The sequence below is a fragment of the Olsenella profusa DSM 13989 genome (assembly GCF_030811115.1).
GTDB classification, from domain to species: domain Bacteria; phylum Actinomycetota; class Coriobacteriia; order Coriobacteriales; family Atopobiaceae; genus Olsenella_F; species Olsenella_F profusa.
Genome location: NZ_JAUSQK010000001.1, coordinates 115,343 through 172,152 on the forward strand (window position 1 = coordinate 115,343; position 56,810 = coordinate 172,152).

53 protein-coding genes (2 of these 53 running past the window's edge) are annotated in these 56,810 nt (G+C 64.6%); 11 read left to right on the top strand and 42 right to left on the bottom strand.

All coding sequences use genetic code 11. The annotated features are described in order from the left end of the window. The 16 genes from accA to J2S71_RS00555 all read right to left on the bottom strand — a co-directional run. On the bottom strand, window positions 1–1,682 hold the 5' portion of the coding sequence (gene accA / locus J2S71_RS00480) for an acetyl-CoA carboxylase carboxyl transferase subunit alpha (RefSeq protein WP_307388078.1). 130 nt of this gene lie to the left of the window's left edge; only the first 1,682 of its 1,812 coding nucleotides appear in the window; the start codon lies at window positions 1,680–1,682; its stop codon lies beyond the left edge, outside the window. Next, window positions 1,675–3,009, bottom strand: coding sequence for an acetyl-CoA carboxylase biotin carboxylase subunit (locus J2S71_RS00485; protein WP_021726725.1), 1,335 nt, complete (start codon window positions 3,007–3,009; stop codon window positions 1,675–1,677). The genes accA and J2S71_RS00485 overlap by 8 nt, the downstream gene beginning before the upstream one ends. Next, on the bottom strand, window positions 3,009–3,455 hold the full coding sequence (locus J2S71_RS00490; protein WP_021726651.1) for a 3-hydroxyacyl-ACP dehydratase FabZ family protein: 447 nt from the start codon (window positions 3,453–3,455) through the stop codon (window positions 3,009–3,011). The genes J2S71_RS00485 and J2S71_RS00490 overlap by 1 nt, the downstream gene beginning before the upstream one ends. Window positions 3,456–3,464: 9 nt before the next feature. Further along, the gene (gene accB / locus J2S71_RS00495) at window positions 3,465–3,947 is read right to left on the bottom strand and encodes an acetyl-CoA carboxylase biotin carboxyl carrier protein (protein WP_021726721.1); all 483 of its coding nucleotides are present in this window, start codon (window positions 3,945–3,947) and stop codon (window positions 3,465–3,467) included. 9 nt (window positions 3,948–3,956) lie between these two features. Next, entirely contained in the window at window positions 3,957–5,201 is a 1,245-nt protein-coding gene (gene fabF, locus J2S71_RS00500; RefSeq protein ID WP_021726690.1) for a beta-ketoacyl-ACP synthase II, read from the bottom strand. Window positions 5,202–5,232: 31 nt separating this feature from the next. Then, window positions 5,233–6,000, bottom strand: a complete 768-nt coding sequence (fabG, locus tag J2S71_RS00505; protein WP_021726766.1) for a 3-oxoacyl-[acyl-carrier-protein] reductase — start codon at window positions 5,998–6,000, stop codon at window positions 5,233–5,235. A gap of 5 nt (window positions 6,001–6,005) precedes the next feature. Then, window positions 6,006–6,929, bottom strand: coding sequence for an ACP S-malonyltransferase (locus J2S71_RS00510; RefSeq protein ID WP_307388083.1), 924 nt, complete (start codon window positions 6,927–6,929; stop codon window positions 6,006–6,008). Further along, entirely contained in the window at window positions 6,917–7,861 is a 945-nt protein-coding gene (locus tag J2S71_RS00515; protein WP_307388085.1) for a nitronate monooxygenase, read from the bottom strand. The genes J2S71_RS00510 and J2S71_RS00515 overlap by 13 nt, the downstream gene beginning before the upstream one ends. An 8-nt stretch (window positions 7,862–7,869) precedes the next feature. Beyond that, window positions 7,870–8,106 carry an acyl carrier protein gene (locus J2S71_RS00520; protein ID WP_307388087.1) on the bottom strand — a complete coding sequence of 79 codons (237 nt, stop codon included), beginning with the start codon at window positions 8,104–8,106 and terminating at the stop codon, window positions 7,870–7,872. 124 nt (window positions 8,107–8,230) lie between these two features. Then, the gene (locus J2S71_RS00525; RefSeq protein ID WP_307388089.1) at window positions 8,231–9,205 is read right to left on the bottom strand and encodes a beta-ketoacyl-ACP synthase III; all 975 of its coding nucleotides are present in this window, start codon (window positions 9,203–9,205) and stop codon (window positions 8,231–8,233) included. Further along, window positions 9,202–9,717 (bottom strand): MarR family winged helix-turn-helix transcriptional regulator, encoded by a 516-nt coding sequence (locus J2S71_RS00530; RefSeq protein WP_307388091.1) that lies wholly within the window; start codon window positions 9,715–9,717, stop codon window positions 9,202–9,204. The genes J2S71_RS00525 and J2S71_RS00530 overlap by 4 nt, the downstream gene beginning before the upstream one ends. A 210-nt stretch (window positions 9,718–9,927) precedes the next feature. After that, window positions 9,928–10,677 carry an amino acid ABC transporter ATP-binding protein gene (locus tag J2S71_RS00535; RefSeq protein WP_021726701.1) on the bottom strand — a complete coding sequence of 250 codons (750 nt, stop codon included), beginning with the start codon at window positions 10,675–10,677 and terminating at the stop codon, window positions 9,928–9,930. Then, a complete protein-coding gene (locus tag J2S71_RS00540) occupies window positions 10,674–11,387 on the bottom strand; it encodes an amino acid ABC transporter permease (RefSeq protein ID WP_307388092.1) in 714 nt (237 codons plus the stop codon). The genes J2S71_RS00535 and J2S71_RS00540 overlap by 4 nt, the downstream gene beginning before the upstream one ends. An 87-nt stretch (window positions 11,388–11,474) precedes the next feature. Continuing rightward, window positions 11,475–12,365, bottom strand: coding sequence for a transporter substrate-binding domain-containing protein (locus tag J2S71_RS00545; protein WP_307388093.1), 891 nt, complete (start codon window positions 12,363–12,365; stop codon window positions 11,475–11,477). 507 nt (window positions 12,366–12,872) lie between these two features. Then, window positions 12,873–13,781 carry a type I methionyl aminopeptidase gene (gene map, locus J2S71_RS00550; RefSeq protein WP_307388094.1) on the bottom strand — a complete coding sequence of 303 codons (909 nt, stop codon included), beginning with the start codon at window positions 13,779–13,781 and terminating at the stop codon, window positions 12,873–12,875. A 365-nt stretch (window positions 13,782–14,146) separates the two neighbouring features. Continuing rightward, window positions 14,147–16,876, bottom strand: coding sequence for a phosphoenolpyruvate carboxylase (locus tag J2S71_RS00555; protein WP_307392353.1), 2,730 nt, complete (start codon window positions 16,874–16,876; stop codon window positions 14,147–14,149). Window positions 16,877–17,137: 261 nt separating this feature from the next. On the opposite strand from J2S71_RS00555, the gene J2S71_RS00560 reads away from it, so the two are divergent. Beyond that, window positions 17,138–18,529 carry a lipopolysaccharide biosynthesis protein gene (locus J2S71_RS00560; protein ID WP_307388095.1) on the top strand — a complete coding sequence of 464 codons (1,392 nt, stop codon included), beginning with the start codon at window positions 17,138–17,140 and terminating at the stop codon, window positions 18,527–18,529. Window positions 18,530–18,613: 84 nt separating this feature from the next. On the opposite strand, the gene J2S71_RS00565 is transcribed toward J2S71_RS00560, so the two are convergent. The 12 genes from J2S71_RS00565 to asnS all read right to left on the bottom strand — a co-directional run bounded on the left by J2S71_RS00565 (window position 18,614) and on the right by asnS (window position 34,371). Continuing rightward, window positions 18,614–18,928 carry a glutaredoxin family protein gene (locus J2S71_RS00565; RefSeq protein WP_307388097.1) on the bottom strand — a complete coding sequence of 105 codons (315 nt, stop codon included), beginning with the start codon at window positions 18,926–18,928 and terminating at the stop codon, window positions 18,614–18,616. 250 nt (window positions 18,929–19,178) lie between these two features. Beyond that, window positions 19,179–20,933: an aspartate--tRNA ligase gene (gene aspS, locus J2S71_RS00570; protein ID WP_307388098.1), complete on the bottom strand. Its 1,755-nt coding sequence runs from the start codon at window positions 20,931–20,933 to the stop codon at window positions 19,179–19,181. A gap of 485 nt (window positions 20,934–21,418) precedes the next feature. After that, on the bottom strand, window positions 21,419–22,735 hold the full coding sequence (hisS, locus tag J2S71_RS00575; protein WP_307388100.1) for a histidine--tRNA ligase: 1,317 nt from the start codon (window positions 22,733–22,735) through the stop codon (window positions 21,419–21,421). Window positions 22,736–22,966: 231 nt separating this feature from the next. After that, window positions 22,967–24,136 carry an ABC transporter ATP-binding protein gene (locus tag J2S71_RS00580; RefSeq protein WP_307392357.1) on the bottom strand — a complete coding sequence of 390 codons (1,170 nt, stop codon included), beginning with the start codon at window positions 24,134–24,136 and terminating at the stop codon, window positions 22,967–22,969. A 13-nt stretch (window positions 24,137–24,149) separates the two neighbouring features. Continuing rightward, window positions 24,150–25,127: an ABC transporter ATP-binding protein gene (locus tag J2S71_RS00585; protein WP_307388102.1), complete on the bottom strand. Its 978-nt coding sequence runs from the start codon at window positions 25,125–25,127 to the stop codon at window positions 24,150–24,152. A 1-nt stretch (window position 25,128) separates the two neighbouring features. Then, the gene (nikC, locus tag J2S71_RS00590; protein ID WP_307388104.1) at window positions 25,129–26,049 is read right to left on the bottom strand and encodes a nickel transporter permease; all 921 of its coding nucleotides are present in this window, start codon (window positions 26,047–26,049) and stop codon (window positions 25,129–25,131) included. Window positions 26,050–26,054: 5 nt separating this feature from the next. Continuing rightward, window positions 26,055–27,071, bottom strand: coding sequence for an ABC transporter permease (locus J2S71_RS00595; RefSeq protein ID WP_307388106.1), 1,017 nt, complete (start codon window positions 27,069–27,071; stop codon window positions 26,055–26,057). A 127-nt stretch (window positions 27,072–27,198) separates the two neighbouring features. Next, window positions 27,199–28,803: an ABC transporter substrate-binding protein gene (locus J2S71_RS00600; protein ID WP_307388108.1), complete on the bottom strand. Its 1,605-nt coding sequence runs from the start codon at window positions 28,801–28,803 to the stop codon at window positions 27,199–27,201. Between the two features lie 702 nt (window positions 28,804–29,505). Beyond that, window positions 29,506–30,891, bottom strand: coding sequence for an ATP-binding protein (locus tag J2S71_RS00605; RefSeq protein ID WP_307388110.1), 1,386 nt, complete (start codon window positions 30,889–30,891; stop codon window positions 29,506–29,508). 391 nt (window positions 30,892–31,282) lie between these two features. Then, entirely contained in the window at window positions 31,283–32,635 is a 1,353-nt protein-coding gene (locus tag J2S71_RS00610; protein WP_307392359.1) for an NAD-dependent epimerase/dehydratase family protein, read from the bottom strand. 18 nt (window positions 32,636–32,653) lie between these two features. Then, window positions 32,654–32,809: a hypothetical protein gene (locus J2S71_RS00615; RefSeq protein WP_307388112.1), complete on the bottom strand. Its 156-nt coding sequence runs from the start codon at window positions 32,807–32,809 to the stop codon at window positions 32,654–32,656. Window positions 32,810–32,967: 158 nt separating this feature from the next. Further along, window positions 32,968–34,371: an asparagine--tRNA ligase gene (asnS, locus tag J2S71_RS00620; RefSeq protein ID WP_307388114.1), complete on the bottom strand. Its 1,404-nt coding sequence runs from the start codon at window positions 34,369–34,371 to the stop codon at window positions 32,968–32,970. Between the two features lie 147 nt (window positions 34,372–34,518). Between asnS and J2S71_RS00625 the strand changes: the two genes are divergently transcribed. Further along, the gene (locus J2S71_RS00625) at window positions 34,519–34,917 is read left to right on the top strand and encodes a Fur family transcriptional regulator (protein WP_307388116.1); all 399 of its coding nucleotides are present in this window, start codon (window positions 34,519–34,521) and stop codon (window positions 34,915–34,917) included. A 120-nt stretch (window positions 34,918–35,037) separates the two neighbouring features. Further along, a complete protein-coding gene (msrC, locus tag J2S71_RS00630; protein ID WP_307388118.1) occupies window positions 35,038–35,529 on the top strand; it encodes a free L-methionine (R)-S-oxide reductase MsrC in 492 nt (163 codons plus the stop codon). An 11-nt stretch (window positions 35,530–35,540) separates the two neighbouring features. Here the strand turns inward: msrC and J2S71_RS00635 are convergent, their stop codons facing one another. From J2S71_RS00635 to J2S71_RS00690, 12 genes are all read right to left on the bottom strand, one after another. Beyond that, window positions 35,541–36,209 (bottom strand): phosphoribosylanthranilate isomerase, encoded by a 669-nt coding sequence (locus J2S71_RS00635; RefSeq protein ID WP_307388120.1) that lies wholly within the window; start codon window positions 36,207–36,209, stop codon window positions 35,541–35,543. 37 nt (window positions 36,210–36,246) lie between these two features. Then, window positions 36,247–37,098 (bottom strand): NAD(+) diphosphatase, encoded by an 852-nt coding sequence (locus J2S71_RS00640; protein ID WP_307388122.1) that lies wholly within the window; start codon window positions 37,096–37,098, stop codon window positions 36,247–36,249. Window positions 37,099–37,242: 144 nt separating this feature from the next. Beyond that, window positions 37,243–37,728 (bottom strand): hypothetical protein, encoded by a 486-nt coding sequence (locus J2S71_RS00645; protein ID WP_307388123.1) that lies wholly within the window; start codon window positions 37,726–37,728, stop codon window positions 37,243–37,245. Window positions 37,729–37,870: 142 nt separating this feature from the next. Continuing rightward, a complete protein-coding gene (locus J2S71_RS00650; RefSeq protein ID WP_307388125.1) occupies window positions 37,871–38,326 on the bottom strand; it encodes a hypothetical protein in 456 nt (151 codons plus the stop codon). Window positions 38,327–38,514: 188 nt separating this feature from the next. Further along, complete coding sequence (locus J2S71_RS00655; protein ID WP_307388127.1) at window positions 38,515–38,817, bottom strand: hypothetical protein; 303 nt, start codon at window positions 38,815–38,817, stop codon at window positions 38,515–38,517. Between the two features lie 24 nt (window positions 38,818–38,841). Next, window positions 38,842–39,126 (bottom strand): hypothetical protein, encoded by a 285-nt coding sequence (locus tag J2S71_RS00660; protein WP_307388129.1) that lies wholly within the window; start codon window positions 39,124–39,126, stop codon window positions 38,842–38,844. Window positions 39,127–39,180: 54 nt separating this feature from the next. Next, a complete protein-coding gene (locus J2S71_RS00665) occupies window positions 39,181–39,672 on the bottom strand; it encodes a hypothetical protein (RefSeq protein ID WP_307388130.1) in 492 nt (163 codons plus the stop codon). A 310-nt stretch (window positions 39,673–39,982) separates the two neighbouring features. Continuing rightward, window positions 39,983–40,420, bottom strand: coding sequence for a hypothetical protein (locus J2S71_RS00670; RefSeq protein ID WP_307388132.1), 438 nt, complete (start codon window positions 40,418–40,420; stop codon window positions 39,983–39,985). Window positions 40,421–40,444: 24 nt separating this feature from the next. Next, window positions 40,445–44,044: an amidase domain-containing protein gene (locus J2S71_RS00675; protein WP_307388133.1), complete on the bottom strand. Its 3,600-nt coding sequence runs from the start codon at window positions 44,042–44,044 to the stop codon at window positions 40,445–40,447. Next, complete coding sequence (locus tag J2S71_RS00680; protein WP_307388135.1) at window positions 44,001–45,662, bottom strand: DUF6531 domain-containing protein; 1,662 nt, start codon at window positions 45,660–45,662, stop codon at window positions 44,001–44,003. The genes J2S71_RS00675 and J2S71_RS00680 overlap by 44 nt, the downstream gene beginning before the upstream one ends. 155 nt (window positions 45,663–45,817) lie before the next feature. Beyond that, window positions 45,818–46,645 (bottom strand): Cof-type HAD-IIB family hydrolase, encoded by an 828-nt coding sequence (locus tag J2S71_RS00685; RefSeq protein ID WP_307388136.1) that lies wholly within the window; start codon window positions 46,643–46,645, stop codon window positions 45,818–45,820. A gap of 31 nt (window positions 46,646–46,676) precedes the next feature. Beyond that, window positions 46,677–47,231, bottom strand: a complete 555-nt coding sequence (locus J2S71_RS00690) for a PTS sugar transporter subunit IIA (protein ID WP_307388138.1) — start codon at window positions 47,229–47,231, stop codon at window positions 46,677–46,679. Between the two features lie 591 nt (window positions 47,232–47,822). On the opposite strand from J2S71_RS00690, the gene J2S71_RS00695 reads away from it, so the two are divergent. The 6 genes from J2S71_RS00695 to celB all read left to right on the top strand — a co-directional run bounded on the left by J2S71_RS00695 (window position 47,823) and on the right by celB (window position 53,014). After that, window positions 47,823–48,713 carry a MurR/RpiR family transcriptional regulator gene (locus J2S71_RS00695; protein ID WP_307388139.1) on the top strand — a complete coding sequence of 297 codons (891 nt, stop codon included), beginning with the start codon at window positions 47,823–47,825 and terminating at the stop codon, window positions 48,711–48,713. Window positions 48,714–48,911: 198 nt separating this feature from the next. After that, on the top strand, window positions 48,912–50,348 hold the full coding sequence (locus J2S71_RS00700) for a 6-phospho-beta-glucosidase (protein WP_307388140.1): 1,437 nt from the start codon (window positions 48,912–48,914) through the stop codon (window positions 50,346–50,348). A gap of 78 nt (window positions 50,349–50,426) precedes the next feature. Continuing rightward, window positions 50,427–50,759, top strand: a complete 333-nt coding sequence (locus J2S71_RS00705) for a PTS lactose/cellobiose transporter subunit IIA (protein WP_307388141.1) — start codon at window positions 50,427–50,429, stop codon at window positions 50,757–50,759. Between the two features lie 17 nt (window positions 50,760–50,776). Beyond that, complete coding sequence (locus J2S71_RS00710; protein WP_307388142.1) at window positions 50,777–51,097, top strand: PTS sugar transporter subunit IIB; 321 nt, start codon at window positions 50,777–50,779, stop codon at window positions 51,095–51,097. 30 nt (window positions 51,098–51,127) lie between these two features. Then, window positions 51,128–51,604, top strand: coding sequence for a hypothetical protein (locus J2S71_RS00715; protein ID WP_307388143.1), 477 nt, complete (start codon window positions 51,128–51,130; stop codon window positions 51,602–51,604). Between the two features lie 30 nt (window positions 51,605–51,634). Continuing rightward, window positions 51,635–53,014 (top strand): PTS cellobiose transporter subunit IIC, encoded by a 1,380-nt coding sequence (gene celB, locus J2S71_RS00720; RefSeq protein WP_307388145.1) that lies wholly within the window; start codon window positions 51,635–51,637, stop codon window positions 53,012–53,014. A 151-nt stretch (window positions 53,015–53,165) separates the two neighbouring features. Here the strand turns inward: celB and J2S71_RS00725 are convergent, their stop codons facing one another. Next, window positions 53,166–54,611 carry a glycoside hydrolase family 1 protein gene (locus tag J2S71_RS00725; protein WP_307392361.1) on the bottom strand — a complete coding sequence of 482 codons (1,446 nt, stop codon included), beginning with the start codon at window positions 54,609–54,611 and terminating at the stop codon, window positions 53,166–53,168. A 150-nt stretch (window positions 54,612–54,761) separates the two neighbouring features. On the opposite strand from J2S71_RS00725, the gene J2S71_RS00730 reads away from it, so the two are divergent. Continuing rightward, on the top strand, window positions 54,762–55,661 hold the full coding sequence (locus J2S71_RS00730) for a MurR/RpiR family transcriptional regulator (protein WP_307388147.1): 900 nt from the start codon (window positions 54,762–54,764) through the stop codon (window positions 55,659–55,661). Window positions 55,662–55,672: 11 nt separating this feature from the next. After that, complete coding sequence (locus J2S71_RS00735; RefSeq protein WP_307388149.1) at window positions 55,673–56,194, top strand: methylated-DNA--[protein]-cysteine S-methyltransferase; 522 nt, start codon at window positions 55,673–55,675, stop codon at window positions 56,192–56,194. Window positions 56,195–56,238: 44 nt separating this feature from the next. Here J2S71_RS00735 and J2S71_RS00740 read toward each other — a convergent pair whose 3' ends face one another. After that, window positions 56,239–56,810 carry the 3' portion of a lytic transglycosylase domain-containing protein gene (locus tag J2S71_RS00740; RefSeq protein ID WP_307388150.1) on the bottom strand. The gene runs 37 nt beyond the window's last position, so only the last 572 of its 609 coding nucleotides appear in the window; its start codon lies off the right edge, out of view; the stop codon is at window positions 56,239–56,241.

Below are 56,810 nucleotides of genomic sequence, written 5' to 3' on the forward strand. Positions count from 1 at the left end.
TCCGTGCCCAGGTCGTGATCGTCGATGATGTCGTCGATGATGCCCAGCTCCTTGAGGTCGGTCGCACGGATCCTGAGCGCATCGGCCGCCTCGGGGGCGCGCTCGGCCGTCTTCCAGAGGATGGAGGCGCAGCCCTCGGGGCTCACGACGGAGTACACGGCACCGGAGAGCATGAGCACGCGGTTGGCAAGCGCCAGGCCCAGCGCACCGCCCGAGCCACCCTCGCCCATGATGACGGAGACGATGGGCACCCTGAGGCCACTCATCACGAGAAGGCTCCGGGCGATGGCCTCGCCCTGGCCGCGCTCCTCGGCACCCATGCCACAGAACGCGCCGGACGTGTCCACGAGGCACACGACGGGACGGCCGAACTTTTCGGCCTGCCTCATGAGGCGTTGTGCCTTGCGGTACCCCTCGGGACTGGCGGAGCCAAAGTTGCGCCGCACGCGCTCCTTGGTGTCACGACCACGCTCGGTGCCGATGACGGTGACCGCCTGGCCCTTCAGGCGGGCGATGCCGCCCACCACGGCCCCGTCATCACCAAAGTAGCGATCGCCATGCAGCTCGACGAAGGAGTCGAACACCCGCTCCATGGCGGAGAGGACCCCCGGGCGCTCGCCCGAGCGCACCACGCCCAAGAGCTCATAGGCGCTGCGCCGGGCCTCCTCTGCCTCCGTGAGCGGAGCCTGCTGCTCGGGTGGCCTCTTGCCGGCACGCTGAACGGCGTCCACCGCGGCAGCGGCGAGGTTGCCCAGCAGCTTGGCCGCAGGATTCTCGTCCTTGGGCCTCACCAGGCCGATGATGGGCTCGAAGGGGCCGTCGCCCTCCACCCTGGGCACGCCATGCAGCCCCATCAGCCGCGCGAGCTCCTCGGGGAGGGCGGCACGCGGCACGATACGGTCGACGAAGCCATGCTCCAGCTGGAACTCCGAGCGCTGGAAGCCGACGGGTAGACGCTTGTGCAGCGTCTGCTCGATGACGCGCGGCCCGGCAAAGGCCACGAGCGCGCCAGGCTCCGCCAGGCAGATGTCTGCCTCCATGGCAAAGCTCGCCGTGACGCCACCCGTGGTGGGATCGGTGAGCACGGCGATGTAGAGGAGCCCCGCATCGGAGTGCCTGCGCACGGCGCCGGAGGTCTTGGCCATCTGCATGAGGGACGTGGTGCCCTCCTGCATGCGGGCCCCGCCCGAGACGGTGAAGCCCACGACGGGCAGGCCCTCCTCGCAGGCGTACTCGAACAGGCGGGTGATCTTCTCTCCCACGACGGAGCCCATGGACCCCATCATGTACTGGCTGTTCATGACGAACAGGGCGCAGCGGTACCCGCCGACGGTGGCGGTGCCGCAGATGACGGCCTCGTTCTCCTGCGAGGCGGCGCGGGCCTTGGCGATCTTCTCCCTGTAGCCCGGAAAGCCCAGGAAGTCCTTGGCCACCAGATCGGCATCCATCTCCTGGAAGCTCTCGGCATCCACGGTCATGGAGATGCGCTTGCGCGCGCCTATCCGGAAGTGGTGGCCACAGCGGGGGCAGACCTCGAGGTTGCCCGCGATGTCCTCCTGCGCGGCCGCATGGCGGCAGCCCGGACAGCGCACGAGGATCTGGCGCTCGGGCTGCTCCACGTTGACCTCGGTGATGGGGCCTTCGAGGGTGTTGGCGCTCTTGACCTTCTTGCTGCTACTCATAGAGGTGCTCCATCAGGTTGGTGTGGTACATGCCCGAGACGAACTCGTCGTTGGAGAGGATGTCCAGCTGGAGCTCGGAGTTGTCCGAGACGCCCTCGACCACGAACTCGCCCAGGGCTGAGCGTGCCTTGCGCACGCACTCCTCGCGCGTGGGAGCGTAGACGATGAGCTTGCCCAGCATGGAGTCGTAGTACGGCGGAATGGTGACGCCCTGGTAGAGGGCCGTGTCAAAGCGCACCCACGGACCACCCGGAATGTGCAGGGTCTCCACGGTGCCGCACGATGGCAGGAAGTCCGGCGTCTCGGCGTTGAGCCGGCATTCGATGGCATGGCCCTGGACGTGGATGTCATCCTGCGCGAAGGCCAGCTCGTTGCCAGCGGCCACGCGCATCTGCCACTTCACGAGGTCGACGCCCGTGACGTACTCCGTGATGGGATGCTCCACCTGCAGGCGGGTGTTCATCTCCATGAAGGCGAACGTCTCGTTGGCGTCGGAGTAGAGGTACTCGATGGTGCCCAGCCCCACGTAGCCCACAGAGCGCGCGAGGTCGCGGGCGGCCTTGGCCATGTGGTCGCGCACGGCGGGCGTGATGGACGGGCTGGGACTCTCCTCCAGCAGCTTCTGGTTGCGGCGCTGGACGGAACACTCGCGCTCACCCAGCGAGACCACGTTGCCATGGGCGTCACCCAGCACCTGCACCTCCACGTGGTGGGCAGGCGAGATGAAGCGCTCCATGTAGCAGCCGCCATCGCCAAAGGCCGAGGCCGCCTCGCTGGAGGCCTCCTGAAAGGCGCCACGCACCTTGTCCCGGGCCTCCACCTTGCGGATGCCACGGCCACCGCCGCCGGCGCGCGCCTTGATGAGCAGGGGGAAGCCGATGCGCTTAGCCTCGCGCTCGGCCTCGTCGGCATCCCCGAGGAGGCCGGTGCCCTCCACGATGGGGACGCCTGCGGCCTTGGCCGTGCGGCGCGCCTCGTCCTTGTCGCCCATGCGGTCGATGACCTCGGGCGAGGGGCCGATGAACACGAGGCCGCACTCGCGGCACTTCCGCGCGAACTCGGATGACTCGGAGAGGAAGCCATAGCCCGGATGCACCGCGGTGGCACCGGACTCGACGGCCACCGTCACGATGGCGTCCATGTTGAGATAGCTGTCTGCGGGACGTGGGCCACCGATGCACCACGCCTCATCCGCGATCTGAACATGATAGGAGCCGGCATCGGCCGTGGAGTACACCACCACGGTCTGCACGCCCATCTCCTTGCACGCGCGGATGACGCGCACTGCGATCTCGCCGCGGTTGGCGATGAGGATCTTCTCGAACACTAGGCGTCGCCACCCTTGGCGGCATCGCTCGCGACGAGCGCGAACGACATGTTCGCCGTGCAGCACAGCCTGCCGTCGACGGAGGCCTCACCCTCGGCGAAGTAGAACGGCGCATGGGAGCGCGTGAGGCGACAGACCAGATCGACGGTGTCACCCGGACGTATGCTGCTCTTGAAGCGCACCTTGTCGAGCCCGGTGTAGAGCGGGGTCTTGCCCTGGGTGTCAGTCATCTGGTCGGCGATGAGCACGCAGCAGTTCTGTGCGAGCATCTCGCACTGGATCACGCCGGGCACGATGGGGTTGTTCGGGAAGTGCCCCTGCAGGAAGAACTCGTCACCCCTGATGGCGATCCTGCCGTGGGCCTCGCCGCCCACCACCTCCGACTCGTCCAGGAGCAGCATGGGGGGACGGTGCGGCAGGATCCTCTCGAGCTCGTCTCTGTTCATGGTTGCCTCCTAGTGGATCTTCATGAGGGTGCCGCCGAATTCCACGAGGTCGCCGTCCTCGACGCAGATGTCGACGACCTCGCCATCGCACTCGGCCGTGACCTCGTTCATGAGCTTCATGGCCTCCATGACGCAGAGGGTGTCGCCCTTCTTGACCTTGGAGCCCACATGCACGAAGGGCTCCGCGCCAGGCGAGGGCGCAGCGTAGAACACGCCCACCATGGGAGCCTTCACGAGCGTGAGCTTGCTCATGTCGAAGGCCGCATCCGCGTCCTCCTCCGCCTGCGGAGCGGCGGGGGCCGGCGTGGCGGAGGGCTCCTGCTCCGGGGCCGGCGTGGCGGGCGTGGCGGCCACGGGTGCCACGCTCACGACCTGCTGCTGAGGGGGCTCGGCCTCCAGCTCCAGCACGGTGCCGTCCTCCTCCACGCGCAGACGCGTGAGCGAGCTGGCCTTAAGGATCTGCGCAAGCTCCCTGATCTTGTCGAAGTCCATGTCTGCCGCCTATCCCTCGTATCGCTTGAATGCCAGGGCGGCGTTGTGGCCGCCAAAGCCCAGGTTGGTGGAGAGCGCCCAGCGTCCGTCGAACGGAGCGGCCTCGTTGGGCGTGTAGTCGAGGTCGCACTCCGGGTCGGGGTCGTGGTAGTTGATGGTGGGTGCGACCACGCCATCGCGCAGCGTGAGAGCGCAGACCATGGCCTCCACGGCACCGGCGGCACCGAGCATGTGGCCCGTCATGGACTTTGTGGACGAGATCCTTGCCGCATGGGCCACCCCCTCGCCCAGCGCCCGCTTGAAGCCGAGCGTCTCGGCCTGGTCGTTGAGCTTGGTCGAGGTGCCATGGGCGTTGATGTAGAGTCCCTCGGCGGGATCGAGGCCCGCTTCGGCCACGGCCTCCCTGATGGCACGCGTGATGCCGCCCGCCTCGGGGTCGGGACTCGTGATGTGGTAGGCGTCAGCCGTGTTGCCGTAGCCCATCACCTCGGCATAGACCTGCGCACCGCGCGCCATGGCATGCTCCAGGTCCTCCAGGATGAGCATGGCCGCACCCTCGCCCATCACGAAGCCGTCGCGGTTGGCGTCAAAGGGGCGACAGGCCGTCTGGGGATCGGGGTTCTTGGTGAGCGCCTTCATGTTGTTGAAGCCCGCGAGCGCCAGGGGCACGATGCCCGCCTCGGTGCCGCCGGCGATGATGGCGTCGGCGTAGCCGTGCCTGATGGCACGAAAGCCCTCGCCGATGGTATTGCTCGAGGTGGCACAGGCCGTGACCACGGGAAGCGTGGGGCCAAGGGCCTTGCTGCGGATGGACACCTGGCCGGCTGCCATGTTGGCGATCATCGAGGGAATGAGGAAGGGCGAGACCTTGCGCGGACCGCCACTGATGAGCTTGGCGGTGTTCTCGATGGTGGTGCCGATGCCGCCGATACCGGAGCCCACGTACACGCCCAGGCGGTCGCGGTCGACGCTGCCCTCAACGTCCAGTCCGGAGTCCGCGAGGGCCTCGTGGGCCGCCACGATGGCAAACTGCACGAAGAGGTCGTTGCGGCGCATCTCGGGCACGCTCAGGAGCCCCGACGGGTCGAAGTCCTTGACCTCGGCCGCCACGCTCACCTTGTAGTCCGTGTCGTCAAAGTGCGTGAGAGGGCCAATGCCGCACGTGCCCGCCTTGAGGGCGGCCCAGCTGTCGGGTGCGTTGTTGCCCACGGGCGTCACGGCACCCAGGCCGGTGATTGCTACTCTGCGCTCCATGCTTCTCCTTCCCAGCCCACAGGGCTGCTTGCTACATGCTCATGCCACCGTCGACGGGTAGGACGACGCCCGTGACGAGCGACGCCGCGTCACTGGCAAGATAGGAGACGGCCGCGGCGACGTCCTCGGGGTCGCAGAGGCGCCCCAGCGGAATCTGCCGCTCGTAGCCGGCACGCGTCTCGTCGGAGAGCACGGCCGTCATGTCGGTGTTCACGAACCCCGGCGCCACCGCGTTGCAGGTGACGTTGCGCGGCGCCAGCTCGCGCGCGACCGACTTGGTGAGGCCGATGAGCCCCGCCTTGGAGGCGGCATAGTTGGCCTGCCCGGCATTGCCCATGATGCCCACCACGGAGCTGAGGTTGACGATGCGCCCGCCCTTCTGGCGCATGAAGGAGCGCGAGAGCGCGCGGATGGTGTTGAAGGCACCCTTGAGGTTGACCCCCAGGACGCGGTCGAAGTCCTCGTCCCTCATGCGCATGAGGAGGCCATCGCGCGTGATGCCCGCATTGTTGACGAGCGCCCACACGCTCCCGAAGTCGGCGATGACCTCCTTGACGCAGGCATCGACCTCACCGGGCACGGCAACGTCGCAACGATAGGCCTTGGAGGTGGCACCAAGGTCCCCGAGCTCGGAGACGACCACCTCGGCGCGGTCTGCGCCCCCGGCATACACGATGGCCACGTCGTAGCCATCCTCGGCCAGCCGATGGGCGATGGCGCGACCGATGCCGCGCGAGCCGCCCGTCACGAGGGCCACCTTGCGCGACTCGTCGCGCGTGAGGATGGGGTTCTGGGACATGTTGGCTATTCCTTTCCCACGGTCTCGAGCACTGCGGAGAGCTGCCCGGGCGTCTCGCATGCGAGGGCACAGACGCCCTCGAGCGTGCGCTGTACGAGCTTGGTGAGCGTGGAGCCAGGCCCCACCTCGACGAAGGTGTCAAAGCCCTGCGCCCTGAGGCCCTGAAGCGTGCGCGTCCAGCGGACGGGGTGGGAGGCCTGCCCTGCCAGGAGGCCCGCCATCGCGGCGGGATCTGCGGGATATGGCTCACCCGTGGTGTTGGCCCACACGGGAGGAGCGCAGGGTTTGGGAGCACATGCCTTCAGCCAGCTGGCAAGGCCTGTGGAGGCGTCGGCCATGAGCGGGCTGTGGAAGGCGCCGGCGACGGCCATCTTGAGGGCGCGGCCCCTGGCCCCCTTGACGAGGGCCTCGAGCCGCTCGAGGGCATCGGGTGTGCCCGCCACCACGGTCTGCTGGGGACTGTTGTAGTTGACGGGCCAGGCACCGGCCTGCTCGGCGAGGGCCTCCACCGTAGGGGCATCGAGCTTGACCACGGCACGCATGCCGCTCGGGTGCGCGGCACAGCATGCGGCCATGAGGTCGCCACGATGGCGCACGAGGGCAAAGCCGTCCTCATCGCCGAAGGCGCCGGCAAACGTGAGGGCGGCCACCTCGCCCAGCGAGAAGCCCGCCACGGCATCGGGGATGACGCCGTGGGCGACCAGCGCGCGGGCCGCGGCAAGGTCGACGGCAAACACGCTGGGCTGGGTGTTCTCGGTACGGGTGAGCTCCTCCTCGGTGCCCTCGAAGCAGAGGGCGGAAAGACCCGGCATGACGGCCTCGAGCGCGTCGAACGTGGCCTTGGCCGCCGCCTCGGCACAGGCGAGCTCTTTGCCCATGCCAGGATGCTGTGCGCCCTGGCCCGCGAAGAGAAAGGCTACCTTACCCATTTGGCCGCTCCCACCAGTGCCCGCTCGGCACCGTCCACGAGGTCGTCCACGATCTCGCGGGCCGTCTGGCGCTCGCGCACCATGCCGGCGATCTGGCCCGACATGAAGCTGCCCTCCTCGTAGTTGCCGTCAACGGCGGCCTTGCGCAGCGAGCCGGCACCCATGGCGTCGAGCTCGCCCTGCGTGGCGCCCTCGCGCTCCGCCTTGGCGAAGCGCTGCGAGAACGGCGACTTGAGGCAGCGCACCGCACCACCGTACTTGCGGCCTGTCACGATGGTGGCGATGTCGTTGGCCTTGAGGATGCGCCTCTTGTACTCCTCGCTGACCGTGCACTCCTCGGCGACGAGGAAGCGTGTGCCCACCTGGACGCCCACGGCACCCAGCATGAAGGCTGCGGCCATGCCGCGCCCGTCGGCAATGCCACCGGCGGCGACCACGGGAATCCTGACGGCATCGACGACCTGGGGAACCAGTGCCATCGTCGTGGTCTCGCCCACGTGACCGCCCGACTCGCCACCCTCGGCGACGACGGCGGCGGCACCGGCGCGCTCCACGAGGCGCGCGAGGGCGACCTGCGCGACGACGGGGATGACCTTGATGTCCGCAGCGTTCCACCGCCTCATGTACTTGCGGGGATCACCGGCACCCGTCACGACGACGGGAACCCTCTCGTCCACCACAAGGTCGGCCACCTCGTCTGCGAAGGGGCTCTGCAGCATGATGTTCACGCCGAAGGGCCTGTCGGTCCTCTCGCGCAGCTCGTGGATCTGGCCGCACAGCCACTCGGCGTTGGCGTTCATGGCGGAGATGATGCCCAGGCCGCCAGCCTCGGACACGGCCGAGGCGAGGCTTGCATCGGCGATCCAGGCCATGCCGCCCTGGAAGACGGGCTTCTGGATGCCCAGAAGCTCGCAAATGGGAGATTCGATCATGGAGGGCGCTACTCCTTCTCTGCGATCAGCTTGTCGACCATGTCGGCGAACTCGCCGATGGTCGCGGGGTTGGACTCGGTATCGATCTCGATGCCAAACTCGTCCTCGCAGGCCATGACGGCCTCGACGGTCGCCAGGGAGTCGATGCCGGCCTCCTCGAAGGTGGTCTCACGGGTGAGGTCCTCGGTGACGCCGTCCTGCTCCTTGAGAATCTCGACGATCTTGTCAAAGGTGCTGCTAGCCATGGTTGGTTCCTCCTCCTGTGTCGCGTCTGCGACGCCTCGTGCCGCAAGCGCGGCATCCTCTATAGACAGCCGCTTGCGCGGCAATGTCCCCGTGCGATGCGGCCGCAGGGCCGCGGCCGTGGCGCTAGGCCACGGAACCCATGTCCCACCTGAACAGGCAGGAGTTGACGGCAAGGCCCGCGCCATACCCCACCAGTGCGATGAGGTCCCCCCGCCTGAGGTCCCCCCTGCGGTTGGCGAGGTCGAGGGCGAGGGGAATGCAGGCACTGGAGATGTTGCCCGTCTCCGCGATGTTGTGCGCCACCTTGGCGTCATCCAGGCCGAGGTGCTGCACCACCGAGGCGATGATGCGGTCGTTGGCCTGATGGAGAACGAAGTGGTCGACGTCATCGATGGCGACGCCCGCCGCCTCGCAGAGCCTCTGGATGTCCTCGGTCACGGACTTCACGGCAAAGCGGAAGACGGCGCGCCCGTCCATGACGAGACTGCTCACGCCAGCGTCGCGGTGCTCGTCGTAGGGGCTGCGCGAGGGGATGCCGGGCATGACGAGCGCCATGCTCGGCTGGTTGGTGGCCCGGAAGGGCAGGTCCTCGCCCTCGACGTGCTCCACCACCGCCGCGCCGGCGCCATCGCCAAAGAGCACGCAGGTGGAGCGATCCGTCCAGTCCACCAGGCGCGTGACCTTCTCGGCCGCCACGATGAGGGCGTGCCTGGCACGCCCGCGGGCAAAGTAGCCGTCGGCCACATCCAGTGCCGCGACAAAGCCCGAACAGCCCACATAGACATCGAAGCTCATGCAGTCTGCCCCAAGGGCGCCCTGTACAATGGACGCCATGGCGGGAACCATGTGGTCGGACGAGGACGTCGAGCCCACGATGAGGTCGATGTCGCCCACCGTGAGGCCGCTCATCTCGAGGGCTCGCTCGGCCGCCAGGGATGCAAGGTCGTCGAGGGTCTCGGTCGTGCACACATGACGGCGCCTGATGCCCGTGCGCGTATGGATCCACTCGTCGGACGTGTCGAGAAACTCGGCGAGGTCATCGTTGGTGACGACCTTCCTGGGAAGGGCGCTGCCAGTGCCGATGATGCGATAGCTCATGCGTGTCCCACCTCAATGCCATGATAGTAGCCTGCCATGCGACGTACGCCCGTGAGCAACGCGGCACGCTCGACGGAGTTCATGCCTTGAGCGATGCGCCTCACCATGTTCATACGGAAAGGCACATGAACACGATAAACCCTTTCGCCCCTGCGTGTGAGGTGGAGATTGACGCGCCATGCGTCAAGGACATCCTGCTCGCGTACGAGCAGGCCCTTGTCAACGAGGCGACGTGCCATGCACGTAGCGGACGGTGCGCTCACCTCGCATGCCTCGGCAAGCTCGGAGATTCCCAGGGTACGATGCTCTCGGATGGTCGCCCCGCCCACGATGGCGATGGCGCGTGCGTCCCTCGTGGAGAGGGAGAGGTCGCTCCTCTCGCTGAGCAGGGAGCCCTCAAGCGACCCGACCGCATGGCAGAGCTCCATGAGCAGGTCGCCCAGCTCATGTGCCAGCATGGCGGTATCAGCACCGTTCTTGTGGCATGCCGTGCGCTTTGGGCCCTGTGCCATGTCTACTCTTCCACGGGACGTGACGCAAAGGCGTCGGGAACGTGTCACAACTACTTAGTTAGCCTAACTAAGCGAGTGGGCCATGGGAATCTCGTTGTTTTCACACCATTGAGTCTACAAGACTCTGCAACATCTTACACGCCTGACGGGCGCAGGGCCACAGGGAGGAGAGCGGACACCCCCAGGGCCTGGGCGGATGCGTGCCGCCCCCTATGTCAGGTGCGCCTGGCCAAGGAAGCGCCGCGCCTCCTTGGTCCTGGGATGGTTGAAGACCTGATCGGGCGTACCGTCCTCCAAGACCTTGCCCTCATCGAGATAGACCACGCGCGTGGCGATGGAGCGCACGAAGCGCATCTCGTGGGAGACCACCATCATCGTCATGCCATCCTCGGCGATGGAGTGCATCACCTGCAGCACCTCGCCCACCCACTCGGGGTCGAGCGCGCTCGTGGGCTCGTCGAACAGGATGACCGAGGGGCGCACGGCCAGTGCCCGCGCAATGCCCACGCGCTGCTGCTGGCCGCCGGAGAGCATCGCCGGATACTCCCCGGCCTTGTCCGCCAGCCCCACGCGATCCAGCAGCTCCCTGCCCCGACGCTCCGCCTCGGCCCTGTCGACATGCTGCACGTAGCGCAGCGCGGCCGTGACGTTGTCGAGCGCACTCTTGTTCCTGAAGAGGTTGTAATGTTGAAACACCATGGCGGTCTTCGACCTGAGCGCCGCTATGTCACGCTTCGAGGCGGATCGCGCGTCCGCCCGGACGCCGTCTATCTCGATCGTGCCCGCATCGGGCCTGTCAAGCCAGTTGAGCGTGCGCAGGAACGTGGTCTTGCCCGTACCGGAGGGGCCGATGATGGTTACCACCTCCCCCTGGCACACATCGAGGTCGATGTCACGCAGCACGTGGTTGTCCTTGAAGGACTTCTCGATGCCCCGCGCCGAGAGGATGGGCCCGCTCATGAGAAGCTCACCTCCCGCTCATGCCGCCGTGCCCGCCTCTCCGCGACCACGATGAGGCGCTCCAGCACGAAGCAGCAGACCCAGTAGATGGCCGAGACCACCACGTAGGTCTCGAAGAAGCGGAAGGCGCTCGCGCCCACGATCCGCGCCTGCGCCATCATCTCGACGACGGAGATGTTGAACACGAGGCTCGTGTCCTTGAGCATGCTGATGGCCGTGTTGCCGAGCGGGGCCAGCGCCGTCGAGAAGGCCTGGGGCAGCACCACATGCCACACGGCCTGCCACTTTGTCATGTTGACGCTGAGGCAGGCCTCGACCTGGCCCTCGTCCACCGACAGCATGGCCGATCGGATGGTCTCGCTCATGAAGCCGGCACCGTTGAGCCCCAGGGCAATGATGGCGAAGGTGACGGGCGAGATGGAGGTGACCGTGAAGCTGGCGTCGCCTGCCCTCAGTAGAAGCGGGACGCCATAGTAGACCAGCAGCAGCTGGCACATGGCAGGCGTCCCGCGCACGATGGAGACGAAGACCTGGCACACCTGTGAGAGCACGCGCACGTCAAAGTAGCGCGCCAGGGCGATGAGGAATCCCAGGGCGAGGCCAAGGACGATCGCCCAGAACGCAAGCCGCAGGGTCACGGGCAGGTAGGCCATGATCTTTGGCACCGACTCCAGCATGAACTCAAGGCTGAACGAGCTTCCACCGTTCATGGTATCCCCCATCACATCGACCGACCTGAGGCAGCCATAGGCCTAGCCACCCCTGCTGGACAGTCCCACATCGGCACCGCCAACGTCTCAGCCCTGCTGCTTCTCGGCAAGCGCCACGATGGAGTCCTCGGTGGTGTAGTCGGCCCCGAGGTACTGCTCGGAGATGCGCGCCAGCGTCCCATCGGCGATGAGCTCCTCTATGATGGGGTCGATGGCGGATTTGAGCGCCTGGCCCAGGTCGTCCTTGCGGAAGGGGAAGTAGATGGGGACGTTGCCGGCATCGGTGAAGATGACCATGTCGAGGGCGAGTCCCTGCTCCTCTATGATGCTCTTGCCAGTGATGTAGCTGTCGATGGCGGCGTCGGCGCGATCGTCGAGGACGTCCTGGAACATCTTGTTCACGTCACCGTCGGTGTGGTTGACCGTGATGGGGTTGCCGTTCTCCTCGTTGTACTCGTCGAGCCAGACGGTGTAGGAGGCGGCGATGCCGCTGTCGACGGTCTTGCCCCAGAGATCCCTGATGCCTCGGATGTCGGTGCGCCCCTTCTTGAAGACGAGGGCGTTGGCAGACCAGCTGTAGGGTGTCTCCGTGAAGAGGTACTTCTCCGCCCGCTCGTCGGTCTCGGTGACCTCGTTTGCGATGGTGTCGATCTGACCGGCGTCGAGCGCCGCGAAGATGCCGTCCCACTGGGTCTGGACGAAGTCGAACGCATAGCCGTCGAGCCTCTCGTCCACGGCCTTGGCGACGGCGACGTCGAAGCCATCGAGCTCCCCATCGTCGTTCTGATAGCTGTAGGGCGGGAAGATGCCCTCGGTGCCCACGTTGATGGCAGTCGTGGGGGCCGCCGACCCACCGGTGCCGCCGGAGGAGCCACACCCCGCGAGGGCGGCCAGTGCGGCCACGGAGAGAGTGCCTGCGACAAAGGAGCGACGACTGACGCCCCCATGACGTTCCTCATGATGTGTTGTGGTGGCCATGTCAAATCCTTTCTCCCCGTGTCCCGACGGCGTGACCCAGCGCCGCGGTGCCCTCAGGCGCCGGCGCGCTGGCCCTGGACGACGCCCGGGTGCTCCCGGCTGGCCTCGGCAGGCCCGGCTCCCGGGCAGGCGGGGTCATCGAAAACGAAAGGCCCGGGAGCGCTCCAGCCCCCGAAGGCCAAGGAGCGACCGGGCGACCTGTCGGCACGAGCGTGCTCGAACACCGTTTTCTCCCTTTACGTACCCCCTCTCCCGTCCTCGTTTCCGCTAAATATGTCCAAAGGTATCGATTTCGCTGCCAAACGTCCCGCGCCCGGCCCCCGGGGCGGGCCTAGGTCCCGGGAAGGGCACGTCCTCTGGCCCACCCGTGAGCCTGCGCTCCGGCGCACCCGCGCCCTCGGACGTGGCCTTGGGTCACGGCACGTGGTTGACGATGATGATGCCGAGCGCCAATCTGTCCGCTTGGGCCACACGACGGAATCGGTAGACGGAATCGGTAATGACCGTCTACCAGCTGAGCAGCTCGTAGCCATCGTCGGTGACCACAAGCTGCACCTCCCATTGCGCAGAGGGCTTGCCATCCCTGGTGCGCACGACCCATCCGTTGGACCTATCCGTCTTGATGCTATGCGTACCCATGTTGACCATGGGCTCGATGGTGAAGCACAGCCCCGGTACCAGGATGGGGCCCGTGCCCGCCTTGGTGGTGAAGCCCACGAAGGGCTCCTCGTGGAACTCCTTGCCAATGCCGTGGCCCCCGTACTCCTCCACCACGGAGAAGCCCGCATCCGTCGCCACCTTGTTGACGGCGGCGCCCACGTCACCCAGGTGGCCCCAGGGCCTGATGGCGGCGAGACCCGCCTGCACCGACGCGTGACACACGTCCACCAGGCGCCTCCACTCGGGATCGACGCTGCCGATGCAGTACATGCGACTGGAATCGGAGAAGTAGCTGCCCTTGATGGTAGACATATCCACGTTGATGATGTCGCCGTCGCTGAGGACGTCCCCCTCGTCGGGAAAGCCGTGACAGACGACATCGTTGATGGAGGTGCACACGCTGTAGGGGTAGCCCTCGAAGTTGAGGTCGGCCGAGACGGCATCGTGCGCGGCAAGGTAGTCGTTCACCCAGCCGTTGATGTCCATGGTGGAGACGCCGGCCTCGATATGCTCCCCCACGTAGTCCAGGATGCCCGTGTTGACCGCGGCGGACACCTTGATGCCCTCGATGTCGTCCGCGTTCTTATAGAGCCTGCGGGGCAGGACCTCCTCGCCCTGCCGCCAGAGCTGCTCGAGCCGATCGTCAAAGGCGCTGTGGCACCTCTTGTACTTCCTGCCGCTGCCGCACCAGCACTCCTCGTTGCGTCCCGGCGTCCTCATGCCGTCATAGCTCATCGCATACCTCACGTCTTCCACTTGCGCAGCCGCTGGCTGCAGTCGCTCGCCCATCGGCCATGGTACCCCAGATGGCGCAAGCGTCAGCCTACACGGTCGCCACAGTCGTGTCACGGCCGAGCGAGATCTGCAAGAGGCAGCCGCCCGACTTCCCCAACGGTCGTGCGAGGTTTTCTCGCCAAAAATGTCTCGCGTGCTGACTGGAGTCCGCACGCGAGACAGAATCGGCCGAAAAACCCAGCACGACCGGAGGAGAACCCAGCACGATCAAAGCGGGACCAGCCAAGCCCGAAATAGGCCCCAAGCGCCTCGTCCCAGCGCAGTGGGACTCACCCACAGGTTCGTCTTCTGCCCCATAGCTGCAGGTACCAGCGGTCGGCCGCACGTCACCCCGTGTTCTGCAGGCCGGCGGAGACGCCGGAGACGGTGCAGAGGATGAGGTAGATGAAGCGCTCGCGCTCCTCGGGCGTCAGCTTGTCACCCCGCTCGCGCAGCACCGAGAGCGCCAGCACCTGCGTGAGCGAGAGCACGTTCACGAACGGCAGGCGCAGGCGGATAACGGGACCCAGGATGCGACGGTGCTGCAGCGGCCACTCGTTGCCCGTGATGGCGAGCACCCATCTGCGCGTGAGGTCCATCTCGCCCAGGACCTTCTGCGCGAGATCCTCGCGATCGCCCAGGTCGAGGTACATCCTGCCCAGGTTGCGATCGGTCTTGGACAGTGACATCTCGATGTTGTCAATGAACGTGGTGAAGAGCGGCCACTCGGCATAGGCCTCCTTGAGGCGGTCGAGGTCGCCGAACTTCTCGCAGGCAAAGCCCAGGCCGTACCAGGCGGCAAGGTTGATGCGCGCCTGCGACCACGAGAAGATCCACGGGATGGTGCGCAGGTCGTCCAGGGACGTGGCGCCCAGGCCCCGCTTGGCGGGACGGCTGCCGATGGGCATGAGGCCGATCTCGGAGAGTGGCGTGACCGTGGAGAACCACTCCACGAAGCCCTCCGTGTTGAGCAGGTCGAGGTAGCGCTCGCGCGAGGCCCTGTCCAAGGCGGACGCGAGGTCGGCGTACTTGGCCGTGGACTCGGTGTTCACATACTCGATGGAGGGGGCGCTCTGGAGCAGCGTGGCCCCGGCGACGGACTCCACGTGGCGCGAGGCCAGCACGGGATTGCCATAGCGCGCGAAGATGACCTCGCCCTGCTCCGTGAGCTTGAAGTGGCAGTTGACCGAGCCCTTGGGCTGCGAGAGGACCGCACGGTTGGCCGGCCCGCCACCTCGGCCCACGGCGCCGCCACGGCCGTGCATGAGCACGAGGTTGATGTTGTTATCCTCAGCCCACTGGGCGATGCGCGCCTGTGTGGTGTGCAGCACGAGCGTGGCGGCCGTGGGGCCCTCGTCCTTGGAGGAGTCGGAGTAGCCCAGCATGACCTCGAGCCTGCGGCCCGTCTCCTGCAGGCGACGCTGCACCGGGTCGAGCTGGATGATCTGGTCGAGCGTGTCGACGGCGCCCTCGAGGTCCTCTATCTGCTCGAAGAGCGGGATGACGTCGAGGGTGGGCACGTCCCTCTCGTGCGCGAACGCCAGGCGCGCGAGCTCGTAGACGTCCGCCACGTTCTGGGCGCTCTGCGTGAACGAGATGATGTAGCGACGCGCGGCGTTGACGCCGTTGCGCCTCTGGATGGAGCCGATGGCACGGAAGGTGTCGAGCACCTCGCGCGTCATGGGCGCGAGCTCGCCGCACTCGCCCCAGCGGCCATGCTCGCGGATGTCGGCCAGCGCGCGGCTGTGCACGACGGAGTGCTGGCGGAACTCCATCTCCACCAGGTGGAAGCCGAAGGTCTGCGCCTGCCAGATGAGCTTCTGGAGCGGGCCGTAGGCCGTGCGCACGGCACCGGCGCGCACGAGCGAGCGTTGGACCACCATGAGGTCGTCGATGTAGGCCTCGGCGTCCTCGTACATGAGGTCGGCCGTGCGGTCGATGGTGGCGCGCAGGCGGGCGGCGATGACGATCATGGTGGCACGGTGCAGCTCGGAGGCGGAGATGGCCTGGGCGCGCTGGGTGAGGGCCTCGCTCATCTCCACCTGGTGGCTCCACAGGTTGAGCAGCTCGTCCGAGCCCTTGGTGGACGCGGTGTCCAGCGTGAGGTTGCGACCGGTGGCCTGCGTCGCCTCCGCGAGCTTCTCCAGCACGTGGACACGGTACTTCTCGGCCACACGGCGCGAGACCTTGGCCGTCACGTTGGGGTTGCCGTCGCGGTCGGTGCCGATCCAGCTGCCGGGGCGGAAGAACGCCGGGCAGATGGGGGCCACGGTGCCCGCCTTGTCGCCCAGCTCCCAATCGTCGAAGCGGCGATAGACGTCCGGCACCATGTCGAACAGGGTGTTGTCGAAGATGTCGATGACGGTGTCGGCCTCCTCCACGGGGGTCGGCTTCTGGATGGCGATGGGGGACGTGCGCAGCAGGGCGTCGATCTCCTGCAGCATCCGGCGCTCGTTCTCGAGCAGGGCCACGCCACCCAGGCTGCCCCGCTCCTCGAGCAGGCCCGCGATGCGGCGTATCTTGCCCTCGACGGCCTTGCGGCGCGCCTCGGTGGGATGCGCGGTGAAGACGGGGTGGAACTCCAGGCGGTTCAGGAGCGCGATGGCCTTGCCCCGCCCGCATTCGTCCACCAGCTGGCGATAGGCCACCGTGATGTCGTTGATGGGGTCGGACGCCTCCGTGATGGGCACGTCGCGCTCGCGGTTGCGCAGGGCATGGACGCGGTAGCTCTCCTCGCAGATGTTGGCCAGATGGAAGTACGCGGCAAACGCGCGCGTGAGCATGGTCGCCGCATCGAGGTCCATGGCCTTGATGACGTCGATGGCGTCGTGGAAGGCGACCTCGTCCTTGCTCTGGTCGACCTTTGATGCCGAGGCGATGGAGTCGGCCAGAAGCCGATCGAAGGTCTTGCGCACCCCGTCATCATACTCCGAGAGCACGGTGCGCACGAGGCGCAGGAAGAGCGCCATGTTCTCGAGCAGCTCGCTGGGGATGTTCGCCAGGGAGAGCGTGGAGCGCGCCTGTGCCTGCTCCAGCTCCCGCCTGTCCCGCTCGTCCCCCTTGGCAAGCGCTTCCATCTCGTCTACCTGCTTCTGCACTTCTGGCACTGGGTCCCCCTTCACTCCCCTGCCTGCGCACGGGAGTCATGGACGGTCACATGGACTTGGCATTGCCAAGCAGTGCCTAGCTTAGGGGCACGTGACGCGGCACACGTCGTTGCCACGGGCGTGAAACCATATCTTCACGTGTGCGCACGGTGCAGACGGGAAAGCGGCGGTAAGATACTCTGCCGTACGGCACAGGGACGATACGGCTCAGGTCGAAGGGGCAACGCGGACATGTTCAGACCCGTGGGGAGACGAGAGGGGCGCACCGCCGCCAGGACGTCCGGCTCGCACGTGCGCGAGCGGCAGGAGGCACCGTTTGTGGTCCGCCTCGTCGAGCAGTGGTGGGATCGCCTCATCTCCGCCGTGTTCTCCGGTACCCTGGCCGACCAGACGGCCCGCTACGCCGCCCACCGCACGAAGCGCGACTATCTCTTCAACAGCATCGGACTGGGACTCTGGGGCGCGCTCTTCCCCCTACTCACGATGATTGCCTCGCAGCTCGTGGGCACCGAGCAGGCCGGCATGTTCTCCATGGCCTTCGTCTACGCCAACCTCATACAGTTCGTGGGCATGTACGGCGTGCGCACCTATCAGGTCTCCGACGTGGACGAGATGGACTCCTTTGGCGCCTATCAGCTGCAGCGCCTGCTCTCCTGCCTGCTCATGATGGGTGTTGGGTACCTCTTCTGCCGGGTGCGTGGCTATTCGGGTGAGATGCTGAGCATCTGCATCGGCACGTTCGCCTTCCGCACGTTCGACGCCTTTGCCGACGTCTACGAGGGGCGCCTGCAGCAGATGGACAAGCTCTGGCTCGCGGGCATCTCGCAGGGCCTGCGCTGCACCCTGGGCGTCGCAAGCTTCACGCTTGCGCTGGTCATCACGCGTGACGTGGCCATCGCAAGCATCGTCATGGCCGTGGTGGCGCTGGCGTCGCTCCTGATGGTGAGCATCCCGCTCACCTACTTCGAGACGCCCCGCTCGCGCAGCTGGGAGTTTCTGGAGATCAGGGAGATCTTTGCGGAATGCTTCCCCACCTTCCTGGCGACGTTCCTCTTCTCGCTCATCGAGACGGTCCCCAAGTTTGCCATGGAGGGCACGCTCCCCTACGACGACCAGCTGTTCTTCAACGCCATCTACTTTCCTGCCCAGGCCATCGCCATGGCGCTGGGGCTGGTGTACAAGCCCCAGCTGGTGAGACTGGCCAACATCTGGGCCGACCCCAACCATCGCAGGCGCTTCGACCTGGTGGTCATCGCCATAGTCGGCGTGGGTGTGGGCATCTGCGCCATCGTGTTCGCCTTCAACTCGCTCTTTGGGGTGCCCATCCTCAGCGTGCTCTATGGCACCGACTTTGCCTCCTACAAGACGGACCTGCTGATGATGGTGGTTGCCGGGGGGATGACCGCCGTCGTGGACTTCCTGTACCAGATCATCACGGTGCTCCGCCGCCAGGAGGTGGCGACGCGCATCTACCTGCTCACATTTGGCATAGCCACCGTCTTGGCCCTCGTGCTTGTGAACACCATCGGGTTCGCCGGGGCCGTGTGGACGTACCTGCTCTCCATGGCAACCCTGTTCGTCCTGCTCATCGCCCAGTACGTGGTCCTGCGCGTCAAGGGATAGGGCGGCGCGGTCGCACCGCCGCACGCGAGGGGCCCCACCAGCATGGGACCCCTCGCGTGCCGTGCCGGTTGTCCGTCGTACGACCTAGAAGCTGCAGCCCGTGCCATCGAGGCGGCAGGAGCCTCCGGTGGATGCGGACCCGTCAGCCTGCTCGGTGGCATGGAACTCCTTCGCGAGGAAGTCGACGATGTCATCGGACTCATAGAGCGCCGTGCCGTCCACGAACAGGCACGGTACCTGACGCTTGCCGCCCCTCTCCACGAGGAAGGAGCGATCATCCTCGCTCTCGTCGATGTTGTGCAGGGGGAGGTCGATGCCATTCTTGCTCATGAAGCCCTCCACCTTCGCGCAGAAGGGACAGTTGTTCTTGACATAGAGTTGCAGGTCCTTGGTGGCCATGTCAGCCTCGCTTTCCCAATGTGGTCGCTTGTCACTGAGGGTCGTATACCCCAAATGTGCCACGGCTTGCATCGCGGCTCGCGTGGTGATCCACCCCATATGAGGGGTGTGTGGGTGCGATTCTCCTCCTCTGACTCCGTGCGACCTGGGGTTTTGTCGCCCCTCTTCGGGAGAAAAGCACCTGCACGCGATAAAAGGAGGCGCACCACCCGGGTGCGCCCATCACTCACGAAACCGACGCTCCTTCCACCTACAGCAGCCTCAGCGAGACCTCCTTGAGCTGCCTGCCCGAGACCTCGCTCGGCGCATCGCTCATGAGGTCGGAACCGGAGCTCGTCTTGGGGAATGCCATGACCTCGCGAATGGAGTCCGAGCCCGTGAGCAGCATGCACACGCGGTCGAGGCCCAGGGCGAAGCCGCCCATCGGGGGCGCACCAAACTTGAGCGCCTCCATCAGGAAGCCGAACTGCTCCTTGGCGCGCTCCTCGGTGAATCCCAGGAGCTTGAGGATGCGCATCTGCAGCTCGGCATCGTGGATGCGCATGCCGCCACCGCCGGCCTCGAAGCCGTCCATGACGAGGTCGTAGGTGTGCGAGCCCACGGAGAGCGGGTCTGCGTCCAGACGCTCGACATCCTCCTCGACCGGCTGGGTGAAGGGCTGGTGCTCGGCCGCATAGGCCTTGCGATCCTCGTCCCAGTGGAAGAGTGGGAAGTCCACGACCCACAGGAAGTCGTGACCCTCGCGCGGGAGCTCCAGCGCATCGGCCATGTGGTTGCGCATGCCACCTAGGATCTCGTCGGCCTCGAGACGCGGGGCGGCGGCAAACATCACGAGGTCGCCCGGCTGCACATCGGCAGCCTGCCTGAGGCCCTCCAGCTCCTCCTCGGAGAAGAACTTGGTGATGGGCGAGTTCATGGAGCCGTCCTCGCGGAAGGCGATCCAGGCGAGGCCCTTGGCGCCCAGCTCGCGCGCGACGGGCTCGAGCTTGTCGATGCGCGAGCGTGCCCACGTGCCCGCACCCTTGGCATTGATGCACTTGACGACGGAGCCCTCGGCGTTGGCCGCGGAGGAGAACACCTTGAACCTGGACTCCTTGAAGTAGTCGGTGACGTCCACGAGGTGCATGCCGAAGCGCGTGTCGGGCTTGTCCGTGCCGTAGGTATCCATGGCCTCCCAGTACGGGATCTGCCGGAGCGGCAGGGGCATGTCCACGCCCACCTCGGCGAAGGCGTCATGGAGCGCCTCCTCGAGCTCGGCCATGACGTCCGCCTGCTCGACGAAGCTCATCTCGACGTCCACCTGCGTGAACTCGGGCTGGCGGTCGGCGCGCAGGTCCTCGTCGCGGAAGCACTTGGCCACCTGGTAGTAGCGCTCGATGCCGCCCACCATGAGCAGCTCCTTGAGCAGCTGCGGGGACTGTGGGAGCGCATAGAAGTGGCCGGGCTGGGTGCGGCTGGGCACCAGGAAGTCACGGGCGCCCTCGGGCGTGGACTTGAAGAGCGCGGGCGTCTCGACCTCCATGAAGGAACGCTTGTGGAACGCCTCGCGTATGGCGAAGGTGAGATCGGAGCGCAGCCGCATGTTGGCCATCATCTGGGGGCGGCGCAGGTCGAGATAGCGGTAGCGCAGGCGCACGTCCTCGGCGGTATCGAGGTTGTCCTCGATCTGGAAGGCCGGCGTCTCGGAGGTGTTGAGCACCGTGAGCGCGTCGACCAGGACCTCGATCTCGCCGGTGGAGCGCTTGGCGTTCTCCATGCCCTCGGGACGGCGGCGCACCGTGCCATGGACCTTGAGGGGCCACTCTAAGCGCACGCCCTCGGCCGCGTGGAACGCGGTGCCACCGGAGTGCTCGGGGTCGAAGGAGACCTGCGTCATGCCGCTGCGATCACGCAGATCGATGAAGATGAGGCCGCCATGGTCACGGCGGTGCCAGACCCAGCCGGTGAGCGTGACCTCCTCGCCGATGTTCTCGACGCGCAGCTCGCCGCAGGTGTGGGTATGCATGGTATGGAAATCCATAGCTGCCTTTCGTCTCTTGCGCCCCGTGCCGTACGGGCGCCTACCAGCAGACCGGTGTGTCTACGTAAACGGCGCAGCCACACGCGATCACTCATGATAGCAGCGCCGTAGGGCGCGGCCATACTCGCGGGCGGGCTCCATGACGAAACGAAACGCAGTTGTCATGTTGGAAGGAAAACCCGCCGGTCGCCTCGGGAAGGCGCAGCGAAGCACACCAGACAAGGCCCACGAGCGGCGCCGCTCGGCTCAGGCGGGCACGTTTGGGCCCCAAGTGCGTGATGGAATCCGGCTGTCACCGTGCCAAGCGAAGTGATGGTCCTGGAAATCCTGCGGTTTTATGCGTATTGGACGTCCCCGAACCACCCGCAAGCCGTCCAGGCGCACGCGAACCCACGCTAAGGTGCCCAGTGAGCACGCACTTGGGGCCCTAACGCACCCTCGCGCTCACGAGAGCGCCAATGGGGAGGCGACTATGCCCCCAGGCGCTCTCGCACCTGGGTGACGAGCTCCGCCCGCGGTACCTGAACCTGCTCGTGGGTCCGCATGTCGCGCAGGGTCACCGTACCGGCCGCCACCTCGTCGGCACCCAGGACCGCACAGATGCGCGCGCCGAGCCTGTCGGCCTGCTTGAACTGGCTCTTGAGCGAGCGACCCTGGTAGTCTGCCTCGGTGCGGATGCCTGCCTGGCGCAGCGCCAGCGTGACAGAGAATACGGCCTGACGCTGCCCGGACGCCGCACAGGCCACATAGACGCAGCTCGGGGCGGCCGTCTCGAGCGAGCCACCCTGTGCCGCAAGGGCCAGCGCGATGCGCTCGAAGCCCACGGCAAAGCCGATGCCCGGTGTGGGCTTGCCGCCCTCGAGCTCCGCGAGGCCGTCGTAGCGGCCCCCGCCACCGATGGCCCCGACGTCCGTGCCCAGGGCATCCACCTCGAAGACCGTGCGGACGTAGTAGTCAAGGCCCCGCACGAGCGTGGGGTCCTCCTCATAGGCGACCCCGGCCTCCTCGAGGTAGCGCTTGACCTGCCCGTAGTGGGCACGACAGTCGTCACAGAGGTTGTCCGTCACGAGGGGCGCTGCAGCCATGACCTCACGGTCATGGTCCACCTTGCAGTCGAAGGCGCGCAGCGGGTTGACGTCCGCACGCTCGAGACAGTCCTCGCACATCTCGTCCTTGTGGTCCAGGATGAAGGCGCGGACCTTCTCGCGGTAGGCGGGGCGGCAGGCTGCATCGCCCATGGAGTTGATGCGCAGCTTGAGGCGGGCGACATCAAAGCCCAGACGCGTGAAGTACTCCATGAGCATGATGATGCATTCGGCGTCGGCCACGGCATCGGAAGCGCCAAGCCACTCGACACCCACCTGGTGGAACTGGCGGAGGCGTCCCCTCTGCGGGCGCTCGCCACGGAACATGGCCTCGGCATACCAGAGCTTGGTCGGTGCCCCGCCCTGCGGCACGAGGTTGTTCTGCACGGCGGCGCGCACGATGCCCGCCGTGCCCTCGGGGCGCAGGGCCATGCGTTGCCTGGCCTTGAGGCCGCCCTCGCTGCCAGCGTCCAGGAGCCGCTCCATGAGGGCGCCGGAGAACACGCGGAACATCTCCTTGCGCACGACGTCCGTGGACTCGCCGATGCCATGGACGAAGGTGTCCACCTGCTCGATGGCCGGGGTCTCCATGAGGTCGAAGCCGTACGCGCCAAAGAGCTCGCGCGCGACGTCCTGCATGCGCTGCCAGGCGCGCATGTAGCCGCCGAACAGATCCTCGGTCCCCTGGATTCTCTGTGCCATGGGTGGTGCCCCTCTCGCCGCATGTCCAACGGTCTGAGTATAGGGCACTTGACCAGGAAGCCGATGCAGCGGCAAGGCACATCCTGTTCCGTGCCGGGTGTCATTTGAACGCTGTGCACATCAATGGGCGCGTCGAATCGGCAGGAGACCAGCCCGGCATACGTAGCAGGGCACCTCGCGATCGACCGCCACAGGCATGGCATCCCCTACGCAACGGCAGACAATGCCCGCCTATACGGGCAGCTCCTCCCCCTTCTCCGCCGCCTCATCAGGCGTGTCGGGATCTGATGAGATGGGGTCGGCGTTGGCGTCGGTCCCGCCCATGCCGTAGGTCGGGCGCGCCGCCTCGTACTGAATCCTGCGTGCGACAGCCCGCACGTCATCCGCGGCCATGTTCTCATACCTATGGCAGGCGCACAGATGTCCGGGCGCCACCTCACGCAGCTCCGGTGCCGCCACGTCGCAGGCACCAACCTTGGCGAAGCAGCGGCTCGCGAAGCGACAGCCCTCGGGTGGGTCGATCGGGGAGGGCACGTCACCCGACAGGATGATGCGCTTGCGCGACAGCCTGGGGTCGGGCGACGGGATGGCCGACAGCAGCGCCTGCGTGTAGGGGCAGAGCGGCTCGTGGTACAGGTCGTTCTTCTGCGCCACCTCCATGAGCCTGCCCAGGTACATGACGCCCACGCGGTCGGAGACGTGCTTCACGACGTTGAGGCCGTGCGCGATGAACAGGTACGTGAGACCGAGCTCATCCTTGAGGTCGTCCAGGAGGTTGAGCACCTGCGCCTGGATGGACACGTCGAGCGCCGAGACGGGCTCGTCGCAGACGATGAGCTTGGGGCTCACCGCCAGGGCCCGGGCGATGCCCACGCGCTGGCGCTGGCCACCGGAGAACTCGTGCGGGTAGCGGCGCTTGAGGTCGGGACGGATGCCCACGCGCTCCAGGAGCTCATCCACGCGCCCGCCCATCTGGTCGGCCGGGAGGATGTGGTTGGTGGTGATGGGCTCGGCGACGATCTGCTCCACCGTCATGCGTGGGTTGAGCGAGGCATAGGGGTCCTGGAAGATGAGTTGTATGTCGCGGCACAGCTCGCGACGGCGGCGCGGGGAGGCGTCGGTGACGTCCTCGCCCTCGAAGTAGAGTCGACCACTCGTGGGCTTGAGCAGTCCCACGAGCATCTTGCCGATGGTCGTCTTGCCACATCCCGACTCCCCCACCAGGCCAAAGGCCTCCCCACGCCCGATGGTGAACGAGACGTCATCCACGGCGCGCACGAACGAGGTGGGGCGACCGAAGAAGTTGGTGGCGGCCACGAAGCTCTTGGAGAGGTGGCTGACCCGGATGAGCGCATCGCCGCTGGGCCCCTGTGCCGTGGCCTGTGCCTGGGCCGTGGTCATGTCGTCTGCCATGTTACTCATCCCCCTCGTACAGGAAGCAGCGCACGCTGCGATCGGGCGAGCCGGGCACCGGCAGGAGCTGCGGGCGCTCCATGCGGCAGCGTTCGTGGCAGCGGTCGCAGCGATCGGAGAACGGGCAGCCCCGGGGCATGTCCAGTGGGCTGGGAACCGTGCCCTTGATGGTGTACAGGCGCTTGGCGTCATCATCCTCAAGGCGTGGGATGGAGTTCAGGAGCCCCAGGGTATAGGGATGCAGGGGCCGCTCGAAGAGGGCGACCTTCTGCGCCTCCTCCACCACCTGACCGCAGTACATGACCACCACGCGGTCGGCGACCTCGCTCACCACGCCCAGGTCGTGCGTGATGAAGAGCACCGCCATGTCGAACTCGTCGCGCAGCTGGTAGATGAGGTCCAGGATCTGCGCCTGGATCGTGACGTCGAGCGCCGTGGTGGGTTCGTCGGCGATGAGCAGCTGGGGATTGCACGAGAGCGCCATGGCGATCATGACGCGCTGGCGCATGCCACCCGACATCTGATGCGGATAGTCGCGCGCCCGGTCCTCGGGGGACGGGATGCCCACCACGTGCAGCATCTCGACGGCACGCTCCCATGCCTCGTTCCGCCTCATGTCGGTGTGCGTCTGGATGGCCTCCACGATCTGGTCGCCCACGCGATACACCGGGTTGAGCGAGGTCATGGGCTCCTGGAAGATCATGGAGATCCTCTGCCCACGCACGGCCTCCATCTGCCTCTCGGAGAGGGAGAGTAGGTCGGTGCCATCGAAGGTGATGCTGCCTGCGGCAACGTGACCTGGCCTCTGGAGCAGGCCCATGATGGAGAGCGAGGTCACGCTCTTGCCCGAGCCCGACTCGCCCACGACCGCGAGGATCTCGCCCCTGTCGATGGAGAAGGACACACCATCCACGGCACGCACCACGCCCTTGCGGGTGGGAAACTCCGTCACGAGGTCCCTGACTTCTAGCAGGGCCATGCTACCGCCTCCTGCTCTTGGGATCGAAGGCGTCACGGATGCCATCCCCCAGCAGGTTGAACGCGAGCACCGTGAGGGTGATTGCGAGGCCCGGGAAGATCATGGCAAACGGTGCCTGGAAGATGTAGTCGCGGCCGCGGCCGAGCATGTCACCCCACTCCGCCTGGGGTGGCTGGACGCCCAGGCCCAGGAAGCCCAGGGCTGCGGCGTCGAGGATGGCGCTCGAGATGCCCAGGGTCGCACGCACGATGATGGAGGGAGCCACGTTCGGGAGGATGTGCCTAAAGATGATCGTGGCGTCCGAGTCACCGATGACGTGCGCCGCCGCGACATAGTCGTTGGCCTTCACGGACAGGATCTGGCTGCGCACGATGCGCGCATACTCTGGGATGGACACCAGGCCGATGGCGATGACGGCCTTGTCGATGCCCTTGCCCAGCGCCGCCATGAACGTGATGGCCAACAGGATGGACGGGACGGCCAGCATGATGTCCATGAGGCGCATGATGACGGTGTCGACCTTGCCGCCCTTGTAGCCGGCAATGGCGCCCAGCGTGACGCCCACCGTGAGCGAGATGGCCACGGAGAGCAGGCCAACCGAAAGCGACACCTGGGACCCCACCAGGATGCGCGCGAACACGTCACGCCCCTGCTGGTCGCAGCCGAACCAATGCATGCCGCTGGGGGCGGCAAAGGACTGCGTGAGGTCCTGCTGGTAGGGATCGTACGGCAGCACCTGGGGCACGATGGCCGTCACGATCGCGACGAGCACGACCAGGCCGATGAACGCCAGGCTGGCCACGGCCGCGCCGTTGTGCGAGAGGGAGTACCACACATCGAACCAGAGCGACTCGCCCTTGTCGGCCGAGCGCCCCTGCGGGGGCGTGGTGGTGGGAGCCTCCCCCATTGCCTTGGTTGCCATGTGCCTCACCCCTCTTCCTGCGAGTACTTGATGCGCGGATCAAGATAGGCGTAGATGATGTCGACCACCAGGTTGATGACCACGAAGATGATGCCAATGAGCAGCACGACGCCCTGGACCACGGGGAAGTCGGACTTGAGGATGCAGTCCACGACGTACTTGCCGATGCCCGGCCAGGCGAAGACCGTCTCGGTGAGCAGGGCACCGCCCAGAAGGCTGCCCAGCTGCAGGCCGATGACCGTGGTGACCGGCAGCATGGCGTTGCGCAGGGCATGGTGGCGGTTGACGCGGCCGACGGGCAGCCCCTTGGCGCGGGCCGTGCGCACGTAGTCCTCGTCCAGCGTCTCGAGCATGCTGGAGCGGGTCATGCGCGTGATGATGGCCATGGAGTAGAGCGAGAGGGCCAGCGCCGGCATGATGATGTGCTGCAGGGCATTGCCAAAGGCCTCGAAGTCACCGGAGAGCAGGGTGTCCAGCAGGAAGAGGCCCGTGCCCCCCACGGGAGTGAACAAGGGGTCGATGCGCCCGCCCGAGGGCAGGACGTGCAGCGTCCCAGAGAACAGGATGATCATGAGCATGCCGGACCAGAAGATGGGCATGGACACGCCCACCAGGGCGAGCACCATGGAGAGGGCGTCGACCGCGGTGCCCTTGTGCACGGCCGACACCACACCCAGGGCGATGCCGATGACCGCGGCCAGGATGATGGCCACGATGGCGAGCTCGGCCGTGGCGGGAAAGCGATTGGCGAGCTCCGCCGTCACGGGCACGTGCGTATAGTACGAGGTGCCCAGGTCCCCGGTGAGGACGCCGCCGAGGAAGCCCAGGTACTGCGCGACGAGCGGACGGTTGAGCCCGTTGGCCTCCCGCCATGCGTCCATCGCCTGCTGTGTGGCATGCTCCCCCAGCACGACCGGTGCCGGGTCGGGAGAGAAGACGCGCATGATCAAGAACACTACGATCGACAGCCCCAGCAGCACCGGAATGGCCTGCAGGACGCGCTTCACGATGTACTTCAGCATGCTCGACTCCCTCCTCCCAAGATCTCTGACATGAATTTCCCTTTCCAACGAAGGGGTCCAGGTCGTCTCGATCGACCCGGACCCCAGACTCGACTTCCTGAGAGAAGCGCTGCCAGGAGAGGCGCCGCTAGGACGTCTTGGTGCAGTTGCGCAGGAAGGTGACGGCCGTGGGATGGAACACGAAGCCGTCCACGCCCTCCTTGTAGCCCAGGATGTTGGTGGAGTGCGAGATGGGCAGCCACACCTGCTCGCGGGCGACGAGCTGCTCGCACTGGTGGTAGATGTCGTCGCGCTCGGGGCCCTCGGGGGTCTTGAGGCCCTGGGCGATGAGGTCCTTGTACTCCTGGTTGCTGTAGCGGGCGACGTTCATGGTGACGTCGTCGGCCGCGAGGAGGTTCATGAAGTTGTCCGGATCGCCGTTGTCGCCGTTCCAGCCATAGAAGCACACGTCGTAGTTGCCGGCCTGGACGGCGTCCTTGTAGCTCGTCCAGTCGTACTGGTCGATCGTCATGTCCACGCCGGCGTCACGCAGGTAGCCCTGGATGGACTCGGCCAGGGCCGTGCCGCCCTTGCCGTTGTAGGGGCGCGGGTTTGAGTAGGTGATGCACTTGACGGTGGTGATGCCGAGGTCAGCGAGCTCCTGCTTGGCAGCCTCCGGATCATAGGCCGTCTGCTTGACGTCCTCGTCGTAGGGGGCCATCCACAGGGGAAGGATGGAGTTGGCATAGGTGGCATAGCCGTTGTAGAGGGTGTCCACGATCGTCTGGACGTCGACCGCCTTGGCGAAGGCCTGGCGGGCGGTTGCGTCCTTGAAGGTGGCCGACTGCGTGTTGAAGGCCAGGTAGTTTATGTTCATACCATCGATCTTGTAGATCTTGTCGCCGTTCTTCTCCACCTGGTCGACGACGGCCTCGTCGATGCCGTCGATGATGTCGGCCTCGCCGTTGGCGAGCGCCGTGACGCGCGAGGCGTTCTCGGCGATGAAGCGGAAGACGATGTTCTTGGGCTTGCCGGCGTTGTCCTTGTCCCAGTAGTCGTCAAAGCGGGTGAGCTGGATGTCGGAGTTCTTGGTCCAGCTCACGAACTGGTAGGGGCCCGTGCCGACGGGATGCTCGTTGAGGTCGCCCTTCTCGGCGGCCGTGGGGCTCACGATGGGCGACGCCATGCACATGGCCAGGTTGGCAAGGAAGGCCGAGGAGGCGGCACGCAGGGTGATGACGAGGGTGGTGTCGTCGGGGGCATCGATCCTCTCGATGCCGTCGCCCGTCTCGGCGGAGCCGAAGGTGAACTCGGCGTAGGGCATGTCCTCGGTGCGGTTGGGCTCCAGCTGCCGCTCGATCGAGGCCTTGGCGGTCGCGGCGTTGAAGTCGGTACCATCGTGGTACTTGATGCCCTCGTGCAGCTTGAAGGTGTAGGTCAGGCCGTCGTCGGAGACCTCGTAGCTCTCGGCGAGACCGGGACGGATGGCACAGGAGTCGTCCTCGTACTGGAGGAGGTTCTCGTACACCTGCACCATGAGCTTCGCGGACTCGCCGTCGTCGATCATGGCGGGGTCGAGGCCACGGGGGTCGGCGCCCTGGGCAAAGGTGATGGTGTAGTCGCCACTGGCGGCACCGGAGCCACCGACACGCTGGCTGCCGCAACCGGCGAGGGCAAAGGCGGAGGTGGCGCTCACGGCTGCCATGGCCTTGACGAAGCCTCTTCTCGAAAGCTGTGCCCTGGTGGATTCCATACTATGTCTCCCTTGCTGCAGTTGGATATGCCCTCGAAAATATGCATCCATAGAGCATAATTCAGGAATTATGTTTCAGGTTCAATAACGGAACGCTCTGTTATCCGAGCCGTAACAGTCCGCGCCACTGAGCGGGGATGAGCGGCCACCCACCCGATGGGTGGCCCCAGGGGGCATACGCGCATGCCTCCAACAGTTCCCCGGGCTGGCGGCCTCCCCTCTGACCTGCGTGGCAGACATGCTCTGAACTACCTGCTCACAATCCTCTGAAGTGCTCATACCGGATTCTCTGAAATCTTCGCTGACTCGTCCTTGGCGGCAAGCCCAGAGGGTGTCCTATGACAAAAGAGGTCGCACGACATGCCCAGAATTTGACCAAAGCGGTCGCAAAGTCGATAGGTTTTTGAGTAAAATTGGTCGCAACACCAGGAAGACCATACCATGCCCCGGAGGCTGACATGTCGTTGTGGAGAAGCTGCGCATGACGCAACCGTATCTGACCTGTAGGGAATGCCCACAGCGGTGAGCCAGTTTATCACCATGCAGGAGTATGGAGCGCTAGACGGCGGACTTCATGTAGCTGGTCGATACGGGCGTGATATTGCCTTGTTACAACGTCCATGCATCACAGGTGTCTCTGGCCCTCAACGAGCAGCACAGTGATACCTTTTACCACGCCAGCAGGGCAAAGCGGTCGCGTCCCTACCCTCGATCGAGGAACCACTGCCAGGCAGGCACTACCCGCACGGTTCCGTGGGGCATGTTCACCGTGTCGCTTGCGCGCAGCGTGATGAGCGTTCCCTCGTCCAGACCCGTTCTCGCCATGGCGGCATCGAGGGAATCGAGTTCCCGCCTCCTGGTCCTTTCGGCCTCGAGTGACAGGGGCACCTGGTAGAGCGCATAGGGCGTTGTCGTCGCCTCTCCCGCGAACGCCTCGCCCACGATGAAGTCGACCTTCTGGCGCTGAGGGCCAGGGTCGGTATACGAGGAGACGGCGTCGGTGCGCCTGCCTGCCATCCTGCGTCGCAGCTCTAGGTACACTGCCGTTTCGAGCCGAAGTCCGATGTCCTCCTGACTTGCGCGCGATACGGCATAGGCAAGTCCAGGGTCCACGGCATAGCCTTTTGGTGGATTGGTGCTGTTCGAGAGGGGCTGGCGCGTGTACTCCCAAAGTTCGAAGTAGAGGTAGGCCTGCCGAAAGAGCCTGCAGAGCTCTTGCGCGCGCTCCCATCCGACCTTGTAGCCCGCGTCGCGTAGCGTCGTGCAGATGCCGTTGACCGAGAGCTCCCGCGCCGTGGTGCGCAGGATGAGCAGTGCCATCTGATAGGCGAGGGGAACGGGCGCACGCGGGAGGCGCTCGGCAACGTCACGAGCGACCACATCCCTGACGTATCCCTGCAGGACCTCGATACGCGCAGATGGCGTATCGTCTTGCACGGCGGGGAACCCACCCATCGTAAGGTAGCGGTCGAAGAGGGCTTCGAGTGCCGTGCGCTTGGCGGGTGAGTATGCGCCGGGAGCGGCGCCAACGAACGCGCTCGTATGGAAGGAAGCTGGGAGCTGCTCCTCGTGAAAGCGGAGGAACTCGGAAAAGGACAGGGGAAGCATCTCATGCGTATGGGATCTCCCGCGGAACGCGGTCGCAATTTCGCTAGAGGACACCTTTGACGATGAGCCCGTTACCACGAGGGTGACCTTCTCGTCTTCGGCTACCCTCCTACAGAACCCCTGCCATCCCTCACAGTCCTGCACCTCATCCAGAAACAGGTACGCCCCATCCGTTCGTGCGGTGGGCACCTGACGCCAGTACTCGTCGAGCACCTCATCCATCACGTGCCCACCTTGGGGAAGTCGGTCGTCCGAAAAGTCAAAGTAGAACAGGCTGCTCCGCGGCGCGCCCTGCGCTATGAGCCTGCCCATGTGCTGAAACAGGTAAAACGTCTTTCCGCTCCGCCGCATTCCCGTGATGATGTGCACGCGATTGAAGCGCGCAGGCGGCATGAGCGCCTCCATGATGTCATCGCGCTCGACAACGGTGGGAAGCTGCTCAGCAAGGCGTGCACGGACCAGCTCTGGGATAACACCCATATAATGCTCCTACTTCTCCTATACTAGGAGAAGTATATTCTCTCGCTTCTTATTAAACAAGAGAAGTTAGGGTACAGGGAGCATGACACTGACGGCAGGAGCAATCGGAAGCGTGCCACCCGCTGTCGCCGCCGTTGACCTTGAGGCCGTTGGCGTCGTCCTCGTCCACGGTGGCGGGCAGACCGATGGAATCGATGGCGTCCATCTGGTACGCGTCACCGCCGAAGATGCGGATGATGCCCGCCCTGTCCGCATCCCAGTCGATCTGGTCAAGGAGCTAGGTGTTGCATGTCAACAGGTTGTTGCCGCTGACCGTGACAGGCGACAGGGTCTGCGTCATGCATCGGCCGTGACAGAGGGCCCGTTCCCCTTGTCACGACCTTCCGTCACGTCACACGTCGAGCTCGCTCACGACCTTGGGGTACTCGCGCATCTCGTCGGGCGCATGCAGCGGATCCCACACCTGGGCGAAGAAGGGGTCCACCTTGGCGCGGGCGCCGTAGTTCCAGCTTGTGCGCTCGCATATGGGACACCAGTGCCCACCCTCCAGCACCAGGCGCGGGCTCGCCTCGAACTCGTGGCCAAAGGCGCAGCGGAAGCGCAGCCTGCCACTCCAGTCGCCCTTCTCCATTACCTCGGAAAGGCAGGCGCCCCCACGGAATTTCGCAGCTCCACGCATATCCTCGAGCGCGAGCTCGCCCTCGGGCTTGTTCTCGTCGTAGCCATGGTCAATGTGCACGACCGTACCCCAGTCCGTGAAGTGGTCCATCTCGCTGACCTTGTGGGGAAGCGTCTCCCAGGCGGCTCGACTGCCCCAGAAGGCGTCGATGTGGTCCTCCATGTTGTGGTTGATGAAGTGGCGGGTGCCATGGTCGGAGCCGAGGAGCCTCCCAAAGCTGTCCTTGATGAGGGCGCCCATGAGTCTCTGACCGCCTGGAAGCCCGCAGAGCGCCCTGGAAAGGCCCTTGCCCGCACCCAGTCTGGCAAGGTAGGCATCATAGAAGTACCGCATGCTGTCGGAGCGAAAGTGCAGATAGCCCTCGAGGCTGTTGGAGTCCAGGTAGTACTGGCCGTGGAAGTTGCGGATGGCGTAGTGCTTGGGGTTGACCACGAAATCGAGGCTTCCGAAGCCCATCTCCCCGTATATCGCCTGGTACATCTGGCAAGTGCTCACGCGGCATGGCTCGCCGCCGCCAACGTTGTAGACGTGACACCAGAACGCGCCGGGTAGGCTCCCCGCAGCGTCATAGGAGGCCAGGTGGGCCATCATCGTGCCCGAGTCGCGGTCTGAGACGTACTCGAGCACGTTGTCGAGGCAGTTGTGAAACTGGATGGCGTCGCGGACCCTGGCCATGGCGGGACCGATGATGCCCGTTTGGCGCAGGCTGACCCAGCGCCGGAGGCCCGACTCGATCACGTACCGCTCCGCGGCGACCTTCGAGACGGCGTAGTAGTCAAACATGCTCGGCTTGATGGGATCGCCCACGCGCCCCCAGTGGATGGGCGGCATGCGGTCGCCCATCTCGGCCACCGTGCCAATATAGACAAGGGCGGTGGCGTCCGCCTGCCCGAGCTCCCTCACGGTCTCCACGAGGTTGCGCGTGCCGCCAAAGTTGACCTGCATGGCGGTTGCGGGATGGTAGTCCGCGGCCGGCGAGACGAACGCCGCCATGTGCAGCACGAGGTCGCAGCCCTTAAGGCAGGCCACGAGCGCAGCGCGGTCGTCGAGGTCTCCCCAGACGATGCTGAGCCCGGCCCGCCCCTAGAACGGGGACATCGCCGCACGGTTCTTCTTGGAGTCGCGCACGAGAAGGACGAGGTCGTACTCCTTGCCCACACTGGGCAGCATCGCCTTGAGCGAGGCCATGCCCATGCCGCCCGAGGCACCCGTCATGAGAACCCGTGGGATATGGCTCACGCTATTACTCCCCTCCCCATGCCCACGACGTCGGCCCTGTGCTCGGCGACCGCCCGAGAGAGCGGGATGGTGTGCGACGCGCGTCCGATGCACGGCGTGGGCGTCCGGCTTCATGCCGCGTCTCGCGGTGCCGTATGCAGGACGCTGGCGTCAGTGCCCTAGAATTCCGCATTGCCCACGGTGCGCGGGTGCGGGATGACATCGCGGATGTTGTCCATGCCCGTGAGGTACATCACGAGGCGCTCGAAACCCAATCCGAAGCCCGCATGGCGACATGTGCCGTAGCGACGCAGGTCGAGGTAGTACCTGTACTGGCGGGAGTCCATGCCCAGCTCCGCGATGCGCCGCTCGAGCATGTCGAAGCGCTCCTCGCGCTGGGAGCCGCCGATGATCTCGCCGATACCCGGCACCAGGCAGTCCGCGGCGGCCACGGTCCTGCCGTCGTCGTTCATGCGCATGTAGAAGGCCTTGATGGCCGCAGGATAGTCCGTCACGAACGTGGGCCTCTTGAAATGCCGCTCGGTGAGGTAGCGCTCGTGCTCGGTCTGCAGGTCCACACCCCAGCTCACGGGGTACTCGAACGTCTGGCCAGCCACCTGGGCGTCCTCCAGGATCCTGATGGCATCCGTGTAGCTCACGCGCGCGAAGTCGCTCGTCGCCACGTGCCCCAGGCGCTCAAGCAGCCCCTTGTCCACGAACCTGTTGAGCATGGCCAGCTCGTCGGGACAGGCTTCCATCACGCGGGCGATGACATCCTTGAGCATCTCCTCGGCCACGTCCATGTCCTGGGCGAGGTCGCAGAAGGCCATCTCGGGCTCCAACATCCAGAACTCGGCGGCATGACGGCGGGTGTTGGAGTCCTCCGCACGGAAGGTGGGGCCAAAGGTGTAGACGTCGCCAAAGCTCAGGGCAAAGCTTTCGGCCTGGAGCTGGCCAGAGACCGTGAGGTTGGTCGCCCTGCCAAAGAAGTCCTGGCTCCAGTCGACGCCGCCCTCGTCCGTGCGGGGCGGATCGTCCACGTCGAGCGTGGTCACACGGAACATCTCGCCCGCACCCTCGGCGTCGGATGCCGTGATGATGGGCGTGTTGACGTAGACGAAGCCGCGCTCCTGGAAGAACCGGTGGATGGCGAGGGCCGCCACGCTGCGCACGCGGAACACCGCCCGGAAGAGGTTGGTGCGACTGCGCAGGTGCTGCTGGGTGCGCAGGAACTCGCGGCTCTGACGCTTCTTCTGCATGGGATAGCTGGGATCGGCCGCACCCTCCACCTCGATGGACATGGCCTGCAGCTCGAAGGGCTGGGGCCGTTCGGGGGTGAGGGCGAGGGCGCCGCGCACGACGAGGGCGGAGCCCACGGTGAGGGCGGCCACCTCGTCGTAGTTGGCGACCGTCTCGCGGTTCATGACCACCTGCAGGTCCTTGAAGCAGCTTCCGTCGTTGAGCATGACGAAGCCGAAGTTCTTCATGTCGCGGACGGAACGGACCCAGCCCGCCACCGTGACGGTGGCGTCACCCAGCTCGTCCGCGTCCGCAAAGAGCGTCGCTATCCTCGTGCGGTCCATGGTGCCTCTTTCGTCCGTGATGCCCCGCTGCAACGCCCCCCACCATAGCGCAATGGCCCGCATCGCCAAAGGGGGGGCACGCCGAGGCATGGGGTATCATGGTTGGGCGACATCGGGAGGCGAGGTGACAGGACGAGGGAAGGCGCCATGGCCAAGGCGATTCGACATTCGCGCCAGCGCGACATGATCTATGAGTACCTCTGCGGCACCCGGGAGCATCCCAGCGTCGAGACCATCTACTCCGACCTCAAGAAGTCCTGCGAGAGCCTGAGCCTCGCCACGGTCTACCGCAACCTCAGGATCCTCCAGGGGCTTGGACAGGTGCGTGCCGTCGCAATCGTCAACGGCACCGAGCGCTTCGAGTCCATCTACCGCGAGGAGCACGCGCACTTTGCCTGCGCCGAGTGTGGGCGCGTGTTTGACATACCGGACGTCCTGCCCGACACGACACGCATCGCCACACGGTGCCCAGACATCGGCCGCATCGACCACACCACCCTCACGCTGCGTGGCGTCTGCGCGGACTGCCTTGCCAAGCAAGGCTAGGTGGCACGAGGCGCCGGGCATGGCGCTCCCCCGGTCCGTAAGGGGTCCTCTCGAAGAGATTGCCCCGCCGACCGGCGCCCGCGTACGATCGAGGATGGGACCAGGAAGGGGACAGGAGGCATGGCAGAGGTGGACTACGGGCTGCTGGCCAGACAGGTGGAGGCCCTCGCCGAGGGTGAGGGCCACTGGCTGCCCCTGCTCGCAAACACGGCCGCACTCCTGTGGGACGCGCTCCCCGACATCAACTGGGTAGGGTTCTACCTGCATGCATGCAACGGCCCGACAGACGAGCTGGTGCTGGGCCCCTTCCAGGGACGGATCGCCTGCACGCACATCGCCCTGGGCGCAGGCGTCTGTGGCACCGCGGCCGCGCGGGACGTCACCCAGCTCGTACCCAACGTGCACGAGTTTCCCGGTCACATAGCCTGTGACAGCGCCTCAAGCGCCGAGGTCGTCGTACCCCTGCACGACGCGCACGGCCAGGTGGCGGCCGTGCTCGACCTCGACTCCCCCACTAGGGAACGCTTCGACGAGGAGGACGCCCAGGGCCTCGAGCTTGTGGGTCACGCCATCGAGCGCGCCGTCGACCTCGCGGGGCCGGCGTTGGCATAGCGACCCCCCGGCTACCTGCCATCCGTCGCACGGACGGCAGCGACCACATCGCGAATCTTGTCCGGGTCGTTGAGCCGGTCCGACTCGATGCCGGAATCGATGTTGACGCCCCAGGGATGCAGGCGTGCTATCGCGGCACCCACGTTCCGCTCGTTCAGGCCGCCCGAAAGGATGTAGGGACGCGCCAGGCCTCCGACAAGCAACCAGTCGAAGGGCCGCGAGCTGCCCCAGGAGCTGTTGAGCATCACGATGTCGGCGCGGCTGTCGTTGGCACGCTCTATGTCGGAGGCATCGTGCACGTGGATGGTCTGGATGATGGGCACGTCCGCCAGCTCGGTGAGGAACGTGATGTAGGCGTTGTCCTCATCGCCCTGCAGCTCCACCACATCAAGCACCTCGTCCGCCAGCTCGGCCACCATGCCTAGGGGCTGGTTACAGAAGACCCCCACGGCAGGGATGGTGGGATCGAGCCTGTGAACGAGGCCCCGCAGCTTGCCGAGGCCCACATGCCTGTGCGAGCTGGGCCAGTCGACCACAAAGCCACAGAGGTCGGGACGCGCCTCGTTGACGGCACGGACATCCTCCTCGCAGAACAGGCCACTCAGCTTGACGCGCGTGAACGGCTCCCCGCTGTAGAGGATATCGTGCGTGATGATGGAGGTGGCCCTACGTCCCAGCATATGCGCTTTCCTTCCCCGACGTCCATCCGAATGGCTCCTACGCCCTGGGCTCCTTGCCCCGGGCGAACAGCACGATCATCTCGTTGGTGAGGCTGGACGTATCATAGCGCCCGCCCAGCTCGGCGAGCAGGTCGCCACGATGCACCCACTCCCCCCAGGAGAGCTCGTCATGGTCGACGTGGATGGTGGGGTCACCTGTCACATCGCAGAAGAAGCCCGAGAGCAGGGTGTTCGTGAACGACCAGGGTTGGCTCTTGTAGTAACGCAGGTTGGTGACGGTAAGACCGACCTCCTCCCCCACCTCCCGGTGGACGGTGCCCTCCAGCGTCTCGCCGAACTCCGCGAAGCCCGCCACGAGGGCAGGCTTGCGGCGACCCTGCGCATAGCGCGTGAGCAGGATGGCATCACCGTTGGTCACGCCCACGATGACGGCGGGGTTTATGCGGGGGTAGACGACGTTGCCGCAGGAGGCGCAGGCGAGCTCGCGGCTCGTGGGCACATGGCCCAGCTCGGCGCCGCAGCGCCCACAGTAGCGGTTATCGCGATACCAGCCATGGAGCTGATAGGCCGTCTCACCGGCGAAGGCCAGCCAGCGCGGCTCCGCCTGACGGAGCGCGTAGATGGGCTCAAAGGAGAACCCCTCGCACGCTGGGGCAGGCTCGCGCTCCACCAGAAAGAAGGGTTGGTCGTCTATGGCAAGGAGGTAGCGACACAAAAGGTCGTGCGGAGGCGTCCCCCAGTCGGCAAGCCGCGGCAGCGCGAGCGTGCCATCCTCGTCAAGGCGCATGAGCGCCTCGTTGCCACGGAAGGCAAGCACGTAGCTACGTGCCGTGGGTGTGGTCACGCGAAACGAGTTGTCAAAGCGATGGAAGCCGATGTCTTGAATCACTGGGCATCCTCACGGTACGAGGCCACAGGGGGCATCCCGAACGTCTCCTGCGAGGGCGCCCCCACGTTCGATGCGACAGGCCCGCTCATGTCTCACATCCTCCTGTAATCGGGGTTTCCATGCTGGTTCAGCATAGCGCTGTGCCTAGGGTTTGGTCTCGATCTTGTAGACCACCCAGTCGGACCCCTCCTTCCGCACGTGCCACCTGTCGGCTGAATACGATGACTGAGTGTCTACCTCGCCGTCCGCGCGGTAGCCGGTCATCGAGAAGCTGACCGTGAGCACTGCTTCGTCGTCGCCTTCGAGCTCCACGTCCAGCAGCTTAATGGGCGTGACCTCGACCCTTGTCACATCGGGATACGCCTCATGGGGGAATGCCCAGTAGTACAGCTCCCCGTCCCGCTCCTCGGATGGCGCGGGGTCCGCCGTGCCGTCCATGATGGCCCGGGCACGCTCGAGCAGCGGCTGGAACTCGTCGCCATACCGCTCCACACGAGCTTGCCGCTCGACCTCCTGACGCTTCTGGCCGCGCTTGGCGTGGCCTTGCCACGCCCACACGACGAGAAGCCCGACTGCCATGGCCATTGCGCCGGCAACAACAAGGATCACGAGACGCCTCCTCGCGGCCATGCGATGCTCCCTTCCCCTCATCTCTTATCGTCAGTCTCGAGACACTCGTCCTCGAGCTTTATAATGCGAATTGATTCCCCCACTGTTTCCCTGGCCGTGCTTCTATTGGTATCCGCCTTAACGTCGGTAGGACATACCAAGGTCATCCTTCAAGTCTGTCCTCGACTCTATATACCATCCAATGCCTATCCTCCAGCCGCAGATACCATCTGGACTTAGAGTGGGACGCGGCATTGGCCACACAACCATCTGCGCGATAGTATGCCCGAGAGAACCTGACCGTGAGCACGACCTCGTCGTCGCCGTCGTACTCCGCGCCGACGACCATGATGGGAGTGACCTCGGCCCTCGTCGCATCGGGGTAGTACGTCTGCCGCCGGAAGTCGAAGGACCTCTCATACAGCGCCCCGTCGAGCTCCTCAGACGCCGGAGGCTCCGCCGTGCCCGCCATGACCGCACGGGCACGCTCCAATGTTGGCCAGAACGTTACCTCGGCGCGGGTTGCCCGGAGCGCCCTCAGGGCGACGGGGGCAAGGAGCGCCACCAACACAATGAGCAGCCCGGCCGCCAGCAGCCGAGGCATCCTTCCCTTCCCCATGCGGCAGCCTCCCTCCGCTTGTTGCGGCGTTCATCCCCCTGATGATAGGTCGCAACCAACCACCGACCAATCCGCGCGATGTGCCAGAGGCACAGCACGCTGCGGCGCATGAGCGAAGACCCCTGCACCCGCCCCACTCGAGAACCATTGGAACCGACGGCGTGCCTGGGTCTCCCATGGCGCCCGCGTCACATGGGAGAGGGGCCATCCCCCTCAGGTACCTCGCGCCTCGACCTGGCCAGGGCCTCGCCCAACACATCCTCGCTGCGTCGCAATTGTCTGCGCATCTCATCGACGTGGTCATCGCATGCCGACAGGGCCTGGCTCATGGACCAGCGCAGCGCCTCCACGACCTGGGAGTCGCCATAACGAACGCTGGCAGCGAAGAGATCGTTGAGCTCGTCTCGGGACGCAACCGCCGCACGCACCGCGTCCTCACGCCTCTCACACTCCGTGCGCAGGGAGCGTGTCCCATCGTACTGCGCGCTCATGCTCGCTTCTGCGGGAGCCACCGGCTACCCACCAATCCCCATCAGCGACTGTGCGATGAGCTCGTCGCCCTCCTGGAAGGTGACGCCGATGCGCTCCAACGCGTCGGCATCACGGGTGAGGGACGACGCGTACTTGGAGAGAGTCTCCTCGTATCGCTGTGCGCGCTCGTCATGGTCGGCGGGAGGCACCCCGTCGGACATGCCGGACGCGCTCTGTGTCGTGAACGACACGTACTCATCGAGCGCAGAGAGCATCTCGGCCTTCTTCTGCGAGGCCACCCCCATGTTTGATGCAATGATTCCGCTCATGTCCCTGTCCCTTCTGCAGCCACACCTCATTGCCCGTCCACACGGCAGGTCCCCTTACGGTTTGGTCTCGATCTTGTAGACCACCCAGTCGGACCCTTCCTTCCTCACGTGCCACTTGTCGGACGAGTGCGAGGACCGCATGTCCACCGCGCCGTCCGCGCGGTAGCCGGTCCTCGAGAAGCTGACCGTGAGGGTCGCCTCGCCGTCACCCTCGAGCTCCACGTCCAGCAGCTCGATGGGCGAGATGTCAAACCGCACCACGTCAGGATAGTATTCCCTCCGTCGCGCAAACGCCCAGTAGTACAGCTCCCCGTCCCGCTCCTCGGATGGCGCGGGGTCCGCCGTGCCGTCCATGATGGCCCGGGCACGCTCGAGCAGCGGCTGGAACTCGTCGCCATACCGCTCCACACGAGCTTGCCGCTCGACCTCCTGACGCTTCTGGCCGCGCTTGGCGTGGCCTTGCCACGCCCACACGACGAGAAGCCCGACTGCCATGGCCATTGCGCCGGCAACAACAAGGATCACGAGACGCCTCCTCGCGGCCATGCGATGCTCCCTTCCCCTCATCTCTTATCGTCAGTCTCGAGACACTCGTCCTCGAGCTTTATAATGCGAATTGATTCCCCCACTGTTTCCCTGGCCGTGCTTCTATTGGTATCCGCCTTAACGTCGGTAGGACATACCAAGGTCATCCTTCAAGTCTGTCCTCGACTCTATATACCATCCAATGCCTATCCTCCAGCCGCAGATACCATCTGGACTTAGAGTGGGACGCGGCATTGGCCACACAACCATCTGCGCGATAGTATGCCCGAGAGAACCTGACCGTGAGCACGACCTCGTCGTCGCCGTTTTCCTAGCCGATATAGCGTGGCACGACTCGATACACCTTCCAACCAGCATTAGTCCTCTTTGCATACCATTTCTCTCCTTGTATCGATGCGGTGCCAAATACCGATCCATCTGCACGATATTGACTGTAGGCATAATCAACGGTAAGAACTGCTTCGTCCCCATGTATCTCTGCATCAGTAATATCAAGCTTAGAAACGTCTATGCGAACTATGTCAGGATAAAGATCCTGACGAAACCTAAGGTCATCATACAAGGATCCATCCTGCTCCTCAGACGGAGCTGGAGTGGCAGTGCCCATCATAAGAGACCTGGCTCTATCAAGGAGGGGTGCGAATTCCTGACGATATTGTTGCAAACGCACACAGTGCCATCCCACCAGTACGCAGGGAACCAGTATCACCAAGCAAACCAGTAGCATGGTTCTCCTTTCCCTTCTCATGTCCCTTCCTCCTAAGGCTATAAACTAGTTAAAGCATTCATCCTTAAGGTGAACAATGTGAATACTTTCCTTTTTATTCTCATCGTTCTTTCCCATGCGTGATGATAAAGGCTCATCCGCATACGCTGATGTATTGCTCGCGATATAAATTTCCCCATCATGAACAGCTGTCACGATTGTCGCGTGGTTAACTTTTACCTTCTTACCATTTTCACTAGTTTCTTCACACCAGTACACAATGTCTCCAGGCTCAACCCTCGAAGAAACTCTCGAAATATTTGATTTTGTAGCGTTGCTTCCCCCTGCCGTATTATATGAAGGGATACTCATGTCATCTGCCTTACTAGCAACATATCCGTTTTTAGGGTCACTGAAGTAATCGTACTGATTCTGCGCCGCACTCCAAGTCGCGCTGTGTAGAAACACCTTTCCACTTACCAGATTAATTCCAGCATATGCGTCTTTCCCCTGATTACGCTGCTGTCTTGCAACCTCTCTTGTACCAATGAATGCACCGATGAGACCGCCATAGGTACCAACCCCCAAGAAAGGAATAAGGAAAGGCGGGACTGCATATGTTGTGGTGCAATACCAATCATCAGTCATTTGCATGCCACCTGCAGCAAGGCATTGCGAGACAAAGTTGGCACAGTTCGTTCCAAACGACGGATAGTCGGGATTGCGCTCGAAAGGATTATCCGTCGCATATCGACGCGCATAGTTCACCGCATCCTGGCGGCTCAGGCCCAAAAGATCCACGAAGTCCAGTGGCTGCTGGCAGCAGTAGGAGTACCTGTTGGTCGTGGCCGGCCGCTGGGCATACCCACGCAGGGGGTCCGCCGACATGAACTGGCCCGTGTTCGGCAGATACTGGCGTGCCTGTGCATAGAGACCCTGCGTCACGCCATCCTTAAGGTATCCGGTGTAGGAGAACGGGACGTTCAGTACGTCGCTCTCGAACGCGTTGTTGCCAAACTCGTCGTACCCAAAGCTCGACAGCACGTCACCCTTCTCGCCAAGGATGCGGGAGACGCTCCCCAGAGGATCCTGCGTGACGGACGCCATCTTTCCCTCACCCGCGTCCACGGCAACGAGGCTGCCGCCACCCCACAGGTAGCTCTGATCCAGCTTCCCATCGACGATGGTCTGCGCCAGGTTGTTGCAGGGCCGCGTTGGATCGAGGACGTATTCGACGGTGTCTGCCGACCCTCCGGCCATCTGCCGCCGTGTCGTGCATCTGCGCAGCATGCCGTCATACGCGTAGCAAGCCGTACGACCATCCGCCCTGCGCGCGCATGCAAGACGGTTGAGGGCGTCGTACTCGTACGTCGCGTCAGACTCCCCGTTGACCACGTCTGCGACCAGGTTGCCGCGGCCATCGTAGCGATAGTCGCGCTCGCCCTGGGCATCCGTGGAATGCACAAGCTGGTCGAGCGCATTGTAGCTGTAGTCGGTCGTGCCCTTCCGCGCATCCTTCAGCCTCGTCCTGTTGCCAAAGGAGTCGTACTCGTAGGAACGCACGGCCTGGCCATCCCGCGTCACGCCCACCAGGCGGTTGAGCTCGTCGTAGTCATAGGCATACGTACCCGAGAGGTCGGGCATGCCACGACGATGGGCACGCACGGCACTCTTGTTGTCGCACAGGTCGTATGCATACGAGAACTCGTCCAAGGGACCTGCGGCATCATAGCTGGAGAGGCGCGTGATGCGCCCACGTGCGTCATAGCCCAGGCGCATGCCGGTGCCGTTGGAGTAGGTGCGTGCGGCCAGGTTGCCATCCACATCGTACTCATACGCAACATCAAGGCCGCCCGCATGCACGCCGCTCAGGCGCAGGGCCTCGTCATAGTCGTAGGACGTCCGCACCCCACCGGGATAGGAGACGCTGCGAAGCTCGTCTCCCCTGCCCCAACCGTAGTGCATCTCACGACCCGCATGGTCACGCGTGCGCGTCATGTTGCCCACCGCATCGTAGGCAAAGCTCGTCGTGCCCAGCCAGTCGTGCAGCTCGACGAGGCGTGAGAGGGAGTCGTACGTCATGTGCGCGGTGCGTCCATCCGCGAAGGTGGTGGTGCTCATCCTTCCCGCATCGTCAAAGCCAAACGACGTGACGTATCCATCTGCGTCGGTATGGGTCCTCATGCGCCCCATGGCGTCGTACGTTGCCCGCTCCTGGTTGCCCACGGCATCGGTGATGCAGGTCACGCGACCGAGCGTGTCGTGCTCATACGAGGTCGTGCGAGCATGTGCCATGCCATCCGAGCCCAGGCGCTCGACGCGGGTCAGGTTGCCGAGCGCATCGTGCTGGTAGCGCGTCACGGCACCGGAGGCCTCCACGACCTCCCGCAGCCTGCCGGAGGGCGTATAGGCATACGAGGTGACGTTGCCCTTCCCATCCGTCTTGGACACCCGATTGCCCATCGCATCGTAGCCATATGATTTTGACTGCCCCTGGTTGTTGGCGATCCTCGTGATGCGATTCATGGCATCGTAGGCGTAGCTCAGCTCATAGCCGTTCTGGCTCGTCTTGCTGGTGATGTTGCGTGCCGCATCGTAGCCGAAGGTGAGGGACGTCCCATCCGGATTGACGATCTGGCGCAGCAGGCCATCGGGCAGGTAGTCGTAGCTCGTGACCCGTGCGGCCGCATCCGTCATGCGAGAGAGGTCGCCGAGCGCGGTGTACTCATAGCTGGTCGTACGGCCCAGGGCATCGGTGCGGGACGTGAGCCTGCAGGCGGCGTCATACTCCCTCTGCAGATGGTTGCCCAAGGGATCCACCTCAAGCACGAGGTTGCCCATGACGTCATAGCGGTAGTACGTCGTGTTGTCCAGGCCATCGCTCACGGAGCGCACGCGGTCGATCTGGTCGTACGTGGCCCGCGTGTTCGTGCCGTCGGGCAGGAGCGTCTTCGTCCGGTTGTCGTTGAGGTCATACTCAAAGCCCACAGAGATGCCAAGCGCGTTGGTCACCTTGGTCATGTTGCCTCGGGCGTCGTACTGGAACGTGGTCGCGGCACCCGTGGCGTCCACGTCCCGTGTCAGGTGTCCCATGGCGTCGTACTCGCGCCGGCTCTCGTTGCCGTCCTTGTCCACAAAGCGGATGGGACGCCCCATGGCGTCGTACTCATAGGAGACGGACGTGCCATCGTAGTCGACCATGCGCACGAGCAGGCCACAGGCATCGTACTCGTAGCTCCGGTGGTTGCCCTCCGCGTTGACCATGCGCTTGACGTTACCGAGCGCGTCACGCTCGAACGACATCCTGTTGCCGTTGGCATCCACCCGCGCAACGAGCAGGCCCCGCTCGTCGTACTCGTAGCGCTCCACGGCACCTTGCGGGCCCACGGCAGCAGTCATCATGCCGAGCACATTGTGCTCAAAGGACGCAACGGAGCCATCGGCGCGCGTGATGCTCGTGACATCGCCCTCCTCGTCATGCGAGAAGTGCGTCTCATTGCCCACCGCGTCGACGGTCCTGAGGATCTGGCCCCGCTCGTCATACTCGTTGCGAAAGACCGTCGTGCCATCCACGGCACCACGGGTGGGCTCGTTGAGGGCATTGTACTCATACGTCGTGCGCTCACCCAGCGGGTTCTCGGCACAGGTGAGGTTGCCTCTCGTCAAACTGGTACCTGCTCGTCAGGCCACGAGGGTTGGTGACACGGGTCTTGAGGTTCTTCTCGCTGTAGCTCGACCGCTCCACGGCATCGCCCGCATGGACCTCAACCGTGCGATACAGCCCATCGTGGACGTACGCCGACTCATTGCCCAGCTGGTCGGTCATCACGACCCGCATGTGGTCGTCATCGTAGGCATACGAGATCACGCCACCGTCGGCAAACTCCTGACGCACGACACGCCCCTCGGCGTCAAACGCGTTGCGCAGCTCGGTGATGCCCCGTGCGTTCGTCACCGAGGAAAGGTAGCCACGGGCGTCGTACGAGAATGACGTCCTGGCACCAGACTCCGTCTCCAGGTTGGACACCTGCCCCGCATGGAAGGAGAAGGCAAGGGAACGTCCCGTGTCATCGGAGGCGCGCACCATCCGTCCCCTCGCGTCGTAGGCAAAGCGGATGACGGGGCCACGCGTGCTGCGGACACGAGTGAGCAGACCCTCCTCGTCGTGGTCGAGGATGGCGCCGCGCCCCAGCCGGTCGAGGATGGAGCGGCACCTGCCCTCGGCATCGAAGCGATAGCTGATGCCCGCCGCCGAGACATAGCGGTAGCCCTCGCCCTCGCGCGCCAGGGTGTCCGCCCGACCCAGCAGATGGGTGAAGCCCTCCTCCGGCGTGCCAAGGAAGATCTCGCCATGGCCGTCCTCCCTGGTGACGACCGCCCGGTTGAGCCCCACGGAGAGCGAGACGGCAAAGGGATGGGTCCAGCCTCGCCCCAGCGGCGACTCGTGGGTGTTGTGGGAGTTGTAGAACAGGCGCAGCGAGATGCGGGGCCTGCAGTCGAACGCGAGGTAGTCATAGGCATAGAGGAAGTTGCCCGTGGCGAGGTTGACCGGGTCGCCCCCATAGGCGCAGCAGTCGCCGCCCTCGCCCATGAGCGCCATGACGACGGACCTCATCAGATCGCTGGACAGCATGCCGGCGCCCAGCCTCTGTGCCGCGTCCGCATACTTGCCGATGAGGTCCATCGTCGCCCAGGAGAGGTCGGCACCCGACAGGTCGTAGGTACCGGCCGCAGGATCGTAGCGCATGGCCGCCGTGGCCTGGTCGAGGACATCCATCTCGGACGACGAGGAGGCATAGATCGACGAGTCCGCCGCATACGCGAGCGCCTTCTCAAGCTGCTGGCGCAGACGGCCCATGGAGTCCTGGTTTCCCTGCATGACCTGCCGCGCATGGCCGCACGCATCGGGATTCCGGTCGCTGTTGTCGCTGACCCAGCGTCCCAGGTCGTCGTTCACGTGCTGGAGGCTGCTGATGCGATTGACCAGATCGTCGGTGTCTATCACGCCCGATCCGTCGGCCTCGAGCTCGGACAGGCGGTCGAGGTCCGTCCGCATGTCCGAGCCATACGCCTCGAGGAAGACGGCCTGCTGCATGAGGGCGGGCACCTTCACGCGGCGCAGGTAGTCGAACATGCTGCGATAGGCCTCGCCGTCGCACACGTTCGCATCCGTGGACAGGCCGTTGAGCCGCTCGATCTGGGATTGGCATGCCTGAGCCTGGCGGCTCACCAGCTGGCTGTTCTCGCTCACGGTTCCCTTGAGAGCCGTAACGTTGATAAGCATGTGCATCGCTCCAGCGGTGGTGGGCTACCATACGATTGGCTTTAAGACTATGGGCAAGTCATTAATGATCACCCATCAACGTTACCCATCGGCATAATAACGCCATATGCCTTGAGCAAAGGCGAAACCAAGCTGATGACCCCCCGGTCGCTGTCTCAGACGAGCCCAAAGTGGACGAAGCCGTTCCAGAGGCCGTCCACGTCCACGCCCGTGGTCACGAAGTCGGCCGCGGCCTTGGCCTCCTCCCCTCCCGAGCCCATGCAGCAGCTGGCCCCACAGGCCTCAAAGAGCGGGATGTCTATCTTGGTGTCCCCAAAGGCGATGGCGTCGGCGGACGTGGCACCCAGGTGCTCCAGCAGCAGGCGCACGGAGGCGGCCTTGTCGATGCCGCCCACACCGAGGTCGCCGAAGAGCGCCCGCTCCCCCACACCGCCCCAGGTATGTGCCTCAAGCTCGGGAAACGCTCGGGCACTGTCCAGATGGTCCTGGTAGCTCCCCAGCACGAAGCTCACCTTGTTGACGTCATCGCGGTAGAGCTCGCCGCCGAACACGAGGCCGCACATGATCTGGTCGACCTCGAGCTCGTCGGCGTGGGGAGTCCCCTGGCCATGCACATAGGCCTGGAGCGCCGCGCGGGCTCCCTCCCGGAAGTCCTCGCTGACGTAGAGGCCACTGTTGGACTCCAGGTAGAAGGGCAGATGACGATCGTGCAGCCAATCGACGACCCGCCGTTCCACCTCGATGGGGATGCCCCTGTGGAAGATGACCGCGCCATCGCTCTCCACGTAGCCTCCGTTGGCCCCGATGAGGCCATCCAGTGCGAGCTCGGCATCGATGGCCGCCATCTCCGCCTTGCTGCGCCCCGTGCAGGCATACACCCTATGCCCGTTGGCGCGCGCCCGCCCCACGGCGCGGCGCGCGCTTTCGGGCAGCCGATTGCCGTAGTCCACGAGGGTCCCGTCCACGTCCACAAGGACAACCATCACAACACGCCCCCCCCTCGAACGATACGAGCTACGTCGCAAACGTCACCACGACATCGCCGGCATCGACGTCTCCCTCATGCGCCAGATCGACCGAGGCGAGGTCATCGGTGTTCGTGAGCGCCATGATGACCACGGTGTCATGACCCGCGGCGGCGATCCTCTGCTTGGAGAACGAGAGCAGGGGCTCACCGGCGCTCACATGGGCGCCCTGCTCGGCAAAGACCGTGAAGCCATCGCCATGCATCTCCACCGTGTCCACGCCCACGTGGATGAGGACCTCGGCGCCAGCGTCACCCGTGATGCCGATGGCATGGAAGTTGGGTGCGCCGGCGGCGGTGAGGGTGCCGGAGACCGGGGCGTACACCGTCTCGTCCGTGGGTTCGATGCCACAGCCCCTGCCCATGGCCCCACAGCTGAAGACCTCGTCGCTCACGTCCTCCAGCTTGATGACCCTGCCCGTGACGGGCGCGAGCACCTGCCCCGCCCGTGCGGTGACACCCAAGGCCTCGGGCCGTGTGGGTCCCACCTTCCTGAATCTGTCAAAGAAACCCATGGTCTTGCTCCCCTCTGCGCGTTCGCGCATCGTGTGATGACGCCTCCTGGCGTCGCTTGCGCCCATGCATCCGCCGGGACGCTAGGCTCGTAGGCCCCGAGTGGCCTGCGCGGACAGCGCGTCTGCGCAGGCATGCCCGGCGACTCGAGTGCGGAGAGGTCGGGGTCGATGATCTCCACGCACACGAAGCGTCCCTCCTCGAAGCGGTAGTGGAAGGTCTGGCAGTTGCAGAATGTCTGGCAGTCCACCTCGAAGAGGGCGAGCCACCGGCGGTAGAAGTCGAGCATGGCACCGGCATGGCTCACCATTGCTTGCGATGATCCTCTTATACCACCAGAAGCTGTCCTTACGCGAGCGAGCATGCCGTTGCCGTCGTTGTCCTTGTCTAGTTGGTGAGCGGCAGCACCACAAGCCGGGAGGGACTAGGACGCGACCACGCTTCTCTACCGTATGGCCGCGCTTGTGCCCTGGAGGTATGGAACCGTTCCCCTTTTGCGCTACCGTATGCCAATGTCTTCGGTTACAGCCCCTACACTACAACACCAGGGCATTGTCCCGTTCCCGGAACACCGGGATGACCACGTTGGCGGGCGATGTCCTGCACGAGGATGGTGATACGACATGAGCACCATTGATGCGCTACAAAGGACGGGCAGCCTTACGACCAGCGAGCGGGTGGTCACATCGTACATCCTGGACCATCCCGAGGAGACCTCGCGCATCTCGGCCCGCGAGCTTGCCCGGCGCACGTACACCAGCCCCACGACGGTGTTGCGCCTCTCGAAGAAGCTGGGCTTTGCCAGCTTCAACGACCTCAAGGTCAACATCGTGTCAGACCTCAAGCGTCTGCCCGTGCATGACACGAGCATCCATGCCTCGGACAACGCCCTTGCCGTCATGAACAAGATCGCCCAGCTCAAGAAGAGCGTTGTGGAGCGCATGCGGGAAAAGACCTCGCCCGAGCTGCTCCAACAGGCCGCCGACCTCATCGTCAGCGCCACCTACGTGGACATCTTTGCGCGAGACACCCCCGCCTCCGCGGCGGACTATGCGTCGCACCAGTTCCTCACCGAGGGACACATAGCCAACGTGTACGAGGACCTCGACCGCATGGTCTACCTCTCCATGGTCATGCCGCCCGACCACATATGCCTCGTCATGAGCCGCAGCGGAACAGACCAGACGCTGATGCACGTCGTCCAGAACATCCAGCAGCGCGGGGCGAAGACCATCGCCCTGACGGCAAACCGCACGTCTCCCTTGGCGCGCATGTGTGACATCTCGTTCGAGCTGCTCTTCAGCCAGGACTCCCATCGCCTGGGCAACATCCTGTTCGCAACGGCCGCAGGCTACCTCTTTGACATGCTCTTCGCGCTGGTCCTCTCGGCCTCGTACGATGACGTCGTCGGCCTCGTGGACAGCTATAACAGGCTCTACTACGACAAGCTCGACCGTGCCAGGGACAGGGGCAAGCGTACCTCCGACGCCCCCTATGCAGTCGATGACCTCTAGCGGCGATGCGGCGGCCTCGTCGTTTGCCCATGACACATCGACGGCGCATTGTCACAGAGAATGACCTGTATATGTCAGGATGTTCAGACACAATGCTCCTTTCTTAGGGATGTCCAATCCTCCATCGTTCCCCCACAGAAGATACTGGGGGCATCGAGCGGTGACGGGGATGTCGCCGCAGGGAGGAAGGGGGACAGCATGGCGTTTCCACGTGACTTCCTATGGGGCGGTGCCGTGGCGGCCCACCAGCTCGAGGGCGCCTATGCCGAGGGCGGCAAGGGACTGTCCACTGCCGACGTCATGATGGGCGGTGCCCACGGCGTTCCCCGGAAGATCTGTCCCGAGGGGCCCGTCGAGGGGGCATGGTACCCCAACCACGAGGCGATCGACTTCTACCACACCTACAAGGAGGACATCGCCCTCTTCGCCGAGATGGGCTTCAGGTGCTTTCGCACGTCCATCAACTGGACGCGCCTGTTTCCCGAGGGCGACGAGGCCGAGCCGAACGAGGAGGGCCTGAGGTTCTACGACGACCTCTTCGACACCCTGCTGTCCCACGACATCCAGCCCGTCATCACGCTCTCGCACTTCGAGATCCCCCTGGGGCTCTGCACCAGGTATGGCGGCTGGAGGAACCGCAGGCTCATCGACCTCTTCGCGCGCTACGCCACGACCTGCTTCGAGAGATGGCACGACAAGGTCACGTACTGGATGACCTTCAATGAGATCGACAACCAGTTCGCCGCACAGAACGACGTGTTCTCATGGACGAACTCGGGCTATCTCACCAGTGGGGAGACCGACAGAAAGCGCACTATGTATCAGGCCTCGCACTACGAGCTGGTGGCGAGCGCACAGGCCGTGGCCGCCGCCCATGCCATCGACCCCACGCTCAAGGTCGGTTGCATGTGCTCGAGTAAACTCACCTACCCCTTCAGCTCGAACCCCGATGACGTGCTGCTCGCCGATGACGAGAATCACGCCATGTACCTCTACACGGACGTCCAGGTGCGTGGCACCTACCCAAACTACGCGCGCAGGCTCTTCGAGCGCGAGGGCTATGACCTGGACATAACCACCCAGGACCTCTCGGACCTCAGGACCGGCACCGTGGACTACATCGGTTGGTCCTACTACATGAGCCACACCGTCAAGAGCGATGCCGAGCATGACATCTCGAGCAACATCGATACCAGCAGCCATGTGGTCAAGAACCCCTATCTCAAGGAGACCGAATGGGAGTGGACCATCGACCCCACGGGCATGCGCATCCAGCTCAAGCGCCTCGACGAGCGCTACAACGGCATCCCGCAGTTCATCGTCGAAAACGGCATCGGCATCGTCGAGACCCTGGATGAGCACGACACGGTCGAGGATGATGCCCGCATCGACTACCTGCGCTCGCACATCAAGCAGATGAGGCGCGCCGTGGAGGAGGATGGCGTCAACCTTTTGGGCTACACGCCCTGGGGCTGCATCGATCTGGTCTCGTTTGGCACGGGCGAGCTGCGCAAGCGCTATGGCTTCATCTACGTGGACAGAAACGATGACGGCACGGGCACGGGCAGGCGCTTCAAGAAGAAGAGCTTTGACTGGTACAGGCGGGTCATCGCATCCAATGGTGAGGTTCTCTAGGCTCACGCGCTCCTGCCGCATCCGCGGCACCACTGCACCCCATGGTCCCCGACATCACGAGCGCAAGGAGGTGATTTCATGTCAGACAACATTGCACAGGACAACGAGGAGCTCTCGTTCGGTCTCATCGCAGCGTCCGGTGCCGCTCGCAGCCTTTCCTTCGAGGCGCTCAAGGAGGCCCGCAACGGCAACTTCGACAAGGCGGACGAGCTCATGAGACAGTCCCAGGAGACGTTCGTCTCCGCGCATGACACACAGACGCAGCTGCTCACGCGCGAGGCGCAGGGCAATCACATCCAGCTCGACGTGATTCTCGTGCACGCCCAGGACCATCTCATGACATCGATGCTCGCCCAGGAACTCATCGTTGAGCTCATCAACCTGTACAGGACCAAGCAGGACAAGCAGTGACAACGCGTAAATGATGGATGACAACCGAGGAGGTCAGAACGATGAAGGTGCTGCTCGTATGCGCCGCAGGCATGTCAACGAGCATGCTCGTCAAGAAGATGAGGGACTACGCCAAGGACAAGGGCGTCGACCTTGACATCGATGCGCGCCCCGTGGGCGAGCTCAAGGATGGCGAGGGTCTCGATGCGGTCCTCCTGGGACCCCAGGTCTCCTATCAGAAGGACAACGTGGTCAAGAAGGTGGGCGACACGCCCGTGGGCGTCATCCCCATGCTTGACTATGGCCGGCAGAACTGCCCGAACATCTTCAAGCTGATTGACGAGCTCACGTCCAAGTAGCAGATGCGACAGCGCATGCAGGAGGATTCGATGGCACGGAAACTGAACGGGAAGGTAGAGCGGTATGCACGAGAGCGTCAGCGGATGGGTGCACGCAGCAGTCGCTACCTGCTGATACGCTATGGCGGTGCCGTCCTCTTCTTCCTTGACCTCTTCTGGGCCATGCTTCTGGGCTTCTATCGGACCCCCCTGCTGCTGCTTCCTGTGGCGGGCGTTGCTGGCAACATAGTGTCCGCCATGGAGGTGACCGCGGCCTTGGATGGCACGCGGGAACGCCTCCCCAAGACCAAGGTCGTCCTTGAGGCATCCGGCGTCTGCATGCTGCTCGTCGCGCTCCTCATCCCACTCGTGGGCAAGGAGCCGCTCTTCCCCTTCCTGTCGTCCTCCCTCGTTGCGGAAGTCCCCTGCATTGGCGCCTTGCTGCTTCGTGTCCTCCTCTTACATAGGGCGAACCAGATCAGCGCCAGAAGCGACAGGAAGTATCAGACCTATCGCAAGATGCTCTGACACGGTTCTGCCCCTCGAAAGGAGGTAGCTATGTTCAAGCTCCTGGAAAAGTATCTCATGGGTCCCATGCAGAAGTTCTCGATGTACAAGCTCGTGCGCGCCATCACGACGGCGGGCATGGCGTCCATCTCCTTCACCGTCGTGGGCTCCATCTTCCTGATCCTGTCCATCATCCCGCAGGTCTTCCCCGCGCTTGCAGGGGTCTTTGCCGCATCGTTTGACAAGATCACCGACCTCTATATGCTCGGCTACTACGCCTCCGTCTCCACCATCGCCATCTACTTCCTCATCGCGACGACCCATGAGTACGCCAGGATATTCGCAGATGAGGACGACGTGGACGTCAAGCCACTCAATGCCGTGCTGCTGAGCGTCTTCATGCTCTTCATGCTCATGCCTCAGCTGCATTTTGCCGATGGCATCATTGCCTGTGTGACGACCGTCGCACAGGATGAGTCGGGCAGCTATGCGGGCAGCATCATCAATGGTTGGTCCATTGCCGGCAGCGGCATCGAGAGGCTGGGCGCCATCGGCATCTTCGAGGCCATCATCGTTTCGTGGGCGTCCGTGCGCCTCTATGTGCTGTGCGTCACCGAGCACATCGTCATCAAGCTGCCCGACGTCGTGCCCGAGGGCGTTGCCCGCTCGTTCACCGCGCTGATTCCCGCCCTGTTCATCGCGCTGGTCTCCATGCTCGTCCAAGGCCTGCTCGCTGTTCTGGGCACCGACTTCTACCAGCTTATCTCCATTCCATTCGGCTTCGTCGTCAACCTCACGAACACCTGGTTGGGCATCCTGGTCATCTACTTCCTGATCCATGCCCTCTGGCTGGTGGGCATCCACGGCGCCACCATCGTCACGTCCTTCCTGCAACCCATTGCCCTGGCAAACTTCGCCTCCAACGCCACGGGTGCCACCAACTACGTCTGGGCCGGCGAGTTCAACAACTCGTTCGTCACGGTCGGTGGCTCCGGCGGCACGCTGCTCCTGACGTTCATGCTGCTCTTCCTGGCCAAGTCCGAGCAGCTCAAGGCCATCGGCACGGCCGAGGTCGTTCCCGCCATCTTCAACATCAACGAACCGCTGCTCTTTGGTCTGCCCATCGTGTATAATCCCGACCTGGCCCTCCCCTTCTTCCTCGCCCCCATGGCCGAGGCGACGATCGCCTACTGGGCCATCACGCTCAAGATGATCCGCCCGGTCATGGCGAACATGCCGTGGCCCACTCCCATCGGGATCGGCGCCTTCATATCGACCGGCGGGGACTGGCGTGCCATCATCGTCGCCATCCTCTGCGTGCTGGCCGCAGGCGCCGTGTACCTCCCGTTCTTCAAGCGCTACGATGCCAAGCTATACAAGGAGGAGCAGGAGAAGCTTGCAGGGAACGAGGCCACCGAGGCCGCTGCCTAGCACGACTTGAGCCCACGCCCCCCCATCCTCCGGCACCTGTGGCAAGCATCGCCGCCCCGTCCTTACGGCCTGGGCGGCGATGCTGCATGACATGTCCTTGGCGATGCGAGGTCAGGTCCTTCCCGTGGGAGACGGCGCGAGGCCGTCCGCACTAGCCCACGTCCTCGCCGTTGCTGGCAATCACCCTCTGGTAGTAGTAGAAGCTGTCCTTGCGGGTGCGGTGCAGGTCTCCCGTGCCATCATCGTGCTTGTCCACGTAGATGAAGCCGTAGCGCTTGCGCATCTCGCCCGTACCGGCGGAGACCACGTCGATGGGCCCCCACCAGGTGTAGCCCATGAGGTCCACGCCGTCCGCCACGGCCTCGCGCATGGCCTTGATGTGGCTGCGCAAATAGTCGATGCGATAGGGGTCGTGGATGCGTTCCTGGCCATCCTCGACGACCACCTCGTCATAGGCACCCATGCCATTCTCCACCACCATAAGGGGAATCTGGTAGCGGTCGTAGATCTCGTTGAGCGAGAAGCGCAGCCCCTCGGGGTCGATCTGCCAGCCCCAGTCCGTCTGCCTGAGGTAGGGGTTCTTGCCGCCCAGGGACATGTTGCTACCAGTCTCCTCGATGTCCCCGTGCGTGCCCACGACGTTGCTCATGTAGTAGGAGAAGGCGTAGAAGTCGACGGTGCCTTCACGCAACAGCTCCTCGTCGCCAGGCTCCATCCTCACCTGGATGCCGTTCTCCTCCCAGAAGCGCCTGGCATAGCTGGGATAGGAGCCGCGCACCTGCACGTCGGAGCAGTACCAGTTCATGCGGCGCATCTCCGCCTGATTGGCCAGCTGGTCGGCGGGATCGCAGGTGGCTGGGTACGTGAGTATGAAGCAGTCCATGTTGCCCATCCTCACCTCGGGATAGTGCTCGTGCGCATACTTCACCACCTTGGCCGAGGCGACGAACTGATTGTGCAGGGCGTTGTAGCGCTCGTTGATGTCGTCGCGCACATCGGCCGCGGTGCCCGTGAAGCCCTTGAGCGTGCCGAGCGAGAGCGTGACGCCCATCTTCATGGTGCCCGTGTTGATCTCATTGAACGTGAGCCAGTACTTCACCTTGTCGTGCCAGCGGTCGAGGATGCACCTGCCATAGGTGAGGAAGAAGTCCACCAGGCGGCGGTCCTTCCAGCCATCGTACTTTGCCGCCAGGTTGTAGGGCAGCTCGTAGTGGCTGATGGTCACCAGGGGCTCGATGTTGTGCTCATGCAGGCAGTCGAACACCCTGTCGTAGAACGCGAGGCCCGCCTGGTTGGGCTGTGTCTCCTCGCCCGTGGGAAACAGGCGCGCCCAGTTGATGGACATGCGGAACACCTTGAAGCCCATCTCGGCAAAGAGGGCTATGTCCTCCTCGTAGTGATGGTAGAAGTCCGTTGCCTCCCAGCTGGGATAGAGGGCATGGGGATCAAACTGTGCATCGATCTGACGCGGCGTGTTGACATCGCCGCCACGCATGTGGTCGGGCACCGAGGCGCCCTTGCCGTCCACGTCCCATGCGCCCTCGTACTGGTTTGCCGCCGTGGCACCGCCCCAGAGGAACCCCTCCCGCATCTTCATGGCATCCTCACTCTCCCGTGCGCGCACGGCAGCCCATCTGTCGTGCGCAAAACGTCTTGTGGTTTCATAGTTACTAATTACCTGCTCGTTCACAAGCATATATGCCTATGATGGAACAGGATGAAACGCTCCGAGGAAAGGGGTCGCGGGATGATGGACGCCAACCTGCTCCAACGCGTCAGGCTGCTCGCACAGGGTCCCACGGGATCGAGGCACGCCATCGCACGGCTGCTCATGAGCGAGGGCTCGGGCCTCGGCGGGCTCACGATGGGCGAGGTGGCCCAGCTGAGCTACACCTCCAAGCCCTCGCTCGTGCGCTTTGCCCAGGAACTTGGCTTTACGGGATGGCGCGCGTTCGCGGACGCGTTCGTCGGCGCTGCACTTGCCCACGAGGAGCGCTCGCTCACTGGGCACAGCGTGGATCCCAACTTTCCGTTTGACGAGGACACGCCCATAGGGCGGCTCGCCACCAGCATCGCGCACCTGGAGGGGCATGCCCGGGGCTGCGTGCTGGATGCCTTGAATGAGGATGCCCTCACGGAAGCCGGGAGACGCATGACGGGGGCGCGCCAGCTGGTGTACTTCGGTGTCGCCCAGAACCGCTTCTTCGGGCAGAACCTCTCCTATCGCCTGCGGCAGATCGGCATGGACTGCCTGGTGCCCGAGCAGCATGACGCAGATCTGGTGGCGCATGGCATGGGTCCGGGGCACTGCGCGGTGCTCGTCTCGTACTCCGGGTCGGGCGAGCACAGGGCGCCGGCGGTCTTTCTACCCTGCCTCACGAGGCGCGGCGTTCCCTGCGTGGTCGTCACCAACTCAGGTGACAACTACCTGCGTCATCACTGCGACTGCTGCCTCACCTTCCCGCCCGAGGAGCACCTCTATAGCAAGATCGCGGGCTACTACAGCGAGACGGCGACGAGCTTCCTGCTCGACCTGCTCTTCTCGATGTGCTTCCGACAGCACTACGCCGAGAACGCCCAACGCAAGCTGGATGCCGTCATCGCGAACGAACGTCGCATGCAGGCGACCGACATACTGCCTGAGTGAGGGTGATGGGCATGACATGCTTCCATACGTGGTACGACTCGCCCCTCGGCAGGCTCTGCCTGTACAGCGACGGCACGAGCCTCATTGGCGTGGAGTTCGAGCAGAGCCGCCACCCCGGTCCCGCCACGCGCATGGCGACCGAGCGGCGCGCTGACGCCCCACCCTTTGGCAGCACACGCCGCTGGCTTGACGCCTACTTCGCAGGCGGGCGGCCGCGGCCGGCGGACATGCCCGTACGACTGCTGGGCACACCGTTCCAACGGCGCGTATGGCGACGCATTGCCTCCATCCCCTACGGGACGACCGTGACGTATGGCGAGATAGCCCGCGCGGTGGGCAGTGCCCCGCGCGCCGTGGGAGGGGCGACGGGACGCAACCCCCTGCCCCTGGTCATCCCCTGCCACAGGGTGGTCGGGGCCGATGGCAGCCTCGTCGGCTTTGGCGGTGGCATGCGGCGCAAGGCGTGGCTGCTCGGGCATGAGGGCCGCACCATGACGCGCCTCTCGGCCCCCGCGCGGGGGCCGGCACTCTAGACGGCAGGACCCGCCCGTCCGGATGCCCTGAGGTTCGTCCCCCCCTAGTACTTCGCCGCGATCCCCTTGGGATAGAGCGCCTGATAGCGACTGTAGGCGTCGTTGACACGTGCGAGATAGGAGGCCGTCTCGGCATACTGGATGTTGTCGGATATGTCTCCCCCGCCCTTCTGCCAGCCACTCACCTTGCCAAGCCCTGCGTTGTACGCCGCGACCGCCTCGTCGCGCGACCCCAGCGTGCGCTGAAGATAGCCCAGATATGCGACGCCATACTCGATGTTCACGATGGGATCCGTGAGCTTGTTGGGGTCATAGGTAGCCCTGTTCACCAAGCCCAGGCGCGCCACCTCGGCCGAAGTGGCCGGCATGAGCTGCATGAGCCCAACCGCCCCAGCACCCGAGCGGGCATTGGCATCCCAGCCGCTCTCGCACTTGATGACCGCACAGGCCAGATAGGGATCGACCCCCTGCTCCTTGCACGCCTGCTCGATGGTGTCCGCATACTTGACCGGGTAGACGAACGTGCGCGCCAACTGTGATGGCGCAACCGAAACGAAGGCATCGATTCCCAACGAGACAGCTCCGATGATGACCATGATGAGTATGGGAAGGGTGC

Excerpts from the sequence above, each read along its gene's own strand:
- J2S71_RS00650 (WP_307388125.1), bottom strand. The coding sequence starts at position 38,326 with ATGGGGAAGGGAAGGATGCCTCGGCTGCTGGCGGCCGGGCTGCTCATT.
- J2S71_RS00600 (WP_307388108.1), bottom strand. The coding sequence starts at position 28,803 with ATGGAATCCACCAGGGCACAGCTTTCGAGAAGAGGCTTCGTCAAGGCC.
- J2S71_RS00510 (WP_307388083.1), bottom strand. The coding sequence starts at position 6,929 with ATGGGTAAGGTAGCCTTTCTCTTCGCGGGCCAGGGCGCACAGCATCCT.
- accB (WP_021726721.1), bottom strand. The coding sequence starts at position 3,947 with ATGGACTTCGACAAGATCAGGGAGCTTGCGCAGATCCTTAAGGCCAGC.
- asnS (WP_307388114.1), bottom strand. The coding sequence starts at position 34,371 with ATGGACCGCACGAGGATAGCGACGCTCTTTGCGGACGCGGACGAGCTG.
- J2S71_RS00710 (WP_307388142.1), top strand. The coding sequence starts at position 50,777 with ATGACAACCGAGGAGGTCAGAACGATGAAGGTGCTGCTCGTATGCGCC.
- J2S71_RS00730 (WP_307388147.1), top strand. The coding sequence starts at position 54,762 with ATGATGGACGCCAACCTGCTCCAACGCGTCAGGCTGCTCGCACAGGGT.
- J2S71_RS00660 (WP_307388129.1), bottom strand. The coding sequence starts at position 39,126 with ATGAGCGGAATCATTGCATCAAACATGGGGGTGGCCTCGCAGAAGAAG.
- J2S71_RS00555 (WP_307392353.1), bottom strand. The coding sequence starts at position 16,876 with ATGGAAGCGCTTGCCAAGGGGGACGAGCGGGACAGGCGGGAGCTGGAG.
- J2S71_RS00700 (WP_307388140.1), top strand. The coding sequence starts at position 48,912 with ATGGCGTTTCCACGTGACTTCCTATGGGGCGGTGCCGTGGCGGCCCAC.
- J2S71_RS00695 (WP_307388139.1), top strand. The coding sequence starts at position 47,823 with ATGAGCACCATTGATGCGCTACAAAGGACGGGCAGCCTTACGACCAGC.
- J2S71_RS00735 (WP_307388149.1), top strand. The coding sequence starts at position 55,673 with ATGACATGCTTCCATACGTGGTACGACTCGCCCCTCGGCAGGCTCTGC.
- fabG (WP_021726766.1), bottom strand. The coding sequence starts at position 6,000 with ATGTCCCAGAACCCCATCCTCACGCGCGACGAGTCGCGCAAGGTGGCC.
- J2S71_RS00565 (WP_307388097.1), bottom strand. The coding sequence starts at position 18,928 with ATGGCCACCAAGGACCTGCAACTCTATGTCAAGAACAACTGTCCCTTC.
- hisS (WP_307388100.1), bottom strand. The coding sequence starts at position 22,735 with ATGGCACAGAGAATCCAGGGGACCGAGGATCTGTTCGGCGGCTACATG.
- J2S71_RS00690 (WP_307388138.1), bottom strand. The coding sequence starts at position 47,231 with ATGCGCGAACGCGCAGAGGGGAGCAAGACCATGGGTTTCTTTGACAGA.
- J2S71_RS00670 (WP_307388132.1), bottom strand. The coding sequence starts at position 40,420 with ATGAGAAGGGAAAGGAGAACCATGCTACTGGTTTGCTTGGTGATACTG.
- J2S71_RS00645 (WP_307388123.1), bottom strand. The coding sequence starts at position 37,728 with ATGGCCGCGAGGAGGCGTCTCGTGATCCTTGTTGTTGCCGGCGCAATG.
- celB (WP_307388145.1), top strand. The coding sequence starts at position 51,635 with ATGTTCAAGCTCCTGGAAAAGTATCTCATGGGTCCCATGCAGAAGTTC.
- J2S71_RS00530 (WP_307388091.1), bottom strand. The coding sequence starts at position 9,717 with ATGGCACAGGGCCCAAAGCGCACGGCATGCCACAAGAACGGTGCTGAT.
- J2S71_RS00665 (WP_307388130.1), bottom strand. The coding sequence starts at position 39,672 with ATGGCCGCGAGGAGGCGTCTCGTGATCCTTGTTGTTGCCGGCGCAATG.
- J2S71_RS00545 (WP_307388093.1), bottom strand. The coding sequence starts at position 12,365 with ATGGCCACCACAACACATCATGAGGAACGTCATGGGGGCGTCAGTCGT.
- J2S71_RS00520 (WP_307388087.1), bottom strand. The coding sequence starts at position 8,106 with ATGGCTAGCAGCACCTTTGACAAGATCGTCGAGATTCTCAAGGAGCAG.
- J2S71_RS00680 (WP_307388135.1), bottom strand. The coding sequence starts at position 45,662 with ATGCTTATCAACGTTACGGCTCTCAAGGGAACCGTGAGCGAGAACAGC.
- J2S71_RS00685 (WP_307388136.1), bottom strand. The coding sequence starts at position 46,645 with ATGGTTGTCCTTGTGGACGTGGACGGGACCCTCGTGGACTACGGCAAT.
- J2S71_RS00605 (WP_307388110.1), bottom strand. The coding sequence starts at position 30,891 with ATGGGTGTTATCCCAGAGCTGGTCCGTGCACGCCTTGCTGAGCAGCTT.
- J2S71_RS00560 (WP_307388095.1), top strand. The coding sequence starts at position 17,138 with ATGTTCAGACCCGTGGGGAGACGAGAGGGGCGCACCGCCGCCAGGACG.
- msrC (WP_307388118.1), top strand. The coding sequence starts at position 35,038 with ATGGCAGAGGTGGACTACGGGCTGCTGGCCAGACAGGTGGAGGCCCTC.
- J2S71_RS00715 (WP_307388143.1), top strand. The coding sequence starts at position 51,128 with ATGGCACGGAAACTGAACGGGAAGGTAGAGCGGTATGCACGAGAGCGT.
- J2S71_RS00625 (WP_307388116.1), top strand. The coding sequence starts at position 34,519 with ATGGCCAAGGCGATTCGACATTCGCGCCAGCGCGACATGATCTATGAG.
- J2S71_RS00580 (WP_307392357.1), bottom strand. The coding sequence starts at position 24,136 with ATGACCACGGCCCAGGCACAGGCCACGGCACAGGGGCCCAGCGGCGAT.
- J2S71_RS00655 (WP_307388127.1), bottom strand. The coding sequence starts at position 38,817 with ATGAGCGCGCAGTACGATGGGACACGCTCCCTGCGCACGGAGTGTGAG.
- J2S71_RS00585 (WP_307388102.1), bottom strand. The coding sequence starts at position 25,127 with ATGGCCCTGCTAGAAGTCAGGGACCTCGTGACGGAGTTTCCCACCCGC.
- J2S71_RS00515 (WP_307388085.1), bottom strand. The coding sequence starts at position 7,861 with ATGATCGAATCTCCCATTTGCGAGCTTCTGGGCATCCAGAAGCCCGTC.
- J2S71_RS00490 (WP_021726651.1), bottom strand. The coding sequence starts at position 3,455 with ATGAACAGAGACGAGCTCGAGAGGATCCTGCCGCACCGTCCCCCCATG.
- J2S71_RS00595 (WP_307388106.1), bottom strand. The coding sequence starts at position 27,071 with ATGCTGAAGTACATCGTGAAGCGCGTCCTGCAGGCCATTCCGGTGCTG.
- J2S71_RS00525 (WP_307388089.1), bottom strand. The coding sequence starts at position 9,205 with ATGAGCTATCGCATCATCGGCACTGGCAGCGCCCTTCCCAGGAAGGTC.
- J2S71_RS00635 (WP_307388120.1), bottom strand. The coding sequence starts at position 36,209 with ATGCTGGGACGTAGGGCCACCTCCATCATCACGCACGATATCCTCTAC.
- fabF (WP_021726690.1), bottom strand. The coding sequence starts at position 5,201 with ATGGAGCGCAGAGTAGCAATCACCGGCCTGGGTGCCGTGACGCCCGTG.
- J2S71_RS00535 (WP_021726701.1), bottom strand. The coding sequence starts at position 10,677 with ATGAGCGGGCCCATCCTCTCGGCGCGGGGCATCGAGAAGTCCTTCAAG.
- aspS (WP_307388098.1), bottom strand. The coding sequence starts at position 20,933 with ATGCATACCCACACCTGCGGCGAGCTGCGCGTCGAGAACATCGGCGAG.
- J2S71_RS00540 (WP_307388092.1), bottom strand. The coding sequence starts at position 11,387 with ATGAACGGTGGAAGCTCGTTCAGCCTTGAGTTCATGCTGGAGTCGGTG.
- J2S71_RS00725 (WP_307392361.1), bottom strand. The coding sequence starts at position 54,611 with ATGAAGATGCGGGAGGGGTTCCTCTGGGGCGGTGCCACGGCGGCAAAC.
- J2S71_RS00705 (WP_307388141.1), top strand. The coding sequence starts at position 50,427 with ATGTCAGACAACATTGCACAGGACAACGAGGAGCTCTCGTTCGGTCTC.
- nikC (WP_307388104.1), bottom strand. The coding sequence starts at position 26,049 with ATGGCAACCAAGGCAATGGGGGAGGCTCCCACCACCACGCCCCCGCAG.